The following is a 55,723-nucleotide window of genomic DNA, read 5'->3' on the forward strand; positions in this document are numbered from 1 at the left end:
TATTGGTCGACTTCTTTAGAGTACTTTGGTGTGCGAAATGGTTTTCATGACCATGCCGCGGGCAGGGTTTGGTAACATGGATTTTTGTAAAGGAGATCCTCATGAGCAAAGCCAATCTCGAATCCCTCGCCGACAAGGAAAAACTGGTCGCTGACTTGCAGCGCGTGATCGCTGATGCCGAGGAGCTGATGCAGGCAACCGCCCACCAGACCGAAGGCAAGGTGGTTGAGCTGAGAGAAAAAATCAATGAGAACCTGCGCAACGCCCGCTACAAGCTGGCCGACGTGGAGGACACCATCAAGCTCAAGACCCGTGAAGTGGCCCGTGCCACCGACGACTATGTGCACGAGCACCCCTGGCTTGCCATCGCGACCGCTGCTGGCGCGGGTATGGTCATCGGACTTCTGATCGGCCGGCGTTGAACCGCCGGTTGAAGGGCACGCCGACACATGGCTGATTCACCACTGCGTTTGTCCGGATCCTTCCGGTCGCTGACCGGGACTGTGCTGGAACTGTTGCAGCTCAGGCTGGAGTTGTTCGGCGTGGAAGCGCAGGAAGAGGCGAGGCGTCTTGGCGGGGTACTTGTCTTCGGCGCTGTGGCGGTGACCCTGCTCAGCCTGGGGCTCGGCTTCCTGGCTATCTTGATCACGGTGGCCCTGTGGGACACCCACCGTCTGTTGGCCCTTTCGGTCTTTGCAACGCTGTTTCTGACGCTGGGTGGGGTGTGTGCCTGGATGGCGCGTGCCCGTGCCCTGGCTGGAACGCGCTTTTTCTCGTCCAGCGTTGACGAGCTCAAGCGGGACCGCGAGAGCCTTCGTTCATGATTGCCTTGCCATGACCCAGCCCAAAGCATCGCTTGCCCGCCGGCGCGAGATCCTTTTGGCCCGTTCGACGCTGCTGCGCAGGCAGCTGGTTGAACAGGCGGTGGTCCTGAGCCCTGTTTTTTCCACTGCAGACAGGCTGCAAGAAGCCTACTGGTGGATCCGTGCACACCCGGAAGCGCTGGCCGCCGGCGCGTTGGCGCTGATGGTCTGGCGACCGCGAAAGGCCTGGTCCCTGGGATGGCGCGCCTGGTCCATGTGGAAGCTTTACCAGCGCTGGCATGCCACTGGCTTGTCGCTCAGGCGCTTTCTCTGACACCCATCACACGATCGTGACCAAAGGCGTGCCTCCGCGTTCGCCCATGCCATCCCCCGTTTTCAAGGTGCCGCAATCCGTGCTGGTCGTGATTCACACGGCGCAGCGGGATGTCTTGCTGATCGAGCGCGCAGACGCACCGGGTTTCTGGCAGTCGGTCACGGGTTCCAAAGATACCGAGGATGAGCCTTTTGAACGGACCGCCGCTCGGGAAGTGGCGGAAGAAACCGGTTTGGACTGCGAGGCGCCGGACCACGTGCTGACCGACTGGGGCCTGCAAAACGTCTATGACATCTACCCCCAGTGGCTGCACAGGTATGCGCCAGGCACGACCCGAAACACCGAACGGGTGTTTGGCTTGTGCTTGCCAGAACGCAGGCTGGTGACCCTCAGTGCGCGAGAGCATCGGGCGCAGATCTGGTTGCCATGGCAGGCTGCGGCTGACCGCTGTTTTTCGCCTTCCAATGCGGAGGCCATACTGTTTCTCTCACGTTTTGCATAGAGCCATGTGAGCGTTTGCCAACACAGACGCGTGCTCGCGGGCAACGCCAAATGGGCCAACGAATGGCACGGCTCATGAGATCATTCTGCCCATGAGCATTTTGCGTGTGGCTACGTACAACATCCACAAAGGCGTGCAGGGCCTGGGGCCGGGGCGCCGGCTGGAAATCCACAACCTGGCGCATGCGGTTGAGCAGTTCGACGCGGACATCGTGTGCCTGCAGGAGGTTCGGAGGCACAACCGGAAGCTGGAAAAACACTTCACCCGCTGGCCAGAACTGGATCAGGCGGGCTATCTGTCGCCAGAGGGCTACGAGGCTGTGTACCGCACCAACGCCATCACCCGCCACGGTGAACATGGCAATGCCCTGTTGTCGCGGTGGCCGGTGCTGGACAGCCGGCATTCCGATGTGTCGGACCACCGCTTCGAGCAACGCGGGCTGTTGCACGCGCAACTGTTTGTCGATGGGGTGGATGTGCATGTGGTGGTGGTGCACCTGGGCCTGATTCACGCCAGCCGCGAGCGCCAGGTACAGCGTCTGGGTCAGTTCATCGCCACCGAAGTGCCCAGCAGTTCACCGCTGATCGTGGCAGGCGACTTCAATGACTGGGGCGCACAACTTCACAAACCCATGGGCGCGCTCGATCTGCACACGTTTGACGGCATCCGGCTGCCCACTTACCCGTCGCGATTACCGCTGCTGCACCTGGACCGCATCTATGTGCGCGGCCTTACCCTGGTGTCGGCTCACGTGCCGCACGGGCGCGCCTGGGCGCGCATGTCTGACCACCTGCCCCTGATCGCTGAGTTGGCGTTGTAATCCGCGCACCCATGGTTACCGCCGTCAGCAGCAGCCCTGTATCCGGGAACTCCACCACAGGCAGGCGTTCCGCTGCGAATGCCGGTCACCAGCTGTTGCTGCTGCAGGGTGGGGCTGAACTGTTCCCGGCGTTGGTGGAGGCCATGGACGCGGCATGCAGGGTGATCCATGTGGAAACCTATATTTTCGAGTTTGCCGGGACGGCCCTGACCGTGGCCCAGGCCATGGAGCGTGCGGCCAGGCGTGGCGTCAATGTGCGACTGGTGGTCGATGGCGCGGGCACGCCCCACATACCGGATGAGTGGACGAAGCGCTTTGCTGCCGCAGGCGTGCGCTGGCGCGTGTACGCGCCCATGAGCCGCATGGGACTGTTCGTGCCCGGCACCTGGAGACGTCTGCATCGCAAACTTTGTGTGGTCGACGGTGTGATCGGTTTTTGTGGAGGCATCAACCTCATCGATGATCAGGACGACGTCGCGCTGGGCCGGCTGGATGAACCCCGCCTCGACTTTTCTCTGCGTGTGGCAGGCCCCTTGGTCGGCGATATGGTGGAAACCATGGAGCAGTTGTGGTGGCGCTTGCAGGCTGTGCGCAAGGCACGGCAGCGGGAGTTCAAGGCGGCCTGGGATGCGCTGAGCGAGGCCAGCCCCATCGGGGACTTTTCCCGGTTGCTTCAGGTGCTTGAAGGGGTGTCCGACCGCGGGGAGCACCCAGAGAGTGGCGACGACCTGGAAGGTACCGGGCCGTCGTCGGCAGTTCCCCTGGGGGTGGACGGCGCCAGGGCGACGCTGCTGCTGCGTGACAACGTGACGCATCGCCATGATATCGAGCGGGCGTACCTCAAGGCCATTGGTGAGGCCCGGCGTGAGATTGTCATTGCCAATGCCTATTTCATCCCCGGCCGGCGGCTGCGCAAGGCACTGACCATGGCAGCCAGCCGGGGCGTGACGGTGCGTTTGCTCTTGCAGGGAAAGTACGAAAACTTTCTGCAGTACCACGCAGCGCGCCCGGTGTACCAGGTGCTGCTCGAGGCTGGCATTGAAATCCACGAATACGCGCCCAGTTCGCTGCACGCCAAAGTCGCCGTGGTCGATCAGCGGTGGGCCACGGTGGGTTCCACCAACCTCGATCCGTTGTCGCTGCTGCTGGCCAGAGAAGCCAATGTCATGACCAGCGACCGACGGTTCGCCCGCCAGCTGCACGAGCGCCTGGACCAGATCATGTTGCATGCCGGGCAGCGCCTGGACGCACATGCACTGGCGCGCAGGCCGCGACACCTGCGGGCGCTGGATCGCCTGGCCTTTGCCTTCATGCGCGTGACCCTGTTTCTCACGGGGCATCGTTACTGAGAGCGGAAGCAAGTTGACCGACATCAGACCCCGTGCCCTCGTGCCAAAACCCCAAGGATTTTCGTGGTATTCACCAGGCATTCGAGAGCTTGAATGCCGGTGTTAGCATGCCCCATGCTTATGAAAACCGATTCACCCATGGCTTCTGATTCTGCTCAGGATGATGCTCAGGGCGTTCCCCTGTCCGTCAAGATTCGTGAACGTGTGAAGGCAGCCCGCGCACGGTTCCACTCCAATGACAACATCGCCGAGTTCATTCGCCCCGGCGAACTCGACCTGTTGCTGGAAGAGGTGACGGAGAAGATGCAGGGCGTGCTCGACAGCATGGTGATCGACACCGAGAACGATCACAACACCAACGACACCGCCCGCCGAGTGGCCAAGATGTACCTCAAGGAGGTGTTCAACGGCCGCTACGTGGAAGGGCCGGGTGTCACCGAATTCCCGAACGCCGAGCACCTCAACGAGCTGATGATCGTCGGGCCCATCACGGTGCGCAGCGCTTGCAGTCACCATCTCTGCCCGGTGATCGGTCGCGTCTGGATCGGCGTCATGCCCAACGAACACACCAATGTGATTGGTCTGTCCAAGTACGCACGCATGGCCGAATGGATCATGGGCCGTCCGCAGATCCAGGAAGAAGCCGTGGTGCAGCTGGCCGACCTGATCCAGGAAAAAACGCAGCCCGACGGCATGGCCATCGTCATGGAAGCCAGCCACTATTGCATGGGCTGGCGCGGCGTGAAAGACATGGACAGCAAGATGATCAACTCGGTCATGCGGGGCGTGTTCCTCAAAGACCCCAACCTGCGCCGCGAATTTTTGTCGCTCATCCCGCGCTGATTCCCCGCTGAACCTCGGAAAAAACACACCATGCTGGTCCGCTTGCTTTACGTCAGTCGCGCTGTCAACAAAGATTGCTCCAAAGCAATCGAGTCGATCCTGGAGTCCTCCCGTTCCCACAACATCGGCAACGGCATCACCGGCGTGCTCTGCTACGGCGGAGGTGTGTTCCTGCAGGCCATCGAAGGCGGCCGGATGGCGGTGAACGCGCTGTACAACCACATCGTGGTCGACGAGCGCCACACCGACGTCGTGCTGCTGCACTACGAAGAAATCTCCGAACGCCGCTTCGGTGGCTGGACGATGGGGCAGGTCAACCTGAGCAAGCTCAACACGTCCATCGTGCTCAAATACTCCGAGCGGCCTGAGTTTGATCCCTATGCAGTGTCGGGCAGGGTGTCCCTGGCATTGCTGGAAGAGCTGATGGCCACCGCCAGCATCATCGGAAGGGCCTGATTCGGCGCCATCGCTCCGAGTTGAGGTATTTCTTTTTGAAGTAGGGCTGGCGGGCAGGGCCGTCGCAGTTTTTTTTAAGTCGCTTATTGCGCTGGGGTGAAGTCGTGTACCCGGTTGATAACCCCTTCGTGCCAGAAACTTCCAGTCCCCTCCTGCTGGGCTGCGACTTCACCAGCGCCCCATCACGTCGCAAACCCATCACGCTGGCTGTGGGCCGCATGGACCGGGGTCGCCTGCTGCTGCAGGCGCTGGAGCGGTTTGAAACCCTGGACGCGTGGAGCGCGCGCCTGGAAGCACCCGGCAACTGGGTAGGCGGTTTTGATCTGCCCTTTGGCCTGTCGCGCGAACTGGTGACCACACTAGGCTGGCCCACTGAGTGGCGCGCCTGCATGGCGCACTACGCCAGCCTCAGCCGCGCAGAGATTCGAGACGCCTTTGCCGCCTTTTGCAACGCGCGCCCGGTGGGTGGCAAGTTCGCCCACCGCGCCACCGACGGCCCCGCCGGCTCCAGCCCCAGCATGAAATGGGTCAACCCGCCGGTGGCGTTCATGCTGCACGCGGGTGTGCCCCGGCTGGTCAAAACCGGCGTGAACCTGCCTGGCTTGTGCGAAGGCGACCCTGCGCGCACCGCGCTGGAGGCTTACCCCGGCTTGCTTGCGCGCAGCGTGCTAAGTACCGCGTCATACAAGAGCGACGACAAGGCCCGCCAGACGCCCGAGCGGCTGATTGCCCGCCGCACCCTCATCAACGCCCTGGAAAACGGACAGGCGCCGCTGCTACAGGACGCAGGCTTGCGCCTGAAGCTCACGCACGCCCAACGCGACGCCCTGGCCGACGACGCCAGCGGTGACAGCCTCGACGCGGTGCTCTGCATGGCGCAAGCTGCCTGGGCACTGCGCCAGCACGAGACCGGACATCCTCGCTGGGGTCTGCCCGATTTCGACCCGCTCGAAGGCTGGATCATCGGTGCCTGAGCGCTTGACGATCACCCCCGCAGCGCTTCGCGCTACCCCCTCCAGGGGGCGAAACCCGTCGTCTGGCAAAGCCGGCCCGACACAACCTCTGGATTGGGTCTCCTCGCGCCGGAAAGTCTGCCTGTTTACTTTGGGCCGTCGTGCTGCAGGGCATTGCACGCGTGACAGCGCGCGTGCGGGGCGCTTGCCTACAATCACCACGTTTGGCCCCGTGCCAAACACAAGCGTTCTCAGGGCGGGGTGAAACTCCCCACCGGCGGTGATGGCGGCGTGGCAACACGCCCGCACGAGTGCCGCGAGCGCCTTCGCATCTGCCTCAGATGCGAAGGGTCAGCAGACCCGGTGAGATCCCGGGACCGACGGTCACAGTCCGGATAAAAGAGAGCGCGAGCCATGTGCCTGCCAGGTGCGTCTGCGCCGTGGGAGGCGCATGCGCTTGTGCGCCCTGATTTGTTGGCCCCTCCTGTTTTGAGGACACCATGAATCAGACCGAGTCTCCCGCTGTTACCCTTTCCGCGCCCGCTCTGCCGAGCGATCTGCGCTTCGCGTTCGTCGAAGCTTCGTGGCATGCCGACATCGTTCACCAGGCACGCGACGCCTTCTTCACCACCATGGCCGAAGGCGGCTTCCCCGCCACATCCATCGACGTGTTCGATGTACCCGGTGCCTTCGAAATCCCGCTTCACGCCCAGCGTCTGGCCCGCTCAGGCCGCTATGCGGCCGTGGTGGGCAGCGCCCTCGTCGTCGACGGTGGCATCTACCGCCACGACTTCGTGTCGCAGACCGTGGTGCAGGCCCTGATGGACGTGCAACTCGACACCGGCGTGCCCATGATCTCGGCCGTACTCACGCCCCACCATTTCCACGAACACGCCGAACACCGCAAGTACTTCATGCGGCACTTTGCAGTGAAAGGGACGGAGGCGGCGGAAGCTTGTTTGCTGACGGTGGCAGGGTTGCGAAAGCTGGACGCGCAGCTGGCTGTGTGACAAGGTGTGACTACATGCCAAGGCGAACGATGGGTAGCACGATGGTTGAAATAGAAAACGGGCCGCAAGGACCCGTTTTTCATGATGCGCTGGCGGAGACTGTGAGATTCGAACTCACGGACGGTTACCCGTCGGCAGTTTTCAAGACTGCTGGTTTAAACCACTCACCCAAGTCTCCGGGTGCGTTGAAGCAGGCGAGATTTTAGCCTGAGCGCGGGTTGGGCGAACCTTCAGTTGATCAATCAGGCGGTGACAGGCGGGTTGCTGGCCAGTTCCTGGCGCAGCATGCCGCGGGTTTCGATAAAGCGGACCACCTCGGCCACGCCGTCCTGCGTCTTGAGGTTGGTCATGACCCAGGGGCGGCGGGCGGTGTCTGGGCGCATGCGGGCGGTGTCGGTTTTCATCACTTCCAGGTCGGCGCCCACGTGGGGGGCGAGGTCGGTCTTGTTGATGACGAAGAGGTCGCTTTTGGTGATGCCGGGGCCGCCTTTGCGGGGGATTTTTTCGCCGGCGGCCACGTCGATCACGTAGATGGTGAGGTCGCTGAGTTCGGGGCTGAAGGTGGCGGCCAGGTTGTCGCCGCCGCTTTCCACGAACACGATGTCGGCGTTGGGGTGTTCGCCCAGCATGCGGTCAATGGCTTCTAGGTTGATGGAACAATCTTCGCGGATGGCGGTGTGTGGGCAGCCACCGGTTTCCACGCCCATGATGCGATCGGCCGGCAGGGCGCCGCTGACGGTGAGCAGGCGCTGATCTTCCTTGGTGTAGATGTCGTTGGTGATGGCAACCAGGTCGTACTGGTCGCGCATGGCCTTGCACAGCATTTCCAGCAACGTCGTTTTGCCGGAGCCCACCGGGCCGCCGATGCCCACGCGCAGTGGGGGGAGGGTTTTGGTGCGGTTGGGGATGTGGTGCAGGGCGGTCATGTGGGGTCTCCTTGTCGAGGTGTTTTTGTGGGCGGGCCCTCACCCCAGCCCTCTCCCCGAGGGGAGAGGGAGTGAATCGGGGTCAGGATCTGAACAGGCGTGAATACTGGGTTTCGTGGCGGGCTGACAAGATGGCCAGTAGCGGGGTGAAGGCCTGGCGCGTGTCGTTTGTGAGCGCCATGGCGTGGTCTACCGCCGCCGGGATTTCCTGCACCAGGCGGGCCAGCATGCGCTGCCCTGCGCTCTGGCCCAAGGGGACCGACTTGATGGCGGCCTGCACCATGTTTTCTGACCAGCCAAAGGCGACGCCGATGAGGCTGTCGCGCACGGGTGTGTGGGCGCAGGCGGCGGCGCAGGCCATGGACACGGGGTAGGTGGGGGGTGCGAGTTGGGCGGACCGCAGTTGTTCAAACACACCGCTCACCGATGAATCGAGTGTACTCAGGCTGCGCGCCCATTCCAGCAGCGAGCGGCCCATTTGTTCGGTCTGCAGGCGGAATTCCTGCGTTTCGCGGGTGTTCAGTACCCAGGTGTTGAGTTGCTGGATGCGTGGCAGATCGTTTGCCTGCCAGGCTCGGATGGCCTGGGCGACCACGGCCAGGTCGCTGCGTGCCAGGCTCAGGTGCAGCTGGTCGGCCAGCCAGTTGGCGGCGGTGGTTTCGTCGCTGACCGCGCCCACTTCGACCGCCGCTTCCAGCCCCTCTGAATACGAAAACCCGCCCACGGGCAAGGTGGGCGAGGCCAGCCAGAGGATCTGGAGCAGGCCGGCGGACGGGTGTGCCTGGGTAGCCAGTGCTTGGTCAGTGGGGGCCATGGCCTTCGGCTTGGTCGTGTCCGTGGGCGTGCTTGCCTGCGTGGTGGTTGTGATCGTGGCGGTGGCCATGGTCGTGTGCATGGCCATGACCGTGACCATGTTGGTGCACCGCGCCGCCACCGTGGCTGCCGTAGGCACCGCCCTCAGGTTCGAAGGGCTCGCGCACCTCGACCACGTTCAGGTGCATGGCGCGAAGCATGTCGGCGAGCACGTGGTCGGGTTCGATCTTGAGGTGGTCGGGCTTGAGTTCGATGGGTACGTGGCGGTTGCCCAAGTGGTAGGCGGCGCGCATGAGGTCGAAGGCGCCGTTGTGAGCGTGGCCATGGTCGTGTGTGTGGTCGGTGCAGGCGGTGATGCGCAGCACCGCCTGCGGGGCGGCGACCACGCGCAGGAGTGAGCCGTCTTGCGTGAGCAGCACGTCGCCGCCGCGCACCACCGTGCCGCGCGGCAGGAACACGCCCACGTGGCGGCCGTCGGACGCGGTGGCGTCGAAACGGCTTTTCTGGCGTACGTCCCAGTCAAGCTCAAGCTGTGCAGCACGGCGCACCAGCACCTGGGCAAGGCCTTGGCCCTGGGGGATCAACTTGGAAACCTGAAGCATGAAAAACCAATACGTGAAAACAGAGAAGTGAAAAAGAATAGCAAGGATGCTTGTTGAATGGACGATTTCAGCGGTGGTTTCAGATGGAACGCGTGAAGAAGGCGCTGTATGGATCTTCGCGGTAGCTGCCGAACGGTGGGCAGGACACAAAGCCGTGTCGGATGTACAGCGTGCGGGCCGGTTCAAAGAAGGGTTGGGTGCCGGTCTCCAGACTCAGGCGGCGCATGCCGTTCTGCCGCGCGTGTGCGATCACGTGTTGCACCAATTGGCTGGCCAGCCCACGCCCGCGCCAGCCGCCGTGCACCCGCATCGACTTGATTTCGCCATGTTCACGCGTGAGTGCCTTGAGCGCGGCGGTGCCCACCAGCGACTGCTGTGTGTCGGTTACGTGCCACAGGGTCCAGAAGGTGACCTCGGGCTGGCGCAGGCCGTCGATGTCGAGCGCGTGCACGCTCTCGGGTGGCGACACGCGGCGCATGTCTTCCAGGTGGGCGGCCAGAAAGTCGGCCACCAGCGGGTCGCTCAGGTCGTCGAGCTGAATGACGAAGTCGGAAACCAGTGGCATGGATTGTCTTGAGGTGGGGAGCGGATGCCGTTCAGAACAGGAAGTAACGCTGCGCCATGGGCAGCTTGGTGGCGGGCTCACAAGTAAGCAGTTCGCCGTCGGCGCGCACGGTGTAGCGCTGGGGGTCGATGTCCATCTTGGGCAGGTAGCCGTTGTGGATCATGTCGGCCTTGGTCACGCTGCGGCAGTTCTGCACCGCCACGGTGGCCTTGCTCAGGCCGTAGCGCTCAGTCACACCGGCCGCCAGCGCTGCCTGCGACAGGAAGGTGAGGCTGCCGCGCGCGAGCGAGCGGCCAAAGGCGCCGAACATGGGCCGGTAGTGCACCGGCTGCGGCGTGGGAATCGAGGCATTCGGATCACCCATGGCGGCCAGTGAAATGCTGCCGCCTTGCAGCACCAGCGAGGGCTTCACCCCAAAGAAGGCGGGCTTCCACACCACCAGGTCGGCCCACTTGCCGGGCTCGATGGAGCCCACCACGTGCGAGATGCCGTTGGCAATGGCGGGGTTGATGCCGTATTTGGCAACATAGCGTTTGACGCGGAAGTTGTCGTTGCGCGCGGAGTCTTCAGGCAGTGCGCCGCGCTGTGCTTTCATCTTGCTCGCGGTCTGCCAGGTACGGATGATCACCTCGCCCACGCGGCCCATGGCCTGGCTGTCGCTGCTCATCATGCTGATGGCACCCATGTCGTGCAGGATGTCTTCTGCGGCAATGGTTTCGCGGCGGATGCGGCTCTCGGCGAAGGCCAGGTCTTCGGGGATGGCGGCGTCCAGGTGGTGGCACACCATAAGCATGTCCACATGCTCATCCAGCGTGTTCACCGTGTAGGGCATGGTGGGGTTGGTGCTGGAGGGCAGAAAGTTCGCTTCACCCACCACACGGATGATGTCGGGCGCATGGCCACCGCCGGCGCCTTCGGTGTGAAAGGCACAGAGCGTGCGGCCCTTGGTTGCAGCAATGGTGTCTTCCACAAAGCCGGATTCGTTGAGCGTGTCGGAATGGATGGCGACCTGCACGTCCATTTCTTCGGCCACGTCCAGGCAGTTGCTGATGGCGCTGGGCGTGGTGCCCCAGTCCTCGTGCAGCTTGAGGCCGATCACGCCGGCTTCAATCTGTTCACGCGCCGGCGCGGGTTTGCTGGTATTTCCCTTACCCAGAAAGCCCAGGTTCATGGACAGGCCGTCGGCCGCCTGCAGCATGCGTTCGATGTGCCAGGGGCCGGGGGTGCAGGTGGTGGCCAGGGTGCCGGTGGCCGGGCCGGTGCCGCCGCCCAGCATGGTGGTGACACCGGAGGCCAGGGCTTCGTCCACCTGCTGTGGGCAGATGAAGTGGATGTGGCTGTCGATACCGCCGGGTGTGACGATGCTGCCTTCGCAGCTGATGATTTCAGTGCCGGGGCCGATGATGATGTCCACGCCGGGCATGGTGTCCGGGTTGCCAGCCTTGCCAATGGCCATGATGCGACCGTCTTTCAGGCCGATGTCTGCCTTCACGATGCCCCAGTGGTCGATGATGAGCGCGTTGGTGAGCACCGTGTCCACAGCACCTCCGGTGCTGTCTCCTGGCCCCGCCTTCGGCGCGTTGGTGCGCTGGCTCTGGGCCATGCCGTCGCGGATGGTCTTGCCACCGCCAAATTTCACCTCTTCGCCGTAGCCGCCTGCGCCCAGGGTGAAGTCTTTTTCCACTTCGATGATCAGGTCGGTGTCTGCCAGGCGCACGCGGTCGCCCACGGTGGGGCCAAACATGTCTGCGTAGGCGCTGCGGGAAATGCGGGTCATGGTGGTGTTTGTCCTTCGAAGATGCTGCCGCCGCCGGGCCGGGCAAGGTGTAACAAGCACACACAACGTTTCACATTGCCGCATTGCCAGGCGAGGTCGCCGGTGCTTACATTGGCAGCCGGTCTGATGCATGAACTTCAGCATGGATCGTGCCAGCCCCAGGGGGCTTGTCCACAGAGGCCAGGTCCGGCTTTTCCCTCCATTCAACAACTGACTGAACCATGATTTCCATCGAGCTTCGCTTGCCCTTTTTCCTGCGCGCAAGCGCTCTTGTGGTTGCGCTGGCAGGTCTGGCGGCTTGCGGCGGAAGCGATTCACCGGATGAGCCCGAAGGGCCACCGAGCGTGGGCACGCCCGGTGGTCACGTGGCGGTTCCTGCAGCCGGTCAGGCGGTGGACACCAGCCGGCCCGATCAGGTGGTGGGCACCGGCACGCCAGCCAGTTGCACCGGCCAGGCCGTGGTGAACGCGGTGGCGCTGGGGGGCAAGATCCGCTTCAACTGCGGTCCCAACCCGGTGACCATCACCATGAGCAGCACCGCCAAGGTGTTCAACAATCGGCCCGACGTGACGCTCGACGGTCAGGGTCTGGTCACGCTCGACGGCGGCGGCCGCGTGCGCATCCTGTACCAGAACACCTGCGACCCTGCACAGGTGTGGACCACCTCGCGTTGCGACAACCAGGAAACGCCAAGGCTCACGGTGCAGAACATCCGCTTCGCCAACGGCAATGCGACCGGTCAGTTGACCGACGGCGGCGGCGGCGGCGCGATCTTCGTGCGGGGTGGCCAGTTCAAAATTGTCAACAGCGTGTTCACGAACAACCGCTGCGAGTCCACCGGGCCCGACATGGGTGGTGGCGCGGTGCGCGTGCTCAGCATTTTCCAGGATCGCCCGGTGTACGTGGTGCAGAGCACATTTGGTGGAGGGCCCGGTCTGGGCAACCGCTGCTCCAATGGCGGCGCGCTCAGCAGCATCGGCGTGTCTTACAGCATTTACAACAGCCTGCTCTCGCACAACGCCGCACTGGGCAATGGCGCCAACCCGCAGCGACCCGGCACCCCCGGCGGCGGCAGCGGCGGGGCCATCTACAACGACGGCAACACATTCACCCTGTCGATCTATGGCAGCCGGGTGAGCGACAACACGGCATCTGAAGGGGGCAGTGCCGTGTTCTTCGTGAGCAACAACCGCACGGGTCGCATGACGCTCAGCGATTCGGTGTTTGTACGCAACCCGGCCACGCGATTTGGCACGGATGGGTTGCCGGGCTTCTTTGTGCTGGCTGCGCCGGGGCAACCAGTGGTGACGCGGACCACCATCTCTCATTGAGGAGTTTGATCGGGGCTTCAGCGCCGCAGGGACTAATTTTTTGCTCCCTCGCCCTTCTGGGGAGGGAGTTGGGGTGAGGGGCTGTATTGGATTGCTGGGTTGTTTCCGGAAGCTTGGTTTGGCCGGGTCTCGGCCCGGCGGCCGAGGTACTGTTCTTTTGCTTCGCCCAAAAGAAAGTACCCAAAGAAAAGGCGAGCCGAAGTCCGGGCCGCTGCGCGGTTCCTTGCGCTGCTCGCGTCGTGGGGGAAATTCGCAAACTTGTCCGCTGCGCGGCCTTCAGACATGCGAATTTCTGATCCCCACGCCCCTGCGCTGCTCAGCCCGGCCACACGGCGGGGGCGGGATCGGAATCGGACTACCCCTCGGGCGAGCCTGCCTTCGCTTCCTTGGGGTAGCGCTCAGCGCTGCCGGGGGTGGGCCAATCTATTCCAGCGCGCCTTGTGTAAGCCCGCGAAACCCCTGCACGATCCGGTCACCTGCATAGTCCACCAGCTCCACAGTGCGCTGCTGCCCGGGCTCAAAACGCACCGCGGTGCCAGACGCAATGTTCAGCCTCATGCCGCGCGCCGCAGCGCGGTCGAAATCCAGTGCACCGTTGGTCTCTGCAAAGTGGTAGTGCGAGCCGACCTGGATGGGCCGGTTGGCACCGTTCTTCACCACCAGGCTGAGCGTGCGCCGGCCCGGGTTGAGTTCGTGTTCGCTGCCATCGACAAGGTATTCGCCGGGGATCATGTGATGCTCCTCAACCGGCCAGCAGGCCCAGGCCCATGTTCACACCCATGAGCGCCACCACGGCACCTGCCACGCGGGGCAACCAGACACTGGAGCGCTTCAGGCCCAGGCCCATACCAATGCCCACCGCATGCAGCACCGCTGTGCCCAGCACCATGCCGGCCAGCGCGGCACTGCCGCCCAGTTCCTGGCCATGTGCTGCACCATGAAACAGCGCAAAGGCCCCCACCAGCACCGCACCTGCAGCCTCCGGCAACTTCACCTGTGCCGCCAACAACAGACCAACGACCAGCATGGAGGCAGCGATCATCGGCTCAATGGCCGGGAAGGCCACACCCGCTTGCGCCAGCAAGGCGCCCGCCAGCAGCAACACAGCAAACGACACCGGCGCCAGCCACAGCCGCCGCGTCGTCATGGCACTCCACACGCCTACCGCCAACATGGCAGCCAGGTGATCCAGCCCGGTGATGGGGTGCAGAAATCCGGTCAGGAAGCCATGGTGCGCCGAACCGTCTGCACCCACATGAGCCAGCGCAGAAGTACCCGCCAAAGCAAGCCCAGTCAAAGCAGCCGTTTTGAAGATTGTTTGAAATTTCATCGAGAAGCTCCAGCAAAAGTATGAGAGAAGTGCCTGATCCAAGGGCGCCGCGGAACCAGTGAACTTGAAAGCCTGCAGCGAATGCATCGGGAGAAGTGCCTTGGTCAAGGATGCGGTGGAACCGGCTTTGCCGGGCCACTCGCATCGCCCCCTGGGGGGTGACGCGCGAAGCGCGGCGCGGGGGGTGTCACGGTATAGGCTGATGCACCGTCACCAGCTTGGTGCCATCCGGAAACGTCGCTTCCACCTGAATGTCGGGAATCATCTCAGCAATGCCTTCCATCACGTCGGACCGGCTCAGCACGGTGCGGCCTTCGCTCATCAGTTCGGCCACGGTCTTGCCGTCACGGGCACCTTCCATCACCGCGGCGCTGATCAGTGCCACGGCTTCGGGGTAGTTGAGTTTCAGGCCGCGTGCCTTGCGCCGCTCGGCCAGCAGGGCGGCGGTGAAAAGCATGAGCTTGTCTTTTTCGCGAGGAGATAGTTCCATGTCGTTTCACTGATCAGTCAGCTCGCGCGGCCGCAAAGGCCGGTCGAACGCGAGGCTTCAGGTCCAAAGCGGTAGGCAGTCGAAAAACCAGGGGGCCCAGGGGCCTGCGCGCGAGGGGTTCAGCAAATACCGTGCCCTGGCACTTCGCGTGGCATGAAAGCTGCACCTGACGTTGGGTGAATCCCCTGCCTGCCGTTCCTCCTCTTTCAGACCCGCTGGCCGATGCGCCTCAGCGCATCACCCGTGTGCGCCGCGACTACAACAGCTGGGTGGGCAGCGAAACCATGGAGGACTACGCGCTGCGTTTCACCCCGCAGCGCTTTCGCAAATGGAGCGAATGGCGCGTGGCCAACACGGCATTTGGCGCGGCGTCGTTCCTGATTCTGGAGGCGGTGGGGGCCACGCTGCTGGTGCAGTACGGCTTCATCAACGCGTTCTGGGCCATCCTGGCCACCGGCCTGATCATCTTCGTGGCTGGCCTGCCCATCAGCGTGTACGCCGCCCGCTACGGGGTCGACATGGACTTGCTCACACGTGGTGCGGGCTTCGGCTACATAGGCTCCACCATCACTTCGCTGATCTACGCGTCCTTCACCTTCATCTTCTTTGCGCTGGAGGCTGCGGTGATGGCCTATGCGCTGGAGCTGGCGTTGGATATTCCGCCGGCATGGGGCTATTTGATCTGCGCGGTGGTGGTGATTCCGCTGGTGACGCATGGCGTTTCGGTGATCAGCCGCTTCCAGGTCTGGACCCAGCCACTGTGGCTGGTGATGATGTTGGTGCCTTTTCTGGCGGTCTGGATGCTGGATCCCGGTGTGTTTGCCAATGTGGTGCATTACGGTGGCCAAAATGGTGCAGGCACGGCGTTTCAGTGGCCTCTTTTTGGTGCGGCGCTCACGGTGGGCATTGCGCTGATCACCCAGATGGGCGAGCAGGCCGACTACCTGCGCTTCATGCCGGCCAAGGAACCGGGCAAGCCGTTGCGGTGGTGGGTCGGTGTGCTGGCGGGCGGGCCGGGCTGGGTGGTGATTGGTGTGCTCAAGATGCTGGGCGGCGCCTTGCTGGCCTACCTGGCCATCAGCCACATGGTGCCACCCGAACGCGCGGTCGACCCGAACCAGATGTACCTGGCGGCCTACGAATACGTGTTCCCGCACTACGGCTGGGCGGTGGCGGCCACGGCGCTGTTTGTGGTGATCTCGCAGATGAAGATCAACGTGACCAACGCCTATGCCGGATCGCTGGCCTGGAGCAATTTTTTCTCGCGCCTCACGCACAGCCACCCGGGCCGCGTGGTGTGGGTGGTGTTCAACACCCTGATCGCCTTCATGCTGATGGAGATGAACGTGTTCCAGGCGCTGGGCGAGGTGCTGGGGCTGTACTCGAACATCGCCATCGCCTGGATCATGGCCGTGGTGGCCGACCTGGTGATCAACAAGCCACTGGGCCTGTCGCCCAAGGGCATCGAATTCAAGCGCGCCTACCTGTACGACATCAATCCCGTGGGCGTGGGTGCCATGGTGCTGGCCTCGGTGCTGTCGATTGCGGCGCACATGGGGCTGATGGGCCCAATGGCGCAGGCGTTTTCGGCAGTCATCGCGATGGTGACGGCGCTGATAGCAGCGCCGCTGATCGCATGGGCCACGCAAGGCCGTTACTACATCGCCAGACGGGAAAACACTTGCGGGGCATCATCTTGCGAAGGTTGTGAGTCGAGAGGGGTAGTCAGTTCAGAAATACCGCGGATCGGGCTTCGCCCGGCCGTTGGTGTTGCCCCCCTTCAGGGGGGTGACGCCGAAGGCGGCGCGGGGGGTGTTTCCGAGTCCAGCGCGGGGGGTGTGCTCAAGCCCGTGCTCAAGCCCATGCTCAAGTGCGTGATTTGCGAGCGCGAATACGAAGCCCCTGACATGGCGCACTGCCCTGCCTACCAGGGCAACATCTGTTCGCTCTGCTGCACACTGGACGCGCGTTGTGGCGACCTCTGCAAACCGCATGCGCGCCTGTCCGAGCAATGGATGGCTGCATTGCGGCGCGTGCTGCCGCGCTCCACCTGGCCCTACCTGGAGGCGGGTCTGGCGCACTACCTGTTGCTGATGCTGGTGATGGCGCCGGTGTTGGCGGCGGTGCTGGGCCTGCTGTACCGGCAGGAGGTGCAGGGGCTGGCGCAAAGCCTGGGCTTGATGGGCGACGCCTCGATGCTGGACGCGGCTTTGCGCTCGGGCTTTTTTCGCGTGTACGCGGTGCTGCTGCTGATCGCGGCCACGGTGGCCTGGTGGCTGGTGCTGGCGCACAAGAGCCGCCAAGTGGCGCAGGAAGAATCGAATCGGCAGACGCACCTGCTGATGCAGGAGATCGAGTCCCACCGCCGCACCGATGAACAATTGCAGCGTGCCCGCGAAGCCGCCGACCAGGCCAATCAGGCCAAGACGCGCTACATCAGCACCATCAGCCACGAACTGCGCACGCCACTCAACAGCATCCTGGGCTACGCGCAGTTGCTGCAGGAAGACAGTGAGTTGGCGCCGCATCGGGCGCAGGCCATCCGCGTGATTCATCGCGGCGGCGAGCACCTGCTCTCGCTCATCGAAGGCACGCTGGACATTGCACGCATCGAATCCGGCAAGCTCGCGCTGGACGTTCGTCCCATGGCTTTTGCCGACGCCATGAGCGAAGTGGCCAGCATGTTCGAGCTACAGGCTGCGGCGAAGGGCCTGCGTTTCGTGTTCGACACCGGCAGCCGCCTGCCCGATGCGGTGCGCGCCGACGAAAAGCGCCTGCGCCAGATCCTGTTCAACCTGCTGGGCAACGCGGTGAAGTTCACACGCGAGGGGGAGGTGCGCCTGCGTGTGTCGCATGCGTGCGAGATGGCTCACTTCGAGGTGCAGGACACGGGCCCGGGCATGACGGCGCAGGAGCTGGAGAGAGTGTTTGAGCCATTTGCACGCGGGGCTCATTCGGCTGGGGCGGGGGGTGTTCCTGCGCTGCCCGGGCAAAACGCGTCGGGCACTGGTTTGGGACTGACCATTGCCAAGATGCTGACCGACCTCATGGGTGGCGAGATGACCGTGCGCAGCACGCCCGGTGAGGGCACGGTGTTCAGCGTGCGCCTGTTCCTGCCGGAGCTGCATGGCGCGGTGGTGCGGCCTGCTGTGCCGGCGCCCACCTTCACGGGCTTTCAGGGGCCACGCAAGCGTGTGCTGGTGGTGGACAACGAAGAGGCCGACCGCGAACTGCTGGCGCGCTGGCTGCAGCCGCTCGGGTTTGACGTGCTGCTGGCCACCAGCGGGCACGACGCGCTGGCCCTGATGGCCACGCTGGACCCGCTGCCGGACGCCATCTTCATGGACCTGGCCATGCCCGGCATTGATGGGTGGGAAACGCTGCGCCGCTTGCGCGCGCGTGGTTGGGGCGACGTGCCACTGGCCATCGTGTCGGCCAATGCATTTGACAAGGGTTTGCAGTCCGACATCGAGGGTGACCGTGGGCATCTTCCTCAAGATTTTTTCGTGAAGCCGGTGCGGCGCGATGACCTGCTGGTGTGGCTGGGTCAGCGCCTGGGGCTGAAATGGGAAACTGCAGCCGCTTTGCCAAAGCATCCGAAGCAGGCTGTTGTGGGCCTTGGCGTTGTTCCTGTGCTGTCGCAGGGCGAGATGGCGCCCCTGCTGGAACTGGTGCGGCTGGGCTACTACAAGGGCATCGTGCAGTGGCTCGATGACTGGGTACGCCTGCGGCCTGAGCAGGCGGAATTTGCGCGCGGGTTGCGCACGCTGGCGCGGGAGTTCCGCTTCGAGGCGATCGAGCAGCGGCTGCTGGGGCAGGGGCCTGCGGCGCAGTCTTCGGGTGTGTCATGACAGCAAACCACATGACTCATCAAACCACACCCGAACGAACCGGTGCCCCTCTGGGCAGTGCCCTGGTCGTGCTCATCGTCGACGACGTGCCCGACAACGTCGCCCCATTGCACGACGCGCTGGACGAAGCCGGCTACACCGTGCTGGTGGCGCTCGACGGCGAATCCGCCATCCGCCGTGCCACCCAGGCCCTGCCCGACGTGATCCTGCTCGACGCCGTGATGCCCGGCATCGACGGCTTCGAGGTCGCGCGCCGGCTCAAGGCCGACCCGATCACCGCGCAGATCCCCATCATCTTCATGACCGGCCTCACCGAGACCGAACATCTGGTGGCCGCGCTGGACGCGGGCGGCGCCGACTACGTGACCAAACCCATCAAGCCGCGCGAGGTGATGGCGCGCATGGGTGTGCACCTGCGCACCGCGCGCCACGTGCGCCAGGGCGCGGTGGAACGCAGCCAGGCCCGCAACGCACTCGACGCCTTCGGCTACGCCACCATCACCGTGCGCGAACACGACGGCCGCCTGATGTGGCAGACCCCGCTGGCGCGCGACCTGCTGCAGCGCTACTGCGGCACCGAAGCACCCGCCACGCCGCCCGCCGTGCTGCAGTGGCTGCGCCGCCACCTGCACGACGCGCAGGCCCAGCGAGAGCCGCCGCGCCTCACGCTGGAAAACGGTCCGCGCCGACTCACCTTCCGGCTGCACCAGCGCGTGGGCGACCAGGACCAGGGCGAGGTCAACGGCGAAGGCGGCGACTGGCTGATCGTGATGCAGGAAACCTCGGACGCAAGCGTGCTTGAATCCATGGCGCAAGCTTTTGCCCTGACCGCGCGTGAAGCCGAGGTGCTGTACTGGGTGGTCAAGGGCAAGACCAACCGCGACATTGGCGACATTCTGGGCGCCAGCCCCGCCACCGTGAAGAAGCACCTGGAACGCATCCACGCCAAGCTCGGCGTGGAAACCCGCACTGCTGCAGCCACCATGGCCATCAACAGGGTGCCCCTCTTGCAGCCCCAGCACGGAGGCTGACGCGCGCCTTGCAGCAGCGTACGCCACCCGGCGTACATACACCTCGAAGGGTCTTCCCTAGCATCCAGTTGTCCGCTGTGCCACGCCTGAAGAGGGCAGCCGGCGGCGCCAATACCAACCCCCTCACGGGACCCCCTGGAACACTGGAGAAGCGCCATGTCGACAACCCAAAACGCACGCCGTTTTACCCTCAAGACCCTTTCGGCCGCCGCCGTGGCCGTCACACTCGGTGGCCTCACGGCCCTGCCGGCCTACGCACAGGAGACCATCAAGGTCGGTGTGCTGCACAGCCTCTCGGGCACCATGGCCATTTCGGAAACCGTGCTCAAGGACACGGTGTTGATGGCCATTGAAGAGATCAACGCCAAGGGCGGCGTTCTGGGCAAGAAGCTCGAACCCGTGGTGGTCGACCCCGCTTCCAACTGGCCGCTGTTTGCCGAGCGTGCACGCCAGCTGATCACACAGGACAAGGTGGCCGTGGTGTTCGGTTGCTGGACCTCGGTGTCCCGCAAGTCGGTGCTGCCCGTGTTCGAGGAACTCAACAGCCTGCTGTTCTACCCCGTGCAGTACGAGGGCGAAGAGCTGAGCAAGAACGTGTTCTACACCGGTGCCGCACCCAACCAGCAGGCCATTCCCGCTGTGGAATACCTGATGAGCAAGGACGGCGGTTCGGCCAAGCGCTTCGTGCTGCTGGGCACCGACTACGTGTACCCCCGCACCACCAACAAGATCCTTCGCGCGTTCCTGAAATCCAAGGGGGTTCCGGACAGCGACATCATGGAGGAGTACACCCCCTTCGGTCACTCTGATTACCAGACCATCATCGCCAACGTGAAGAAATTCGCCAGCGAAGGCAAGAAGACGGCGGTGGTTTCCACCATCAACGGCGACTCCAACGTGCCCTTCTACAAGGAACTGGGCAACGCCGGCCTGAAGGCGACCGACGTGCCGGTGGTGGCGTTCTCCGTGGGTGAAGAGGAGCTGCGCGGCGTGGACACCAAGCCGCTGGTGGGTCACCTGGCTGCATGGAACTACTTCATGTCGCTCAAGAACCCGACCAACACCGAGTTCACCAAGAAGTGGGCCGATTACGCCAAGGCCAAGAACATCGCCGGCCACAGGGACCGCCCGTTGACCAACGACCCGATGGAGGCCACCTACATCGGCATCAACATGTGGAAGCAGGCCGTGGAAAAAGCCAAGAGCACCGACACCGACAAGGTGATCGCCGCCATGGCCGGCCAGACCTTCACCGCGCCCAGCGGCATCGTGAGCAAGATGGACGAGAAGAACCACCACCTGCACAAGAGCGTGTTCATTGGCGAAGTGCGCGCCGATGGCCAGTTCGATGTGGTGTGGAAGACGCCTGGTCCCGTCAAGGCACAGCCATGGAGCCCCTTCATTCCTGAGAACAAGGGCAAGAAGGACGAGCCTGTGAAGAAGTAAGCGGTAGGCACCCCCCGCCGCGCTGCGCGCGACCCCCCTCTCTTGCGCCTTCGGCTTGGAGGGGGGCGACATCTCGGGCCGGCAAAGCCGGACCCTCGTTGTCTCTGGACGGGATGCCTTTCGCTCGAGCCTCTTGTATTTCTGAATTCACGCGGCTTGCTGATTGGTGAAGGACTGACATGAAAATGTTTTGGCTGCGAAGCCTTGGGCTCTGGTTGGCGCTTGCTTTGGGCGCGAACATGGCGCAAGCGCTCACGCCTGCCGATGCGCTGGCCCTGGTGGAGGGCGGTGCCAGCGAGCGCATCGAAACCATGAACCGGCTTGCCGTCGAGCCGGACGAACGGGCTGCCGCCTTGATTCGTGCCATGGCCGCGCGCAACGTACGTGTGGCGGGAGAAAAGGTGTTCATTGTTGACGGTGATGCAGCGATTGACTCGGTGACCGGTGAATCCGTGGTTTTGCCTGCCGACGCGCAGGACATCATGCTCAACAACCGCATGCGCGGCGCGCTGGAGACGGCGCTGGCAGCGCTTGATTTGCTGAACGCCGGGCCTCAGCGTCAGCGTGAGGCAGCGCGTACTTTGCAGCGCGGCGCCTTCAATGAACCCGACATCGAACAGCTGCCACTGATCGACAAGGCCCTGGCAGGCGACCTCGACCCGCAGGCACGCCAGACGCTGGAACTGGCACAGGCAGCAGTGTTGCTGGACAGTGAAGACGAAACGCAGCGCCGGGCCGCTGCCGAAAAATTGGGCGAAGCGCGCCAGCCCCTCGTGCGTCCCTTGCTGCTGGCGCAGATCGAACGCGAACAAAGCGCGAGCGTGAAGGCTGCGCTGGACAAATCCTTGAAGACGCTGGAGCGCTCGCTGCAATTCAACAGCCTGCTCGCACAGGGCTTCACCGGCATCAGCCTGGGCAGCATCCTGCTGCTGGCCGCGCTGGGCCTGGCCATCACCTATGGCCTCATGGGCGTCATCAACATGGCGCACGGTGAGCTGATCATGATCGGCGCTTACGCCACCTGGCTGGTGCAGGTGGCTTTCAAGCAGATGTTCCCCGACATGTTCGACTGGTACCTGCTGGTGGCCATGCCGATTGCATTCATGACTTCTGCGCTGGTGGGCGCGGCCATGGAACGCTCCGTGATCCGCTTTCTGTACGGCCGCCCGCTGGAAACGCTGCTGGCCACCTGGGGCATTTCGCTGGTGCTGATGCAGGGCGTGCGCAGCCTGTTCGGTGCACAGAACGTGGGAGTGGAAAACCCGAGCTGGATGAGCGGCAGCGTCACCCTCATGGGCAACCTCACTTTGCCCTGGAACCGCATCATCATCATCGGCTTTGCTGTGGTGGTGCTGGTGGGCGTGACGCTGATGATAGGCAAGACGCGGCTGGGCCTGTTCGTGCGCGGCGTCACACAGAACCGGCCGATTGCATCGTGCATGGGCGTGAACACCGCGCGCATCGATACCTATGCATTTGCCTTGGGTTCCGGCATTGCAGGCCTGGCCGGCTGCGCACTGAGCCAGATCGGCAACGTGGGCCCCGACCTTGGGCAGAGCTACATCGTGGACTCGTTCATGGTGGTGGTGCTGGGCGGCGTAGGGCAGATTGCTGGCACGGTGTACGCCGCGCTGGGCCTGGGCATGCTCAATAAATTCATTGAAGGCTGGGCCGGTGCGGTGCTGGCCAAGATCGCGGTGCTGGTCTTCATCATCATCTTCATCCAGAAGCGTCCGCAGGGGATTTTCGCCATGAAGGGAAGGGAAGCATGAGCGGCACGAACGCCAACAGGCCCATGGAAGCTTTGCCATCGGGATCGGTATCGCTCCCCAGCCCCGGTCCGCTGCTCACCCGCACCGGCTGGAGCAGTTTCATCGTCGCGCTGCTGGTGGTGTGTGCCCTGGCTCCCGCGCTCAACCTGATCGTACCGGCCGACAGTGCCTTCCACCTGAGCGACTACATGGTGGGCCTGCTGGGCAAGATCATGTGCTACGCCATCTGCGCGCTGGCCATGGACCTCATCTGGGGCTACACCGGCATCCTCAGCCTGGGCCACGGTCTGTTCTTCGCGCTGGGGGGCTACGTGATGGGCATGTACCTCATGCGCCAGATCGGGCTGGACGGCAACTACAAAAGCGAGCTGCCCGACTTCATGGTGTTCCTGGACTGGAAGGAACTGCCCTGGCACTGGGCACTGAGCGACAGCTTCATCGCCACGCTGTTCCTCATCGTTGCGGTGCCGGGCCTGGTGGCATTTGTATTCGGCTACTTCGCCTTTCGCTCGCGCATCAAGGGCGTGTATTTCTCCATCATCACGCAGGCCCTCACCTTTGCCGCGCTGCTGCTGTTCTTCCGCAATGAGACCGGCTTTGGCGGCAACAACGGCTTCACCGACTTCAAACGCATCCTGGGCATTCCCCTGGCCACGCCCGGCATGCGTATGACGCTCTTCGTGCTCACCGGCCTCACGCTGCTGGGCTTTTTCCTGTGGGCTCGCTGGCTGGTCAACAGCAAGTTCGGGCGCGTGTTGCAGGCCGTGCGCGATGCCGAAAGCCGCGTCATGTTCTGCGGCTACAACCCGCTGCCCTACAAGCTCACCATCTGGACCATTTCGGCCGTGATGTGCGGCGTGGCCGGTGCCTTGTACGTACCACAGGTGGGCATCATCAACCCCGGTGAAATGAGCACCGCCAACAGTATCGAGATCGCCATCTGGGCAGCAGTGGGTGGCCGTGCCACTTTGATTGGTCCCATCATTGGCGCCTTCATCGTCAACGGCGCAAAAAGTTTCCTCACGGTGAGCTTCCCTGAATACTGGTTGTACTTCCTGGGCGGCTTGTTCATTGTGGTGACCCTGTTCATGCCGCAGGGCGTGGTGGGGCTGGTGAAGACGCTGCGTGGCAAGCTGGGTGTACGTTCACCCAAAGTCCAAGCAGCTGAGCGACCCGCATCGGTGGTGCTCCCACCCAAGGACGCACAACCTCAGGCAGCCACTCCCACTGGAGCACAGGCATGACCCCGGACCTGATGGAAGCCGGTGCGGAGCGCCTGCAAAAGGCACTGGATGTGGTGAACACGGGGCTCACCGAATCCGGCGGTCGCTCTGCAGGCTACGGGCGCGTGCACACGCCCGGCGAAGTGGACACCACGCACGGCCGCATCCTGTACCTGGAAGACGTGCACGTGAGCTTCGACGGATTCAAGGCCATCAATGGCCTTTCGCTGGACATCGCACCTGGCGAGCTGCGCTGCATCATCGGCCCCAATGGGGCAGGCAAGACCACGATGATGGACATCATCACCGGCAAGACACGGCCCGACAAAGGCCAGGTGTTCTTCGGCAGCACCATCGACCTGCTGCGCTACCGCGAAGCCGAGATCGCCGCACTGGGCATCGGCCGCAAGTTCCAGAAGCCCACGGTATTCGAACAGCTCAGCGTGTTTGAGAACCTGGAGCTGGCACTGGCCACCGACAAACGCGTGCGCCACAGCATGGTGTTCACGCTCACCGGGGAGGAGAAAGACCGGCTGGGCGAAGTGCTGCAAACCATTCACCTGACAGACAGCGCTGCACGCCTGGCCGGCAACCTCAGTCACGGGCAGAAGCAGTGGCTGGAGATTGGCATGCTGCTGATGCAGGATCCCAAGTTGTTGTTGCTGGATGAGCCTGTGGCTGGCATGACGGATGAAGAGACCGAGCGGACTGCGCAGCTGTTTTTGTCGCTGAAGGGCAAGCATTCGCTGATGGTGGTGGAGCACGACATGAGCTTCATTCGAACCATCTCTGAGAAGGTCACTGTGCTTTGTGACGGTTCGGTGCTGGCTGAAGGGACTTTGGATGAGGTGCAGGCGGATGAGCGGGTGATTGAGGTTTATCTTGGGCGCTGATCTTCTTGTCTCCGGTCGCTTGGTTTGGCCGGGTCTCGCCCCGGCGGGCGACCTTCTTTTCTTTGCTTCGCCAAAGAAAAGAAGGCAAAAGAAAGGCGAGCCGGATGCGCTGTCCCTTCGCTTCGCTACGGGCACACTGCGTTGCTCGGTCCGGACGGGGTCTGCGCAAACTTGTCCGCTTCGCGGCCTTCGGACATGCGCAGCCCTGACCCGCCCGGCCCTGCGCTACTCGCCAGCGCATGACGGCGGAAGGCGGGAGCGGGGACATCTTCTCCGGCAACTTGGCTGGCGTGGCCCCTCACCCCGACCCTCTCCCCCAGAGGGGCGAGGGAGTGAAGGCACGGTCTCCGAGAGGGGTAGTCCGATCCCGATCCCGCCTTTGCCGTGTGGCCGGGCTGAGCAGCGCAGCGGCGTGGGGATCAGAAATTCGCATGTCCGAAGGCCGCGCAGCGGACAAGTTTGCGAATTTCCCCCACGACGCGAGCAGCGCAAGGAAGCCCGAAGGGCCCCGGACTTCGGCTCGCCTTTCTTTGGGTTACCTTTCTTTGGCGAAGCAAAGAAAGGTAACTCGGCCGCCGGGCCGAGACCCGGCACGACACGACAGCCAGTCTGGCTGAAAAGGAACAGCAGATGAGCCTCCTAGAAGCCAAAGACATCAACCAGTACTACGGCGGCAGCCACATCCTGCGCAACGTCAGCCTGCAAGCCGAACTCGGCCAGGTCACCGTGGTGCTTGGCCGCAACGGCGTGGGCAAGACCACGCTGCTCAAATCGCTCATGGGCCTGGTGCCGATCAAGAGCGGCAGCATCACGCTCGATGGCGTGGCCATCGACAAGGCCACGCCCTACGAGCGCGCCCGCATGGGCGTGGGCTTCGTGCCGCAGGGGCGTGAGATCTTCGGGCGGCTCACGGTGCAGGAAAACCTGCTCATGGGGCTGGCTTACAAGAAGGGCAGCACGCCCATCCCAACTGAGCTGTTCGAGCTGTTCCCGGTGCTCAAGCAGATGCTGGGCCGCCGCGGTGGCGACCTTTCGGGTGGGCAGCAGCAGCAATTGGCGATTGCGCGCGCACTGGCGGCGGGACCGAAGTTGTTGATCCTGGACGAGCCCACCGAAGGCATTCAGCCCAACATCATCAAGGACATTGGCAAGGTCATCCGCATGCTGGCCGACCGCGGCAACATGGCGATCGTGCTGGTGGAGCAGTACTACGACTTCGCCGAGGAGCTGGCCGACCGCTATGTGGTGATGGAGCGTGGCGAGGTGATCGCCAGCGGGCCTGGCAGCGAGATGCAGGCCAAGGGGGTGCGCCAACTGGTCGCGATCTGAGTGCTATCTGTGCGCGATGGGTCAGCGCACGTATTCTTCTTCGACTACTGCTTCGCCTTCTCCCCTGGCCGGTTTGTAGCGGGTGGGCAGCGAGACAGCGCCAGGGGCTGTGCCTGCGGTGGTGTTTTCGCCCAGGCGGGCGTGGGGTGCGCTGGTGTCGTACTGGGCGCGCAGGCTTTCTATGCGCGCGCGCAGTTCATCTGCGTTGGGAATGCGGTCGGCGTAGCGCTGGAGCACCTGCCAGGCCGACTCGACGAGCTTGGCATTGAGCGTGCGCTCGCTCTCCGCCAGCAGTTGCACCACGGTGCCCTGGGGATCGCCTTTCAGGGTCAGCGTCATGGCCTGTTCGGTGATCTTCAGGATCTGGGTGTGCCCCTTGCGAATCCGGTCACTGAAGCTGGCGTTGCCCGTGGCGGCACAGGCCAGCAGCTCGGTCATGGCGCGGCTGGTGCAAAAGCGCATGCCCATGGCATCCACCGGGGATGTCATGTCTTCGATCGGTGTTGAGCGTGCAGCCAGACGCGTCAACAGACCCAGCAGGTTGCAGGCGGCCTCGAAGTCGAAGCCGGGATCGTAGATGCCCCGCACCATGTCGCGCACGTCGTTCAACACCTGCGAGGTCTGGTTCGCCTGCAGTGCCGCCAGCGTCTGGGCGATGCCCAGCAGGCGTTTGGGGCGTTCGGGTTCCCAGGCACGTTCGTGCAGGCGGGTGAGCTGATCGACGCAGCGCGCCAGGCCGCGCTGGTCGTTGTTGTCCAGCCGCGCAAAGGCAATCAGGACAACGGCTTGCGGATCGAACATCTTGGAGTCCAGCCCGATGCGGGTCGCGCGGTCGAGCAGTTCAAGGCCTTCGCTGCGCTCACCAGTGAAGTAGGCCAGCATGCCGTGCTTGAGCAGTCGGCTGATCGACGCGGGCGTGAGCGTGGTGGCCATCTTGAAGGTGGACAGCGCGTTCTGGAAGTTGCCGAGTTCGAACTGGGCGCGGCCCATCACGTCATAGGCGTCAACATACCCGGCGTCGTCCTGAATCAGGCTCTCCAGCGTGCCGACGGCGCGCGTGGTCTGGCCGGCCTCGAGCTGGGCACGGGCCACACCCAGGCGCGCCCAGGGCAGCGTCTTGGCCTCGATCACGGCCTCGTACAGTGCCTGCGCGTCGGCCACGCGACCATTGCGCAGCAGCAGCTCGGCGCCGATACGGGCTGCGTAGAGCCAGAACGGCTTGCGTGACTCGAAGCGCTCCATGCACAGGTTGCTGGCGAGCTCGAAGTCCTGTGCGTCGATGGCGGTGAAGATGTCGTGCAGCGCACGCTTTCGCAGACGCGCCTGCAGGATGCGGTCGTACAGTTTGGCGCCGGTGTGGGGTTTGAGCAGGTAGGCGTCCAGCGCCGACTCGGCAGCCTCGGCCACTTTGCTGTACGAGGCCTCGGCCGTGATCATCACGAACACGGTGTAGAACGGCAGCAACTGGTTGCGCCGCAGGTCGTCCAGCAGGTCCTGCCCCGAGCTGGATTCGCGCTCGAAGAACTGTTCGCAGATGACCACGTCAAAGGCGGCCACTTCCAGCTTGCGCCGTGCGTCACTCAACCGCGAACACTGCGCCACCGTGCCCAGGCCCAGCTCGCGCAACTGCGACACCAGAATGGCACGCGACTGTGGATTGCCCTCGATCACCAGCGCGGTGGCGTCGTGGAGCTGGTTGGGGGAAGCGAACATGCGACGGCGGGCTGTGCGTGGGCAGGACAGGGAGGGACAGGGCGTGTTGGCAAAGGCGAACGGTCTTTCGCACGCTGGATGGCGCCATTCTGCTGTCTTGAGACATTGCCGATGCAGCCAAAAGCACACAGAAAACCCCTTTTCTTCTCTTTCAGGGTGCGAAGCGTGATCTGCGACACGTGGCTGGGCTGCGCGCGGTTGCTTTGTTTTTCCGGAGGCTTGGTTTGGCCGGGTCTCGCCCCGGCGGGCGAGTGACTTTCTTTGCCAAAGAAAGTCACTAAAGAAAGGCGAGCCGAAGTCCGGGCCGCTGTGCGGTTCCTTGCGCTGCTCGCGTCGTGGGGGAAATTCGCAAACTTGTCCGCTGCGCGGCCTTCGGACATGCGAATTTCTGATCCCCACGCCGCTGCGCTGCTCAGCCCGGCCACACGGCACAAGCGGGATCGGGGTCGGGCTACCCCTCCAGCGCGAGGTGCCTCAATCCAGTGATACCGTCGGGCCGGCTTTGCCGGACGACTGGTATCGCCCCCTGGGGGTGACGCCGCAGGCGGCGCGGGGGGAGTCTATGCCTTGCGGCGCAGGGGGGTGTTCCTAGACCCTCCAGATGCGAGGCTGAACGGGGTTGAGCCCCCAGGCTGCCGGACGCATTGCCGCCCATGCGCGCTGGAACAAGGCCATCAGCGGCTCCACAACCGGCGCCACGGCGCGCACCGCCAGCACTTGGTCGTTGGGGCAGGTGGCGCCGGCCTGTACGTCTGTCGGGCCGTCCTGCAGAGCGCCTCGCACAACCTCCAGCAGGTGTTCGCGCCGCTCCCGGTTGAGCGCGCTGCCGGTGGCGAACCAGAAAGTGCCCAGGCAGCGCTGACCAGCCAGGCCCAGGGGCGACTGCATCAGGCGGGTGTCGGTGGCGTCGATGGTGGCCTGTTCCAGCCAGATCCCGGGCATCTCCAGCCGTTGCCGTAACCGGCCGCTGGTGTAGGGCTGATTCGCCAGGGGCAGGCCGAGGGCGGTCACGTCCCAGCCCATCATTTCGGCGCCCTCGGCCAGCGTGGCGCTCACCGCATTGAGGGCGTCGCATCCCGGGTAGGCAATGGCCTCCAGTGGGAGCCATTCCAGCCGTGCGCCAGCGTCGAGCGTGATGGCGATTTGCTGGGTGGCGCGGGCCTCGTCGGATGCATAGAAGCGTGTGGCGCCGGGTGTGCCCAGCATGGCGTGGGCGCCGGTGCCCACATGCAGCTTCACGTCCAGCAGGTCGCCGCCCACCAGGCCGCCGGGGGGGTGCACCACCACGTTGTGGCAGATGGCATCGCCTTCCGGGTACAGGCTCTTGAGGATGCGCAGCGGGCCGTTGTGCCGGTGCTGCAGCACGGTGCGTTGTTGTTCGAGCCGGTAGTCGAGTTGGAGTTGGGCGTGCCAGGGCATGCGGGGAGTTTACGGGGCCGCCTGCGCGACCCGTGGCCGCTCAGGCTGGCAGGGCTTCGACAGGCAGTGGCGCGGGATTGGGCTTCATCCAGCTTCGCAGCTTGCCGGGGTTGAGCAGGCCTTGTGGGTCGAAGCGGTGCTTCATTTTCACCACGGCTGGGTCCAGGTTGTTCTGCTTGCCGTCTTCCACGATATAGACGTGCGGGTTGTTGATTTGCACGCCCTGGTCGCGGTAAATCTGCATGATCTCGTTCAGCCGCGCCTCGGTGGTGTAGCGGATGAGCTGCAGGCCACTGCAGTTGAGTGCGCCTTCCTTGGTACGCAGGAATTCCAGGTGCATCATCACCTCGCCCGCCAGTTGGGTTTCCAGTGCACGCACCTGCGCCAGGTTGCGCGTGGGGTCAAAACCGCTCTGGATGTAGGTGAGGCTTTTGTCGACCTTCATGGCCACCAGGGTGGTGTGGTTCCACGTGTACTCGAGCAGCGTCTTGTTGCTGGCGGCCACCTCTTCAGCCGACTTGCGGTAGCTCACGTTGCCGCCGTGTTCCGCCACCATGGCGCGCATGCCGGCTTCCGAATGCGGCGCCACGATCACCAGCACGGCGTGGCAGCCTTTGGGTAAAAAATCGGCCAGCGCGGTGAAGTGGTCCGGGATGGGCGCACCCAGGAAGCAGACTTCTTTTTTCTCCAGACCGGGCGCGCTGCTGAAGCGGCTGGCGAAGTCCAGCGCAGCGTCGAACTCGGTGAAGGTGGCGATGCATTCGGACCAAGGCACGGCGGTGGTCAACGCCACCTCCAGCTCCAGCACGATGCCGTTGGTGCCGTAGGTGTGGTGGAGCAGCATGGCTTCTGCGCCGCTGAGTTCGATGATCTGCGGTTCGGGCTCCACCGTCATGGCGCGCACCGCGAGGATGTTGCCCGGCGCGGCCAGCGGGCCGTGGTTGATGGAACCGGCGCCGCCAAAGCCACCGCCGAACAGACCGCCCAGCGTGGCGCTCCGGTAGGTGGAAGGCAGCCAGCGCAGTTCCTTGCCATGTGGCCTGGCCTGCGCGTCGAATTCAGACAACCGGATGCCCGCCTGCGCACGGCCCACGCTGCCGCGCACCCAGCCAAAGGCGTTGTAGCCGCTCATGTCCAGGATCACGCCGCCCTGCAGCGGCACGCACTGGCCGTAGTTGCCGGTGCCAGTGCCGCGCACGGTGATGGGAATCGACAGCCGTGCGCAGGTGGCCACCACCTGCCGGATCTCGTCTTCGGTGCGCGGGCGCACGGCAATGTCACCGCGCTTGCCTTGCAGCGCTTCCTTGAGCACCGGGCTGAACCAGGCAAAGTCTTGCGACAGCCGGGCCAGCCGCTGGGGTTCGGTGATCCAGTCGAGCGCAGGCAGTTCGCGGACGAGTTGCTGGACGGATTCGATGTGCTGGCTCATGGTGCGCTCCTTGTGGCCGCAGACCCGCCCGGTGCGTTCACCGAAGGCCGGATGCGGCGGGGTTTTGAATGGATAGGGGTTTCAGTCGTGCGAGGTTTCGCTGGCGTGCCAGCCACCCAGGGCCTTTTTCGACAGCCAGGCCATGGCCACAAACAGCGCCACGCCAGTTAGCGAGATCAGCAGCAAGGCCGCGAACATGCGCGGGATGTTGAGCTGGAAGCCGGCCTGCAGGATCTGGTAGGCCAGGCCCGCACCGGTGCCGCCGGTGCCGGCCACGAATTCGGCCACCACCGCGCCAATCAGGGCCAGCCCGCTGGAAATGCGCAGGCCGCCAAAAAAGTAGGGCAGAGCGCTGGGAATGCGCAGGCGGATCAGCGTCTGCAGCCGCGTGGCGCGGTTGAGCTGGAAGTAGCTTTGCAAATCAGGGTCCACGCTGCGCAAGCCCAGCGTGGTGTTGCTGATGATGGGGAACAACGCCACCAGCGAAGCGCAGATCACCATCGACAGCGTGGGGTCGCGCACCCAGATGATGATCAGCGGCGCCACCGCCACGATGGGGGTGACCTGCAGCAGCACCGCGTAGGGAAACAGCGCGGTCTCGATCGCCTTGCTCTGCACGAAGAGGAAAGAAATGAGCACGCCCACCACGGTGGCGGCCACGAAGGCCAGCAGTGTGATCTTCACGGTCACGGCCAGCGAGGCGCCTAGCGAGGCCCAGTCGGTGATCAGGGTCTGCATCATCAGCAGTGGCGAGGGCACCAGGTAGGGCGGTAGCTCCATGCCGGTGACCAGGCCCTGCCACAGCACCAGGAGCACCACGCCCACCAGCACCGGGTAGGCGATACGTTGCACCCGTGGCTGGAAGAGCAGGGGCCTGGCTGCGGGCTGGGTAGTGCGTGGTTTAAGCGGTGCGTCGCGCGATGCAGCGGGTGGTGGCGGCATCAGGGAAGTGGCGGTGCCCGCATGCGTGTGGGTCGATGAGCCCGTCTTCAGGTCGGTCGGCGCGGCAGCGGTCAGGGTGTTCATGGCTGCACCTCTTCGGTGGACTGGCTGGCGCGCAGCAGGCTGTCCTGCAGCTGCTTGGCGTGCCGCGAAAACTGTGGCGAGACGAGGAAGTCCGGTGTGCGCGGGTAGGGCTCGTCGATGTGGAACTCTTCCACCACGCGGCCGGGGCGCGCCGCCATCATCACCACGCGGGTAGACAGGAACACCGCCTCGTGAATGGAGTGGGTGACGAAAATGACGGTGAGTTTTTTCTTGCGCCACAGGTCCAGCAGTTCGGCGTCGAGCTTGTGGCGGGTGATCTCGTCGAGCGCGCCGAAGGGTTCGTCCATGAGCAACAGGTCGGGCTGCGTGACCAGGCCACGCGCGATCGACACGCGCATCTGCATGCCGCCTGAGAGCGAACGGGGCAGGTCGCCCGCAAACTTTGACAAACCGACCAGCGCCAGTGCCTCTTCCACCTGGGCGGTGGCCTGCGCTTTGGGCATGCCGGCCAGGTCCAGCGGCAGGCGCACATTGGCCTGCACACTGGCCCAGGGCATGAGCGTGGGTGACTGGAACACGAAAGCCATCTTCTTTCCACTGGCTTCCAGTTGCGCCACCGGCTTGCGCCACAGGTGCAGCCTGCCATCGGTGGGTTCCAGCAGGCCGGCCACCATCTTCAGCAAAGTGCTCTTGCCACAGCCCGACGGACCGAGCAGGGTCACAAATTCGCCTTCCTCGATGGTGAGATCCACCGGCAGCAGGGCCTGCGTGCCGTTGGGATAGGTCTTCTCGACGGATAGCACTTCCACGGCGGGGGCGGAGGCGTGAGGTGGGCTCATGGCTGGCCTTTCGATAGAGGCGGCAGACCCTCGCAGGGTCTGCCGCTGTTTCAGGGCGGGGTGATGCTGAATCGGCTGTCGCCGCTCAGGGCATGACCTTCGCGTCCTTGATGAAGGCGGTGTTGTAGGCTTCATCCATCTTCACTTTGGCCGGGTCGATCAGCTTGGTTTCCACCAGGAAGTCGTAGCTGGCCTTGGCACGCTCGGGTGTGATGATCCCGATGCCGGCCTTGCCCGCGTCGCCGCCGGTGACCATCTCAAGCTCCTTGAGCTTGCTCACGCTGTAGGCGAGTTGCTCGTCGGTCATGTTGGGGTTGTCCTTCTTGATGAGCACGTTGCCAGGGGCTGGGTCGGCCAGGTAGCTCTTCCAGCCTTCCATGGTGGCCTTGACGAAGTTGCCCACAGCGACGCTGCGGTCCTTCACCGTTTTCTCCATGCAGGAGATGGTGGTGGCGTAGGCGGGGTAACCCTGGTCACTGAACATGAGCGTGTTGGCCTTCACGCCGGCCTTGGCAATGGCGAAGGGTTCGGACGTGAGGTAGCCCTGCTGTGCCACGTTCTTGTCGGCCACGAAGGGCTGGATGTTGAAGGTGTAGGGGCGGGTCTGGGAATCGGTGAAACCGTACTTGGCCTTGAGCCAGGGCCAGTAGCCGCGCTGGGCGGAAGACGCAATCAGGATGGTCTTGCCCTTGAGGTCTTCAAACTTGGTGACGTCTTCGTGCGCGATCAGCACCTGAGGGTCTTTCTGGAACACCGCTGCCAGCGTGACGACGGGCACACCGCCTTCGCGCATCTGGATCATTTGCAGATCACTTGATCCCATCACGCATTCGGCCTGGCCGGCGGCCATCATCTGCACGATATTGACCTGCGGGCCACCCATCTTGATGGTGACATCCAGGCCGTATTTTTTGTAGATGCCGGTGGCCACCGCTTGGTAGAAGCCGCCGTGCTCGGCCTGCGCATACCAGTTGGTCATGTAGGTGAATTTTTCCTGTGCGTGTGCGGTGCTGGCGGCACCCAGGCTCAGCAACAGGGCGGAAGCGATCGTGGTGAGACGAGCGGTGGACTTCTTCATGGCAGGCTCCGGTGGGGGTGGAAAGAAAGGAACAACGGGAAAAGGGGGAACAGAAATCGGGAGAGTTCAGAGCGAGGTCTGCACGTGGCCGGTGTGTTGTGCGCGGCCCCAGGTGGGTTCGGCCCGCGGCGCCCATTCCAGGGTGTGCAGCTCGGAGATGGCGGCGGCCCAGCTCTCGGCCAGGGAATCCAGAATGGCCAGGCCCTGCGCCGGCGTGGCGGGCAGCGGGTCGCCGATGATCCCGCTGGGGCCGAAGTCGCGCGCGCTCCAGGCACAGGCGGGTCGGCCGTCGGGCGAGAGCAAGGGCGAAGGGAAGGCGGGCGGGTAGTTCACCACGGCGCGGTCCATGCGAACGGTCTCGGGTGCCAGTGCCAGCATCAGCGCAGTCTCGGCATGGCCGGCGTGCATGGCCAGCTTCTTTTCCTTTTCTGACAGGTACTGCCCCGCAACGTGCGGCACGCGCCAGGTGAAGCTGGGCACCACAATGAAATCGCCATGGCGCAGCCGCAATTCGCGCGCTGACATCTCCATCACCTGCGGCTGACCGCCGTGGCCGTTGACGATGAGCAGCTTGCGAAAACCTGCGCGGTAGACCGACTCGCCCACTTCGTTCATGGTGGCCAGCAGGGTTTCGCCGCTGAGCGTGATGGTGCCGGGAAAGTGCAGGTGCTCTTCGGACTTGCCATAGGTGATGGGCGCCATGGCATACGCCGGCACAGAAGCCGGCAGGCGCGCCAGTGCATGGCCGATCACGCCGGCAGCGATCACCGTGTCCACCGCGCAGGGCAGGTGCGGCCCGTGCTGCTCAGTGGCGCCGGTGGGCAGCACGATCACGGTGTTGGCCTTGTCGGGCAGGTCGGCGATTTCGGTCCAGCTCAGGTAGGGCAGGAAGCGGTGGGGTGGGTTGTAGCCGTGGAGCATGGGGTTTCTCGGAAGGGGTGTCGCAAGAGAGTGGGGTTCAGCGCAGGGGCAGCCAGGCGGTGGCTTCCACTTCGATCAGGATGTCGGCGGTGGGCAGCATGGCGCTGACTTCCACCACGGTGGAGGCCGGTGGCTCGCCGGGGAAAAACAGCTTGCGCACGCCGCTGTAGCGCGGGAAGTGGTCCAGCTGCTTGAAGTACTGCACCAGCTTGAACACGTCGCTCATCTGGCCACCGGCGGCTTCCATGGTTTGCCGGATGCTGTTGAGCACGTACCAGCTCTGCGCCAGGATGGGGCCGTCCTTGGTGTCGCTGCTGAACTCGCCGGTACGCCCGATCAGGTCGGCGGCCTCTGCCGGGATGTCGTCAAAGCCGCGCACGATGCGTCCAGCTGATGGGTCGACCGCGATCACGCCGGACAGGAAGACGAAGTCACCCGCGCGGCGCCAGGCGGCGTAGCGGGCCAGGGGCTGGGCGATGCCGGGGGATGTGTTCATGATGCCTCCTGGTTGGCGTGACCGGTCGCCCAGGTCGCAGGTACCTGGCCGCTGATGACATGGCCGCCGCGCAAGACCACGCGCGCCTGGCTGCGAGAAGGAAAACCCCAGGCGTTGGCTGCGGTGAACACCAGCAGATCGGCACTGTCGCCAGGTCGCAGTGGCAACTTCGCCGGGCCGCGCCGAAGCCAGTCGCTGCGGCACAGCGCTTCGCTCCAGCGGTCGAACGGCGCATCGAGTTGCGCCGCTGTGACGCCGCTCGCCAGCGCTTCCAGCGGGTCGAAGCTGCCCACCGGGCAGAACGGGTCCTGCACGTTGTCGCTCGCCACCAGCACCGGAATGCCGCGCTCTCGCGCTTCCTTCACCAGGGTGATGCCGCGCTGGCGCGGTGTGCGGCCGGTGGTGGCGTCCTGCAGCAGCAGGTTGGTGATGGGCAGGGTCACCAGCGTGATGGGCGTGGCAGCCACCGCATCGAGCGTGGCCAGCGCGGTGGCTTCTTCCTGCGCGGCCAGTGCACAGGTATGTCCGCAGACCACATGACCTTCGAAGTGCATCTCATGCACGATGTACGCTGTGGTGGCCAGACCGGCTGCGGCGGGGTTGATTTCTTCGTCCACGTGCAGGTCCACGTTCAGGCCGTGCTGCTGCGCCGCTTCGAACAGGTGGCGCAAGGCCTGCGGGTCCCAATTGGTGGAATGCACGAAGCCGCCCAGCAGCGCGCCTGGGCCGCTGCGCGCCACGGTGGCTGCCAGCGCCTGAGCGGTGGAACGGTCGGCATAGAGGTGGAGCGGGATCAGGCTCACGCGCTCCAGCGTGATGCGGCCGGACCATTCTTCCCCCAACTCGCGCAGCACCGACCAGGCCAGCGGCTGCGCGTCGGGCTCCCACCAGTCGCAGTGGGTGCGCAGATGGGTCACGCCCGCTTCATAGGCCCATTTCAGGGCACGACCGGCACGCTCGCGCACGTCGGCTTCTGTCCAGCTTCGGCGGTCGACCATCATGGCCTCTATCGCGCCCAGCAAGCCCGGTTGCACAACGCCCATCCGGGGCAGGGTGAAGGCCTTGTCCAGGTGAGTGTGAGCGTCCACGAGGCCAGGCAGAACCAGCGCTCCGTTGAGGTCCCAGCATTCATCTGACATTTCGCCCGGCGCCTGGTGCGGCTGAACGCTTTGCACGCGGCCATGGGCCAGGCACAGGTCGGCCAGAGCCGGTTGCGATCCGGCGCTGGGCCAGGATGGCGGCAGCAACCAACGTGGCAGGCGTGCGCGTTGCAGCAGCGTGGGGGCGTGCATCGTGGTCATGCGAAGCGTGCCATGGCTCGACCGACTCTGTGGCGGAACGCGTCCAGCCCGGGCGTGGTGGCCACGTTCATGTGGTAGTAGGCGTGGTAGTCCACACGCGCCCGCCCACCGGTGAGCAGGCGCATGTAGCGCGTGACCGACTTGCGCGGCGGGTCGCCCATGAGCAGGGCGGTCCAGCGCGGGCGGCCATAGGTCACCACTGCCGAGATGCGCCTGATGTGGGTGAGCGAGGGTTTGACGTGGTTCGTATCGCTGATGTCGAAAGCCACGCCGGGCATCAGCACACGGTCGAAGAAGCCCTTGAGCATGGCCGGCATGCCGAAGCACCAGGTAGGGAAGCAGAACACCACCGCTTCGGCCCACAGCAGTCGATCCACATAGCCCTGCACCGGTTCGCGGTTGCTGGGCACCTCGTGATAGCCCAGGCGTTCCTCGCGCGAGAGCACGGGGTTGAAGCCTTCGGCATACAGATCGCAGTCGTCCACTTCATGGCCCGCGCTGCGCAGCCCGGCCAGCACCTCGGTGTGCAGGGCGGCGTTGTAGCTGGTTTCCACCGGGTGGCAATAGATGACGAGTACGCGCATGGCAGGGGGTTGGGAAATGTTTGAACGATTGGTCAAACTTTCGCAAGTGCCGTGCCAACCCGCTGAGAGGGTCACAAAGGCGTTTCAGGGGCTTCGGCGCCTCGCAGACGCGCGCAGATGCACCGCGCACGGGCCGATGGTGCGCAGGGAAAGAGTGGGTGCGTCAGTCTGGTGCGAGACCGCAGCCGAGCAGCACAAATGTGGTGAGCTCGCGGGCGATGGGTTCGCGGTCCAGTGGTTCATCAGGGCCCAGGCCCAGCATCACTTGCACCTGTACGGCATAGTCGGCGAAGTGCTGGGTCATGCCCCAGATCTGCATGAGCAGTAGGCGTGCGTCCAGCGGGCGCAGCCTGCCCTCGGTGATCCATCGTTCGATCACATCGACCTTTTGCTGGGTGGATTTCACCGCCACCGGCCAGTAGCGGCCCAGGTTGCGGCCGCCGCCCAGCACCTCGCTGGTGAAGATGCGCGAGAGGCCGGGGTTGTCCAGCGCGTAATCCAGCTTCTTGCGCACGTAGTGACTCAGCACCTGTTTGGGGTCGTCACTCTCGATATCGAAAGCGAACGCGCTGGACCAGCCGTTGAGCACCGAGTACAGCAGGTCTTCGTAGAGCTCTTCCTTGCTGCTGATGTAGTAGTGCAGGTGCGGCTTGGTCAGGCCGGCTCGCTCGGCGATCGCCTTGGTGGAGGCACCCTTGAACCCGTGACGACTGAACTCGGTGATGGCGGCCTCCCGGATGGTGGCCAGCATGCGCTCGCGCCCTGGTTTGTTTCGACCAGCGAGGCTATCGGTGAGGGCGTCGTCTTCGGGTACGGTCATGGCTGGAGGATAGCGCGACACGTACAGGTGGTGCAGACCGAAGCAGCGCAAATCAGATTCATTGCGGCAGTTGCAGCGATGGCGCCGTGACCCCTGCCGGCAGCTCGCTCGCGCTCAGGCGAAACACGTGGTCCTCCGGATCGCTCACCACCGCCTGCCATTCGCGGTAGTAGGTGGCGTAGGGGCCCTTGATCACGCGCCCGCCCAGTGCCTGCACGCGTGTCGTGGCTTCGCTCACGGCTGCGGCGCTGTCCAGCATGAACGTGGCGTAGGTGGTGACAGCGCCTTTCGCATTGCTGGCTGGAGCACGGTCGCTCAGGCTCAGCAGGCCGTAGGCAGGCGGCGCATGGAAGCCGAACTGGAACGTCGGCGAGGCCAGCGCGCAGTAGATGGGCGAACGGCTGTGCGTGGCTTCTTCCAGGCCCAGCAGGGCCTGATAAAAGCGCAGCTGCTGCGCAATATCGTGGCAGAAGAGGTTCACAAAGAGCTTCATGCGACCTCGCTCTGCTCGGTGGCTTGCTTCATGCCGTAGGTCCTCTGGTACATCTCGTTGAGGTGTTCACCGGCGGTGCAGGGCGGGTACTTCGGTTGTTCGCCCGGAGGCACCGTGCCCGGTACCGCTTCGATGCGCGCGAAGAATTCTGGCTCGTAGAAGAACGGGATTGAATAGCGCGGCGCACCGCCCGAATGCATATTGCGCACGCGGTGCGGGTTGGAGTGGTACAGGCCGTTGGTCCAGCGCGGAATCATGTCGCCCAGGTTGACGACGAAACAGCCTTCGATCGGCGTGGCGCGCACCCAGGTTCCATCGGGCATCTGCACTTCAAGTCCGCCGTGAGCGTCTTGTGCCAGTATGGTCACCGCGCCCCAATCGGTGTGCGCACCGGCACCAAAGGTGCGCTCGTCCGCGCCCTCCGGGTGGGCCGGATAGCGCGCCATACGCAAGGTCACCATGGGGTCCTTGCACGAAGCATCGAAGTGGTCCTCTGGCAATTCCAGTGACAGCGCCAGCAATTGCATGAGCCTTAGCGACAGCGCGTTCATGGTGTCGATGTAGGCCTCGCAGAGGCCCTGCGCATGCGGAAGCTCTGCGGGCCACTGGCTGGGGCCGTAAGTCTGGTAGCCAGCCAGCACATAGGGGTGGTCAGCCGGCCAGTTCATGCCGCAGTAGAAGCTCTCCTTGAGGTCGGGCTTTGCGCTGGCGTCCAGCGTTTGTGCACCCAGCGCCTCGTAGCCGCGCATGATGGGTGAGTGCTTGATGGAGAGCGCTTCGCGCCGCTCCATGGGCAGCGCCATCAGTTCGCGGGCGATGTCGAACTGGCGCGCCACCACATCGGCCGGCACACCGTGGTTGCGGATGTAGAAGAAGCCCGCGCTCATGGCCGCTGCGCGCAGCTGCTGTGCCACCTCGGCACAGCGCGGGCCGCCCGGCGCCAGCGCGCCGCTCAGGTCGATGATGGGGATGCCCATGGCGCCGCCCGGGCCTCAGGCCTTGAGCCGCCGGTCGGCAGCGGTGGGCAGGAACTGGTCGGTCCAGAACTCGGCCACGGTGGGAGCGCTCTTGAGGTTGAACGCCGCCACGGTCTCGTCGATGGTGGCTTGCAACCGCGCACCGGTGGCCGCGCCCCAGCCGTTGGCCTGGGTGTCAGGCGTCTTCATGGTGCCGTCCACGATCAGCTTCAGGCGCTCAAATTCCAGTGCTTCATTCGCCAGCGGCTCGCGCGCCTTGACGGCTGCCGCACCGGCCTTGGGGTCGGCGATGCATTCGATCCAGCCGCGGGTGCTGGCTTTCACAAACGCCTTGAGCACGTCGGGGCCTTCGCTCATCACTTTGGGGTTGGCCACCAGGCCGTTGCCATAGGACTTCATGCCGTGATCCGAGAAGCGGAACACGGTGAGCTGTTCCGGTCCCATGCCACGTGCCTGGAGGTTGAGCAGGCCGGTGAAGAAAAAGTAGGCCACGGCGTCAAAATCGCCCTTGACGAAGCGCGTATCGCCAATATCGGGCGCGGCGTTTTCCCACTTCACGCCGCTGGGGTCGAAGCCCTGCGCCTTGGCGAACACCGGGAAGAGTTTGCGCGAAGCGTTGAACGGTTGACCGAGGATCGACTTGCCGGCGAGGTCGGCGGGCGTTTTGATCGGTCCGTCCTTTCGCACCATCACCGAGTTGGGGTTCAGGTCGTACTGCATGGCCACTGCTTTGAGGGCCACTTGCGGATTGGCAAGGTTGAATTCGATCATCGAAGACAGGTCGGCCGATGCGGCGTCGTAGGCCCCACCGCCCACAAGACTGATGGCGGCCGCAGAACCATTGCCGGTGTCGATGGTCACGTCCACGCCCGCGTCCTTGTAGTAGCCGCGCTGCTGCGCCAGCAGGAAGCCGGCACCTGAAGCCTCCACCTTCCAGCCGAGGTTGAACTTGAACTTCTGCAGCGACCCCTGGGCACGCACATAAGGGGTCAGGGCGAGCAGGGAGGCAGCGCCCGAGGCGCAGATGAGGGAACGGCGTTTCATGATGCAAGTCTCCTTTCAAGGGACGAAGCCTGCCGTGGCAGGGGGTGGGGGGGATCGGTGCGTGGCATCCGTGGTTCAGCTCGCCACGGTGTGAACGATTTGCTGCACCGCTTCGCGCGCGTGTGCCGCCATCTGCGTGCGGTCGAAGCCAGGAATCTCGCCGTCAACCACCACGGGCTTTCCGGCTACCCACACGGTGTCGGTTTCCAGTGCACGACCGCAAAGCACCGGCGCGCTGCCGGGGTCGTGCAGACCGATGGCGGCTGCGCTGTCCAGGCGGTAGCTGGCCAGATCGGCGGCCTGGCCGATCTCCAGGGTGCCGATGCCGGGCAGCCCCAGCACCTCTGCGCCGCCGGCGGTGGCCATGCGCACCACGTCGTCGGTGCCAAGGGCTTCAGGGCCGTGGCGCAGCCGGTGCATCAGGTAGGCCATGTGCACCTCGCTGAGCATGTCGGCGGCTTCGTTCGATGCAGCCCCGTCCACCCCCAGCGACACCTTGCCACCCAGACGCAGCAATTCCACCACCGGCGCCGTGCCGGAGCCCAGCCGCGCGTTGCATTGCGGGCAGTGCGCCATGCCGGTGCCGCTCTGCGCCAGCAGACGTTGCTCGGCCTCTTCCATCCAAACCAGGTGGGCGAACCACACGTCGGGCCCCACCCATTCGTGCCTTTCCACAAAGGCGAGCGGTGTGCAGCCAAACACCTCGGCGGTATGTCGGCCGTAGTCGGCTGTCTCAGACAGATGGCTGTGCATGCGCAGCTTCAGTGACCGCGCAAAGCGTGCGATCTCGCGCAATTCGTCCGGCCGTACCGACCAGTTGGGCGTGGTGGGTGCCACCACCACCCGGCGCATGGCATCGGGTGCGGTGTCGTTGAAGCGCGCTGCATCGTCTGCGACGCAGCGGAAGAACAGGTCCAGCGGTTCGGGCGAAATCTGCGGAGAAGGTGTGGCATCGATCTGCCGAACCTGCGTGGCCACGCCCCGGCACACCACCATGCGCACACCCAGCTTTTCAGCTTCGTCGAACACCACGGCCGTGGGATCGAAGGGCATGTCCGGGTAGTGGTGATACTGATGGTCGGCCACCGTGGTACAGCCCGAGAGCAGCAGTTCGCTCAGGCCCACACGCACAGCCAGCCGGAACATGGCTTCGTGGTCGAACGCGCGACGGTGGCGCACCGGCACGTTGGCCAGCCAGTCGGCCAGCCGCACGTTCAAGCCCGCAGGAACGCCTTTGAGCAGGCTCTGGAACAGGTGGTGATGGGTGTTCACCCAGCCGGGTGCCAGAACGCGGTGCGACGCGTCATACACCACCTCGCCTGGTTCGGGTGCCAGCGCGCCGATGGCGTGGATTTTTCCCTTGCGCACACGAATGTCGCCTTGGCCCTTCGGCAAACGCGCGCGCTCGCCGGACAGGCCGGTGAGCACGGCGGTGGCATTGCGTATGAGGCAATCGTTCATTGCAGTGCTGGGGCGTTCAGGCCTTGATCGAACGAAGGTCGGCAGTGGGCAGCATGGCGCGGTTGAACACGCCTTCCACGCCAGGGCGCGACTTCAGGCCGTACACATCCACCACTTCGTCCACTTGCTGCTCCAGCGTGCGCTTGAGCACGTCGCCCAGCCCGTGACCGCGTGTGTCTGGTGCGGCGATGTATTCGGCAGTGATGCGCCAGCGTTCCAGTTCCACCGCTTCGTTGAGGATGGACTCGCGCACCTTGGTGGCGGCAATGGCTGCCGCTGGATCGGCCATTGCTTCCTGAATGGCACGGTTCGTGGCTCGCAGAAAACCCGCCACGGCGGCCGGATTCTGCGTGACCATGGCGTTGCTGGCCAGGATGGCATTGCCGTACAGGTTCACGCCCGCGTCGGTGTACCGGAGCACCGACAAGTCTTCGAGCTTCATGCGGGCAAACAGCGAAACCGCTGAATCGTGGAAGTACGTCGCACCGTCCACGTCGCCGCGCACCACCACGTTGTCGCGCGAAGCAAAGTCGGTGGTGGACCATGCGAAATGGTTCTCCTTCAGGCGCAGCTTGCGTGCCACCATGGGCCATGCGCGACGCGTGGACTCCACCGCAGCAGCTGCGATTTTTTTTCCTTCCAGACTGCGGAAGTCGCTGGTGATGCCTCGGTCCTTGCGACCGATGATCGCGAATGGCGCGCGGTTGTAGTACTGGTACACCGCCTGCACCAAAGGCGTGCCTGGCTGGTTGGCCTGAAACTCGATCAAGGAACTGATGTCGCCCAGCCCCATCTGGTACACGCCGCTGGCGATGCGCGTGATGGAGGCGACCGAGCCGGCGCCAACGTCAATGCTGACGTCCAGACCTTCATCCCTGTAATAGCCGCGCTGCTGCGCCAGAAACAAGGGCGAGGTTTGCCCGGTGATACGGAAGTCCAGCGTGAATTTGATGGGCGTGAGCCTGGGGGCAGCCTGCGCCCAGACGGTGGGGGAGCCGATGGTAGAGGCGGTAATGAGGGCAGACGAGAGAAACTGACGACGCTGCATGGCGGTTTCCGGATGACGTGGGCTTGTTTCAACCCCGGCGAACCTTTCGGGCACCGGGGACGTACAAGAGCAATTTCCGGGCGGGTGACTGATGCACCTTGCTGAACGCTTCTACTCTGCTTGCTTTCCCGCATGCACGAGCCATGCCAGCTTGAGGCAGGCGTTCCCCTTACGCCACCTCGCGTTGATGGGGCTGAACTTGCCCTGGCCCGGTCGGGCACTTGGCCCGGGACCCTATCTGTTGCGCCACTGCTTTGTGATGGCCTGGCTTTTGCTAGCATTCAAGCTCAGAGTAGAAGCGTTCACCCCACACCGTGCGGGGCAGGAAATTGCTCTTGAGATCCCTCAAGCCATTTCATTCAGGAGCGTTTCATGCTGGTCACCCAACAGCCCATCTTCCGCAAACACTGGCACGCCGTCATGCCGCTGTCGCAATTGCAGGAAGGGCCCAAACCCTTCACGCTGCTGGGCGAAAACATCGTGCTTTTTCTCGACGAGAACGGTGAGCCCGCCGCTTTGAAGGACCGCTGCTGCCACCGTACGGCCAAACTCAGCAAGGGCTGGTGCAAGAACGGCAACATCCAGTGCGGGTACCACGGCTGGGTCTACAACCGCAGTGGTCGCGTGATCGAAATTCCCCAGTACGGTGCGGACCGCGAAATCCCCAAGGACTACGGCACGCCGGCATACCACTGTGTGGCGCGTTATGGCTACGCCTGGGTGGCACTGGAAGAGCCGGTGGCCGACATTCCGCAGATGCCGGAGTTTGCGCTGGAAGGCTGGCGCACCATCTTCCAGTTCTATGAAACCTGGAACACCAGCCCCATGCGTGCCCTGGAAAACTCGTTCGACAATTCGCATTTCAGCTTCGTGCACCGCGCCACTTTTGGTGTGGCAGCTTCACCCACGCCGAGCAGGTACGAGCTGATCGAAAACGAGGCAGGCTTCTACGCCGAGACCGTGATCGACGCGGTGAACCCGGAAAAATTCCAGCGCATCAGCGGCGTAAAAGACCCCATCACCCAGCGCCACATGCGCAACGCCTATTTCCAGCCTTTCGCCCGTCGCTTGGACATCGAATATCCCAGCGGCGTGCGTCACGTGATCATCAACGCCTTCACCCCCATCGACGACGGCCGCATGCAGTTGTGCCAATGGCTGTTTCGCAATGACACCGAGGAAGACTGCCCGGCCCAGATGCTGATCGACTTCGACGAAGAGATCACGCGCGAAGACAAGGACATTCTGGAATCCACCGACCCGGACGCAGTGGTGGACCTGCGGCGGCGCGGAGTGGAGTACTCGATGGACTCCGACCGGCCAGGCATCCTTATCCGGCGCAAGCTGATGGCGATGTTGTCGGAAGCGGGGGAGGCTGAGGTGCATCGCTGATTTCGCGCCGGTAGATCCGGTGGACGGCGACCGGGGTTTCCGGCTACGCGACTGTCCCCCGCCCAGGGCTTCGCCCTGGGCTCCTCCTTTATGTCGCTGCGCCGGAAACCCCGATCACCGCCCACCTCCTTGACAGACCCACGTACGCGTACCGCGATGCCACTTCAGCTGGCGGGTGCAGGGTGCTCTGCGCAGCGGCATAAAGGAGGAGGACCGGCGCAGCCGGTCCGGGGGACAGCCGCGGAGTAGAGTACCCTGCGACCGCGAGCGCCGCGAAGGTGCAGGCACGCCATCAGCGCGAAGCCCAGAACCCCTCATGTGGTTCCAGCATCTCGGCTCCGAGCTCAGGCACCGGACCAATCACCTCAATATTCTTCTGCCCGCGTGCCAGCACTTCCCGGCAAGGCAGTGACAGCGTAGGGTTCTCTTCATGGCTGCCGGTGAGCGCCAGCAAAGCCTCTTCACTGGCGCCGTAAACCACCCGCCCGATGTTCGCCCAATACAGCGTGCCCGTGCACATCGCACAAGGCTCGAACGTCGTCACCAGCGTGCACCGCGCCAGGTATTCTCCCGGCCAGTTGCCCGCCGCCGTGCGCGCCAGTGTGGCCTCGGCATGGTTCACCGTGTCGATGTTCCCCTGCTCCGCCAACACCGTCTCACCATCCGGCGCGACCAGCAAAGCACCGAAAGGATGACGACCCATCGACGCAGCCCGACGTGCCACGTCGTTGGTACGCCGCAGATGGCGAATGATCTGGTCGTGGTTCATAAAAATACGAGATCCCAACAAACGGTGGTGCGAGGTGCCTTGTCAAAGGACACCGCGGAACGGGCTTTGCCGGGCCTCAGGTGTCGTCCCCCCGCGCAGCAGGGGGGAAGCGCCGTCAGGCGCGCAGGGGGGCTTAGTTCTGTGATCCTCTATGCGCCCACCCCGTCGTGTGCTTCTCGATGTAGCTGAACAGCTCGTACATGGCCATGGCCATCACGCCTACCACCAGCAGACCACTGAACGCCAGACCCATCTGCATGGAAGAACCGGCTGAGATGAGCAGGTAGCCGATGCCTTCGTTCGATGCCGTCATTTCCGACACGGTGGTGCCCACAAACGCCAGCGTGATAGCGACCTTGAGCGAACCGAAGAAGTAAGGCATGGAACGCGGCAGGCCCACCTTGGTCAGCACGTCCCAGCGCTTGGCACCCAGCACGCGCAGCACGTCTTCCAGTTCGGGTTCCAGCGTGGCCAGCCCGGTGGCAATGTTCACCATGATCGGGAAGAAGCTGATGAGGAACGCGGTCAGGATGGCCGGGCCCACACCGATGCCGAACCACACCACCAGGATGGGCACGAAAGCCGCCTTGGGCAAGGCGTTAAAGGCGGTCATGAGCGGGTACACGGCGGCATAGGCCAGGCGCGAGCTGCCGATCAGGAAGCCGAGCAGCACGCCCACCACGATGGCGATGCCGAAGCCGGCCATGGTCACCCAGTAAGTGCGCCAGGCGTGGCCAAGAATGGTGGTCTTGTGTTCGAGTGTCTGTTCCCAGATGCGCGAAGGGCTGGGGAAGATGAACTCGGAGACCCCGAAGCCGCTGGTGATGACTTCCCAGATCACCAGAATGGCGATGAGCAGCAGAAACGGTGACCACCGCTCCATTTGTTTCTTGTTCATGGTGTGGGTCCGTTCACTGGTTGACAGGGGTGCGCAGTGCGCCAATGTGACCACGCAGTTCGAGCACGATGTCGGCGAACTCCTTGGTGTAGGTCACCTCCAGATCGCGCGTGCGCGGAATGGGAATCTCGCGCTGCACCACAAAGCGGCCCGGGCTCTTGCTCATGCAATACACCGTGTCGGCCAGAAACGCCGATTCGCGCAGGTCGTGCGTGACCAGGATGACGTTGAAGCGCTGCGCTTCCCACAGATCGCGCAGCGTGCACCACAGCTCTTCGCGGGTGAACGCATCGAGCGCACCAAAGGGTTCGTCGAGCAGCAACATCTTGGGCTCGTGGATCAGTGCGCGGCAGATGCTGGCGCGCTGCTGCATGCCGCCCGAGAGCTCCCAGGGAAATTTCTTTTCCATACCGCCCAGACCCACGCTGGCCAGCAGCCGCCCCGCGCGTTCCACGAATTCCTTGCGACGGTCCTTGAACTGGCTGCGGAAGGGTTCCACGATCTCCAGCGGCAACAACACGTTGTCCAGCGTGGTGCGCCACGGCAGCAGCGACGGTGCCTGGAACGCCATGCCGGAGATTTTGAGGGGACCGGTCACGGGTGCGCCGTCGATGCGGATCTTGCCCATGCTGGGCATCTTCAGCCCGGTGGTGAGCTTCATGAAGGTGGACTTGCCGCAACCCGATGGACCCACGATGGCGATGAATTCGCCCTTTTTCACCTTGAGATTGATGTCCTCCACCGCAAAGGTGTTCTGGGCGAGCAGGTCTTCGTTGTAGGCCAGCCAGACCTGATCGAACTCAACGAAGGGCGCTTCTTCAGCGGGCGAGGGGATCAAAACATCTTGCATGGAAAAATTCCTGAAAAAAAGGCCAGCCACCGGCGGGAGGCTGGCCTTGGCCAAGGCGCAGAGGCTGGCTTACTTCCTGGCGGGCGGCAACACGTTCAGGTCGGCGGCAGCCGGCAGCATGCTGCCATTCCAGATGGTGGCGGGGTTGATGCGGGTCTTGGTGTTGTAGGCGTCAGAGACTTGTGACGCCATCAGCGCCAGACGGCCCGGGTTGACCTGGCCGAAACCTTCGGCGCGTGCGTCCGGGCTGGCCACGACGGAGTCGATGGCGAGTTGCAGGCGGCGCGTTTCCAGTCCCACATTGATGATGCCGTCGCGTGCCTTGACCGTATCGATTGCAGCCGTGGGGTTGGCCATGACTTCCTTTGCGCCCTTGGCAAAGGCGGTCAGGAAGGCCTTGACGGCCGCAGGGTTCTCGGCGATCAGCTTGGGGCTGGCAATGATGGCGTTGCCGTACAGCTTCACGCCATGATCGGCGTAGGGCATGATGACCACGTCTTCGGCCTTCACGCCACGCGCTTCCAGGTTCAGCAGCGATGTGAATGAGAAGCCGGTGATGGCATCGATGTCGCCACGCACCAGCATGGTCTCGCGCAGTGGTGGGTCCATGGAGGTCCAGGCCACATTGCTGATGTTGTTGGCCTTCTCGAAGATCGGGAAACCCTTGCGGCCAGCGTCAAACACGGGCGCACCCAGTTTTTTGCCGCTGAGGTCCGCTGGCTTGGTGATGCCCGACTTCTTCAGCGCGAGCACGGCGGCCGGCGTGTTGTTGTAGACCATCATCACGGCCACGGGCTTGTTCGGCGCATCGGGGTTGTTGGCGTGGAACTCCATGAGAGCAGCCATGTCGGCAAAGCCCATGTCGTACGTGCCGGAAGCCACGCGGGTGACGGTGCCGCCCGAGCCGTTGCCGGAATCCACTGTCACGTCAAGGCCGGCGGCTTTGAAGTGGCCCTTGGCCACAGGCTGCAGGAAAAAGGCGGCAGGTCCTTCAAAGCGCCAGTCGAGCTGGAACTTGATGGCGGTCTGGGCATGTGCATTGCCAAAGGCCAGTGTGGCGGCCAGAGCGGCGGTGGTCTGGATGAAGTGGCGCTTGTTCATGGAGTCTCCGTGGAAGGTGTGGTTGCAGAAAGGCATGGAAAGACTGCGCACACGGGGCTGAGGGGGTAGCTCGTTGACAGCAAAAAGGGTGCCAGCAACCCGTCGCAGGCCGCAGAATGCCCTGCGCGCGATTGAACACAGTATTTGTATACAGATTTTCAAATCGGGTGTCCGATCCCGTCAACCAGAAAAACCCTAAAAGAGGGCGCACCAAGCCGACGTGTATCAGATTGGTGCGATTGTGGTCCGAGTTGGTGCGAGGTGGGCGCGCCAACGCGACCGGCAACAGAAAAAGCAGGCGCTCAGCGCGGCGACTGCTGCCCGGCGGCGGCCAGTGCGGTCATGTTCAGCACCCGGCGCACAGTGGCCGCCGGCGTGAGGATGTAGGCCGTGGCGGCCGAGCCCATCAGGATGGGGCCTACCGTCACGCCACCGCTGGTGGTGGTTTTGAGTACGTTGTAGAGGATGTTGGCCGAATCCAGGTTTGGACAGATCAGCAGGTTGGCCGAGCCGGTGAGCGAAGAATCGGGCAGGTAGACGTCCCGGATGGCTGGCTCCAGTGCGGCATCGCCGTGCAGTTCACCGTCGCACTCGATTTCGGGATGCTTCGCCACAAAAATGTCTCGGGCCGCACGCATCTTTCTGGCCGAGGCGCGTTTGCTCGAGCCGTAGCTGGAGTGCGACAGGAAGGCGACCTTCGGTGGCAGGCCAAAGCGCTGCACCTCCTGCGTCGCCATCCAGGCGATTTCGGCGAGCTGCTCGGCGCTGGGGTCTTCATTGACGTAGGTGTCGGCGATGAACAGCGAGCCGCGGTCCGTCATGAGGGCGTTCACAGCCGCGTAGTTGGTCACGCCTTCGCGTTTGCCGAGAATGCTGTCGATGCGCTCCAGGTGCGTCATGTACGAACCGGCCAGCCCGCAAATGAGCGCGTCGGCGTCACCCAGTGACACCATGAGCGAACCAATGATGGTGTTGGAGCGGCGCACAGCGGCTTTGGCCACTTCGGGTGTGCCACCATCGCGGCCCATGAGCTGGTGGTAGTGCTCCCAATACTGGCGGAAGCGCGGGTCGTCTTCGGGGTTGACATTTTCCACGTCCACACCCAGTCGCATGCGCAGGCCAGCCTTTTCAATGCGTGCGGCAATCACGGCAGGGCGCCCGATCAGGATCGGTTTGGCCAGCCGGTCGTCGATCGCCATCTGCGCCGCACGCAGCGCACGCTCGTCTTCGCCGTCTGCATAGGCCACGCGCTTGCGGTCTTCGGGCACTGCCTTGGCGGCCGTGAAGATCGGCCGCATCAGGATACCGGTCTGGTACACGAAACGTGACAGACTTTCCTTGTAGGCATCCATGTCGGCAATGGGCCGCGTGGCCACGCCGGAATCGGCCGCGGCCTGGGCCACGGCGGGCGCGATGCGCAAGATCAGGCGCGAGTCGAAGGGCTTTGGAATCAGGTAGTCGGCACCGAACACCAGCTCTTCGCCCTGGTAGGCACTGGCCACTTCGTCGCTGGTTTCGCTCTTGGCCAGGTCGGCGATCTGGCGCACGCAGGCCAGCTTCATTTCTTCGGTGATCTTGGTGGCGCCACAGTCCAGTGCGCCCCGGAAGATGTAGGGGAAGCACAGGACGTTGTTGACCTGGTTCGGGTAGTCGCTGCGCCCGGTGGCGATGATGCAGTCAGGCCGGATGGCCTTGGCCAGCTCGGGGCGGATCTCTGGTTCCGGGTTGGCCAGCGCAAGGATGATGGGTTGCGACGCCATGGACTTGACCATGTCGGCGGTGAGCACGCCCGGCGCGGAGCAGCCCAGGAACACGTCGGCACCGTCGACCGCGTCGGCCAGCGTGCGCTTGTCGGTCTTCTGCGCGTAGCGCACTTTGGATTCGTCGTAGCCGCCCGCGCGGCCCTCAAAGATCACGCCTTTGGAATCGCAGACGAAGATGTTCTCGCGTGCCACGCCCAGGCCCACCATCACGTCCAGGCAGGCAATGGCGGCAGCGCCCGCGCCAGAGACCGCGAGTCTGACTTCGCCGATGTGTTTGTTGACCAGTTCAAGGCCGTTGAGCAGTGCCGCGGCAGAGATGATGGCCGTGCCATGCTGGTCGTCGTGGAAGACCGGAATGCCCATGCGCTCGCGCAGCTTCTTCTCGATGTAGAAGCACTCGGGTGCCTTGATGTCTTCCAGGTTGATACCGCCCAGCGTGGGTTCGAGCGCGGCGATGATGTCGACCAGCTTGTCCGGGTCTTTTTCGTCGAGTTCGATGTCGAACACGTCAATGCCGGCGAACTTCTTGAACAGGCAGCCTTTGCCTTCCATCACCGGTTTGCTGGCCAGCGGCCCGATGTCGCCGAGACCGAGCACCGCCGTGCCGTTGGTGATCACGCCCACCAGATTGCCGCGCGAGGTGTATTCGGCCGCGAGGGAGGGGTCGGCCTGGATGGCCAGACACGGGTAGGCAACGCCAGGGGAATAGGCCAGCGACAGATCGCGCTGGTTGGACAGGGGTTTGGTGGGGGTGACCGAAATCTTGCCCTTGCCAGGGGAGCGGTGGTAGTCGAAGGCGGCGTCGCGCAGGGCTTGTTCAGCGGGGGTCATGTTGTCTCCTGTGACCGTTGTTGTGGATCTCATTGTGCCCGTGGCCGGAGCAGCGTGGGGATTCGGCGCCGGGCCGCCCCAAGCCGAATCAGCCACCTTGGGGGGGCAGCGACCCGCGCAGCGGCGGAGCGTGGGGGTCTCAGTTCTTCAGCAGATCGAACAAGGTGCGGGCCAACACCTTCGTGGCACGGCGCAAATCGTCGAGTTCCAGATGTTCATCGGCGCGTTTGGCATTCGATTCGCGCACTGTGCGCGGGCCGGAGCCGTAGATCACACCTGGAATGCCGCGCTCCACATAAAGGCGCACGTCGGTGTAGAGCGGAGTGCCCACGGCGGGAATGGCCTCGCCAAACACCGCTTCGCCATGTTTCTGCAGCGCCTGCACCAGAGGTTTGTTGCCGGGCAGGGGTTGCATGGCGCGGCACAGCAGCATGCGCCGCACATCGACCTGAATGGTCTTGCCTCCCCGGGGCGGCTGGAAGCTGGCAGCAGCGGCTTCGATGGTGCGGCGCAACGATGCTTCCACCTCGGTGGGATCTTCTTCGGGGATCATGCGCCGATCCACCTTGAACATCACCTTGCCCGGAATCACGTTGGTGTTGGTGCCACCGCTGATCTGGCCGACGTTGAGGTAGGGGTGGGTGATGCCCTCAACGTTTGAATGCACTTTCAGATAGTCGGCATTGAGTGAGTAGAGCGCATTGAGAATGTGCACCGTGGCCTGCAGTGCGTCGGTGCCACTGTCGGGGATGGCCGCGTGGGCCATGTCACCCTGCACAGTCACCTCCAGTTGCAGGCAGCCGTTGTGCGCCACCACAACCTGGTAGCTGAAGCCGGCTGCGATCAACAGGTCGGGTTTCGTCAGGCCTCTTTCCAGCAGCCAGGCGGGGCCCACCTCGCCGCCGAATTCTTCATCGTAGGTCACGTGAAGTTCCACTCCGCCTGCCAGCTTCGCGCCCAGCGCTTCGAGCGCGCGGATGGCGAAGGTGAAACTGGCGATGTCGCCTTTGCTCACAGCCGTGGCGCGGCCAAAGATCTTGCCGCCCACCAGCTCCCCGCCATACGGGTCGTGCGTCCAGCCTTCGCCGGGTGGCACCACATCGCCGTGCGCGTTGAGTGCGATGGTCTTGCCGCCGTCACCATAGCGTCGACGCAGGATCAGGTTGGTGATGGTCTGCAGGCCAGCGGCTTTCACCTCGGCTTCGGGCACGGCGTGTCTTTCAGCATCGAGGCCCATGGCAGCGAGCAGTTCGGCGGTGCGTTCGGCGTGGGGTGCGTTGTTGCCGGGCGGCGTGTCGGTGGGCACGCGCACCAGTTCCTGCAGGAAGCGCACCTCCTCGTCAAAATGGGTGTCGATCCAGGTGTCCAGCTGTTCGAATGGGGTCATGGGGGCTCAGTGGGTGTGTTCGGAGGCGAGTTGTTCCAGCAGATGCGAGAAGGCGCGCACGCACAGGTCGATGTCGTCGCTGGTGGTGGATTCGAGCGGGTTGTGGCTGATGCCACTGTTCAGTCCGCGTACGAACAGCATGGCTTGCGGCATCACCTCGTGCAGCTTCATGGCGTCGTGGCCGGCGCCGCTGGGCATGCGGTGCAGCGGTACGCCCAGAGAGGCCACGGCGCTTTCCCATCGAGCCTGCCACGCTGGTGCGCTGGGTGCGGCAGCGGCACGCATGGTTTCTTCCAGCGTGTCACGCACGCCACGCCGCTCGCAGATGGCTTGCAGTTGCTTGAGTACGTCGTGCTCCAGCGCATTGCGTTGTTCGTCGCTGGGTGCGCGCAGATCGAGCGAGAACGTACATCGCCCAGGCACCACATTGATCGAGCCATTGGGCACCTGGAGCATACCGATGGTGGCCACAGAATCGCCGTCTGCGGCGGCACGTTGTTCGGCATACAGCGCCAGCTCGGCCACGGCTGCAGCGGCGTCTCTGCGACGATCCATGGGCGTGGTGCCGGCGTGGCAGGCCATGCCCACCACCTCGCCCAGGTAGCGTACGCTGGCGTTGATGGAGGTGACCACACCCAGCGGGATGTCGAGCTCGTTGAGTACCGGGCCCTGTTCGATGTGAACCTCGACAAAGCCGAGGTACTTCGCCGGGTCGCGCTTCAGCGCGTTGATGGCCTCCAGCGTGGCCGGCAGGCCAGCCCGCAGCATGGCAGTGCGCATGGTCACGCCGTTGGTGTCCTGCTGGTCCAGCCAGATCGGGTTGAAATCACCGGTGAGGGCGCCCGATCCCAGAAAGGTCGCCTTGTAGCGCTGGCCTTCTTCCTCGGCGAAGCCCACCACTTCAACGGCAAAAGGCAGGCGCTTGCCCGCCGCATGGAGCTGCTGCACGCAAGCCATGGGTACAAAAATGCCGAGTCGCCCGTCGTATTTGCCGCCGTTGCGCACCGTGTCGAAGTGACTTCCCGTGAGCAAGGTGGGTGCATCAGGGGTGGTGCCGTGGAAGCGCCCCACCACGTTGCCCACCGTATCGACCCCGACCTCGTCGAATCCGCAATCGGCCATCTGTCGTTGCAAGTCGGCCGCGCAGGCCCGGTGCGCATCGGTCAGGTAGGTCACCGTCAACTGGCCGTGCTCTTTGTAGCCGGGGTCGCTGTGCTGTGCCAGCGCTTCGTGCCAGTCCCATACTTCGTTGCCCAGCGTGGGCTCAAAGCCGAACTTGTCGTTGAGTCGGATCTCGGCAATGCGATGGATGTTGCGCAGGCTCTCGCCGCGTTCGAAGTCCACCGGATTGTCCAGGCGCCGCTCGAAGGTGGCGATGATCTCGCGCTTGCTCAGGCCGTTGCCTCGCGGGCCGCGGACCGCCAGGATGAACGGAAAGCCGAAGCGGGCGAGGTAGTCGGCGTTGAGCTGGCGGATGTGGGCCAGTTCCTCGGGCGTGCAGTTCGTGAGCCCCGCCTTGTTCTGCTCAACGGTCGACTCGGCCGTGAGCGTGCGAGCTTCCATGGCCTTGCCGGCCAGTTCGGGGTGGGCGCGGATCAGCGCCAGTTGCTGGTCTACGCTGGCTGCGGCGAGCACGCTCACCATGGCGTGTTTGAGCGCGGCCAGCGAAGCAAAGGGCCGTTGCGCCAGGGCCTGCTGTGCAATCCAGGGTGAATGCTCGTACAGGCCTTCGAGCATCTGGGCGGCGTCAGCCAGGGATGCGCTGTTCAGTTGGTCCAGGGTGAGTGGCATGGCGGGGTGCTCAGAGGGATGTCAGGGGATGCGTGGCCTTCCAGTGCCGGGCAAGGTCGATGCGACGCGCCACCCAGACCTTGTCGTGGGACTGGATGTACTCCAGAAAACGCTGCAGCGCGGTGATGCGACCGGGGCGACCGAGCAGGCGGCAGTGCATGCCGATGCTCATCATCTTGGGTCGGTCCATGCCGTTCGGGTCACCCTCGGCATACAGGGCATCGAAGCTGTCTTTCAGGTACTGGAAGAACGGGTCGGCGTGCGAATAGCCCTGGGGCAGCGCAAAGCGCATGTCGTTGCAGTCCAGCGTGTAAGGCACGATCAGTTGGTGCGTGTCGCTGCCGTCGGTCTTGCGCACCTTCATCCAGAACGGCAGGTCGTCGCCGTAGTAGTCGCTGTCGTATTCAAAGCCACCAAAATCGGCGACCAGACGGCGCGTGTTCGGGCTGTCGCGCCCGGTGTACCAGCCCAGCGGACGCTCGCCCGTGAGCCGGTGAATGATGTCCATCGCCTGGGCCATGTGCGCGCGCTCGGTGGCTTCATCCACGTTCTGGTAGTGGATCCACTTCAATCCATGGCAGGCGGTTTCGTGGCCGAGTTCGCGCAACGCGGCGGCGACGTCCGGGCAGCGTTGAAGTGCGGTGGCCACGCCGAACACCGTGAGGTGCAGGCCCCGTTGTTCAAACTCGCGGAGGATGCGCCACACCCCGGCGCGCGATCCGTATTCGTAGATGCCTTCCATGCTGATGTGCCGCGCAGGGTAAGCCGCCGGGTTGAACATCTCGGACAGAAACTGCTCCGACGCGTCGTCGCCGTGCAGCACGCTGTTCTCACCGCCTTCCTCAAAGTTCAGGACGAACTGCACAGCGATGCGCGCGCCATTCGGCCATCGCGCGTGCGGCACATCGCGGCCATAGCCGGCCAGGTCACGGGGGTAGGGCAGGGTGGTGTCGTAGAGTGTCATGGGCCTAAGCGAGAGATGTCTTGTCCAGAAACACCGTGGAGCCCGTTCCATCGGGCCACAGGCCCACCCTCATCATGGGCTTCACGGTCAAGACATGACGAGGAGCCGGGAAAGGTCCTCCGGAGCGCCGTACTTTCGTCCAGCGACACCCAGGATCCGGCTTCGCCGGTCCGAAGGTGTGCCCCCTGAGGGGGGATGCGGCTACACGCGGTGAGCAAGCGACAGGGGGGAGCCAGGTTCCGGAGCGCCGTGCCTTGGTCCAGCGACACCCAAGATCCGGCTTTGCCGGTCCGAAGGTGTGCCCCCTGAGGGGGGATGCGGCTACACGAAGTGAGCAAGCAACGGGGGGGAGTCATGAAAGGGCCATCGAGATGTCGTTGGCAGGGACTTTGCGATCAAAGGTCAGCGTTTCTTCCACGTGGATCAGGTGTTCGTTCATGAGTCGAACGGCCATCGCCTCGTCACGCGCCGCCAGCGCCTTGACGATTTCCGCGTGCTCTTCGCTCGAATGTTCGGCCGCGGTGTTGCTCTGGTACATGAGCGTGATCAGCGCACAGCGGGAAATCAGTTCGCGAAGCAGTTCTGCGAGCACCTGGTTGCCCATGAGTTCGGCCATGCGCACATGGAAGTCCCGCAGCAACTCCGTGCGGCCGGCCACGTCCTGGTTGCTGACGGCTTCTTTCTCTTCGGCGACGTGTTCGCGCAGTGCCTTGATCTTGGCCGGTGTAACCGACTGAACGAAGGCACGCGTCATTTCGGTTTCCAGCATGCGCCGCACCGCAAACACCTGCTTCGCCTCCGCCACCGATGGCGTGGCCACAAAGGCACCCCGTGCCGGCTCCAGGCGAATCAATCGGTTTTGCGACAGCTGAAACAGCGCCTGGCGCACCAGCGTGCGCGACACGCCGAAATGGTCGG

At 64.0% G+C, this 55,723-nt stretch carries 52 protein-coding genes, 1 tRNA gene and 1 riboswitch (1 of these 54 running past the window's edge); of the genes, 19 read left to right on the top strand and 34 right to left on the bottom strand.

The window, feature by feature from the left end:
- The first annotated feature begins 101 nt into the window (after nucleotides 1–101).
- The 10 genes from Q7V46_RS02060 (at nucleotide 102) to Q7V46_RS02105 (ending at nucleotide 7,070) form a co-directional block, all read left to right on the top strand.
- Complete coding sequence (locus tag Q7V46_RS02060; protein ID WP_304911835.1) at nucleotides 102–422, top strand: YqjD family protein; 321 nt, start codon at nucleotides 102–104, stop codon at nucleotides 420–422.
- Nucleotides 423–449: 27 nt separating this feature from the next.
- On the top strand, nucleotides 450–824 hold the full coding sequence (locus Q7V46_RS02065) for a phage holin family protein (RefSeq protein WP_304911836.1): 375 nt from the start codon (nucleotides 450–452) through the stop codon (nucleotides 822–824).
- 10 nt (nucleotides 825–834) lie between these two features.
- Nucleotides 835–1,137, top strand: a complete 303-nt coding sequence (locus Q7V46_RS02070) for a YqjK family protein (protein WP_304911837.1) — start codon at nucleotides 835–837, stop codon at nucleotides 1,135–1,137.
- A gap of 46 nt (nucleotides 1,138–1,183) precedes the next feature.
- Nucleotides 1,184–1,639 (top strand): dihydroneopterin triphosphate diphosphatase, encoded by a 456-nt coding sequence (nudB, locus tag Q7V46_RS02075; protein WP_304911838.1) that lies wholly within the window; start codon nucleotides 1,184–1,186, stop codon nucleotides 1,637–1,639.
- A gap of 91 nt (nucleotides 1,640–1,730) precedes the next feature.
- A complete protein-coding gene (locus Q7V46_RS02080; protein WP_304911839.1) occupies nucleotides 1,731–2,459 on the top strand; it encodes an endonuclease/exonuclease/phosphatase family protein in 729 nt (242 codons plus the stop codon).
- 11 nt (nucleotides 2,460–2,470) lie between these two features.
- Complete coding sequence (gene clsB, locus Q7V46_RS02085) at nucleotides 2,471–3,808, top strand: cardiolipin synthase ClsB (RefSeq protein WP_304911840.1); 1,338 nt, start codon at nucleotides 2,471–2,473, stop codon at nucleotides 3,806–3,808.
- 114 nt (nucleotides 3,809–3,922) lie between these two features.
- On the top strand, nucleotides 3,923–4,651 hold the full coding sequence (gene folE, locus Q7V46_RS02090) for a GTP cyclohydrolase I (protein WP_304911841.1): 729 nt from the start codon (nucleotides 3,923–3,925) through the stop codon (nucleotides 4,649–4,651).
- A gap of 30 nt (nucleotides 4,652–4,681) precedes the next feature.
- A complete protein-coding gene (locus Q7V46_RS02095) occupies nucleotides 4,682–5,107 on the top strand; it encodes a BLUF domain-containing protein (RefSeq protein WP_304911842.1) in 426 nt (141 codons plus the stop codon).
- Nucleotides 5,108–5,235: 128 nt separating this feature from the next.
- Entirely contained in the window at nucleotides 5,236–6,081 is an 846-nt protein-coding gene (locus Q7V46_RS02100) for a DUF429 domain-containing protein (RefSeq protein ID WP_304911843.1), read from the top strand.
- Nucleotides 6,082–6,303: 222 nt separating this feature from the next.
- Nucleotides 6,304–6,471, top strand: a riboswitch (FMN riboswitch).
- Between the two features lie 89 nt (nucleotides 6,472–6,560).
- Nucleotides 6,561–7,070: a 6,7-dimethyl-8-ribityllumazine synthase gene (locus Q7V46_RS02105; RefSeq protein ID WP_304911844.1), complete on the top strand. Its 510-nt coding sequence runs from the start codon at nucleotides 6,561–6,563 to the stop codon at nucleotides 7,068–7,070.
- Nucleotides 7,071–7,160: 90 nt separating this feature from the next.
- On the opposite strand, the gene Q7V46_RS02110 is transcribed toward Q7V46_RS02105, so the two are convergent.
- The 6 genes from Q7V46_RS02110 to ureC all read right to left on the bottom strand — a co-directional run bounded on the left by Q7V46_RS02110 (nucleotide 7,161) and on the right by ureC (nucleotide 11,753).
- A tRNA-Ser gene (locus tag Q7V46_RS02110) sits at nucleotides 7,161–7,248 on the bottom strand.
- Between the two features lie 64 nt (nucleotides 7,249–7,312).
- Nucleotides 7,313–7,996, bottom strand: coding sequence for an urease accessory protein UreG (gene ureG, locus Q7V46_RS02115; protein WP_304911845.1), 684 nt, complete (start codon nucleotides 7,994–7,996; stop codon nucleotides 7,313–7,315).
- Between the two features lie 82 nt (nucleotides 7,997–8,078).
- Entirely contained in the window at nucleotides 8,079–8,810 is a 732-nt protein-coding gene (locus tag Q7V46_RS02120) for an urease accessory protein UreF (protein WP_304911846.1), read from the bottom strand.
- Nucleotides 8,797–9,411 carry an urease accessory protein UreE gene (ureE, locus tag Q7V46_RS02125; RefSeq protein WP_304911847.1) on the bottom strand — a complete coding sequence of 205 codons (615 nt, stop codon included), beginning with the start codon at nucleotides 9,409–9,411 and terminating at the stop codon, nucleotides 8,797–8,799. The genes Q7V46_RS02120 and ureE overlap by 14 nt, the downstream gene beginning before the upstream one ends.
- A 79-nt stretch (nucleotides 9,412–9,490) precedes the next feature.
- A complete protein-coding gene (locus Q7V46_RS02130) occupies nucleotides 9,491–9,976 on the bottom strand; it encodes a GNAT family N-acetyltransferase (protein WP_304911848.1) in 486 nt (161 codons plus the stop codon).
- Nucleotides 9,977–10,007: 31 nt separating this feature from the next.
- Nucleotides 10,008–11,753: an urease subunit alpha gene (gene ureC / locus Q7V46_RS02135; RefSeq protein ID WP_304911849.1), complete on the bottom strand. Its 1,746-nt coding sequence runs from the start codon at nucleotides 11,751–11,753 to the stop codon at nucleotides 10,008–10,010.
- Nucleotides 11,754–11,974: 221 nt separating this feature from the next.
- On the opposite strand from ureC, the gene Q7V46_RS02140 reads away from it, so the two are divergent.
- Complete coding sequence (locus Q7V46_RS02140) at nucleotides 11,975–13,084, top strand: hypothetical protein (RefSeq protein WP_304911850.1); 1,110 nt, start codon at nucleotides 11,975–11,977, stop codon at nucleotides 13,082–13,084.
- A 423-nt stretch (nucleotides 13,085–13,507) separates the two neighbouring features.
- Here Q7V46_RS02140 and Q7V46_RS02145 read toward each other — a convergent pair whose 3' ends face one another.
- The 3 genes from Q7V46_RS02145 to ureA form a co-directional block, all read right to left on the bottom strand.
- On the bottom strand, nucleotides 13,508–13,816 hold the full coding sequence (locus Q7V46_RS02145; RefSeq protein WP_304911851.1) for an urease subunit beta: 309 nt from the start codon (nucleotides 13,814–13,816) through the stop codon (nucleotides 13,508–13,510).
- 10 nt (nucleotides 13,817–13,826) lie between these two features.
- Nucleotides 13,827–14,414 carry a HupE/UreJ family protein gene (locus Q7V46_RS02150; protein ID WP_304911852.1) on the bottom strand — a complete coding sequence of 196 codons (588 nt, stop codon included), beginning with the start codon at nucleotides 14,412–14,414 and terminating at the stop codon, nucleotides 13,827–13,829.
- Nucleotides 14,415–14,601: 187 nt separating this feature from the next.
- The gene (gene ureA / locus Q7V46_RS02155; protein WP_304911853.1) at nucleotides 14,602–14,904 is read right to left on the bottom strand and encodes an urease subunit gamma; all 303 of its coding nucleotides are present in this window, start codon (nucleotides 14,902–14,904) and stop codon (nucleotides 14,602–14,604) included.
- Between the two features lie 284 nt (nucleotides 14,905–15,188).
- On the opposite strand from ureA, the gene Q7V46_RS02160 reads away from it, so the two are divergent.
- From Q7V46_RS02160 to urtE, 7 genes are all read left to right on the top strand, one after another.
- Nucleotides 15,189–18,755: an ATP-binding protein gene (locus tag Q7V46_RS02160; protein ID WP_304912023.1), complete on the top strand. Its 3,567-nt coding sequence runs from the start codon at nucleotides 15,189–15,191 to the stop codon at nucleotides 18,753–18,755.
- 11 nt (nucleotides 18,756–18,766) lie between these two features.
- Complete coding sequence (locus Q7V46_RS02165; protein WP_304911854.1) at nucleotides 18,767–19,786, top strand: response regulator transcription factor; 1,020 nt, start codon at nucleotides 18,767–18,769, stop codon at nucleotides 19,784–19,786.
- A 156-nt stretch (nucleotides 19,787–19,942) separates the two neighbouring features.
- On the top strand, nucleotides 19,943–21,232 hold the full coding sequence (gene urtA / locus Q7V46_RS02170) for an urea ABC transporter substrate-binding protein (protein ID WP_304911855.1): 1,290 nt from the start codon (nucleotides 19,943–19,945) through the stop codon (nucleotides 21,230–21,232).
- A 185-nt stretch (nucleotides 21,233–21,417) separates the two neighbouring features.
- Nucleotides 21,418–23,004, top strand: coding sequence for an urea ABC transporter permease subunit UrtB (gene urtB / locus Q7V46_RS02175; RefSeq protein ID WP_304912024.1), 1,587 nt, complete (start codon nucleotides 21,418–21,420; stop codon nucleotides 23,002–23,004).
- On the top strand, nucleotides 23,001–24,248 hold the full coding sequence (gene urtC, locus Q7V46_RS02180) for an urea ABC transporter permease subunit UrtC (RefSeq protein WP_370690260.1): 1,248 nt from the start codon (nucleotides 23,001–23,003) through the stop codon (nucleotides 24,246–24,248). Before urtB ends, urtC begins: the two co-directional genes overlap by 4 nt.
- Complete coding sequence (gene urtD, locus Q7V46_RS02185) at nucleotides 24,245–25,120, top strand: urea ABC transporter ATP-binding protein UrtD (RefSeq protein WP_304911856.1); 876 nt, start codon at nucleotides 24,245–24,247, stop codon at nucleotides 25,118–25,120. Before urtC ends, urtD begins: the two co-directional genes overlap by 4 nt.
- A gap of 630 nt (nucleotides 25,121–25,750) precedes the next feature.
- Nucleotides 25,751–26,449, top strand: a complete 699-nt coding sequence (urtE, locus tag Q7V46_RS02190; protein WP_304911857.1) for an urea ABC transporter ATP-binding subunit UrtE — start codon at nucleotides 25,751–25,753, stop codon at nucleotides 26,447–26,449.
- Nucleotides 26,450–26,470: 21 nt separating this feature from the next.
- Here urtE and Q7V46_RS02195 read toward each other — a convergent pair whose 3' ends face one another.
- The 16 genes from Q7V46_RS02195 to Q7V46_RS02270 form a co-directional block, all read right to left on the bottom strand.
- Nucleotides 26,471–28,162: a tetratricopeptide repeat protein gene (locus Q7V46_RS02195; protein ID WP_304911858.1), complete on the bottom strand. Its 1,692-nt coding sequence runs from the start codon at nucleotides 28,160–28,162 to the stop codon at nucleotides 26,471–26,473.
- A gap of 588 nt (nucleotides 28,163–28,750) precedes the next feature.
- Nucleotides 28,751–29,581, bottom strand: coding sequence for an urease accessory protein UreD (locus tag Q7V46_RS02200; protein WP_304911859.1), 831 nt, complete (start codon nucleotides 29,579–29,581; stop codon nucleotides 28,751–28,753).
- 40 nt (nucleotides 29,582–29,621) lie between these two features.
- Nucleotides 29,622–31,010: an FAD-binding oxidoreductase gene (locus Q7V46_RS02205; RefSeq protein WP_304911860.1), complete on the bottom strand. Its 1,389-nt coding sequence runs from the start codon at nucleotides 31,008–31,010 to the stop codon at nucleotides 29,622–29,624.
- 81 nt (nucleotides 31,011–31,091) lie between these two features.
- On the bottom strand, nucleotides 31,092–32,036 hold the full coding sequence (locus Q7V46_RS02210; protein WP_304911861.1) for an ABC transporter permease: 945 nt from the start codon (nucleotides 32,034–32,036) through the stop codon (nucleotides 31,092–31,094).
- Nucleotides 32,033–32,836 (bottom strand): ABC transporter ATP-binding protein, encoded by an 804-nt coding sequence (locus Q7V46_RS02215; RefSeq protein ID WP_304911862.1) that lies wholly within the window; start codon nucleotides 32,834–32,836, stop codon nucleotides 32,033–32,035. Before Q7V46_RS02215 ends, Q7V46_RS02210 begins: the two co-directional genes overlap by 4 nt.
- 85 nt (nucleotides 32,837–32,921) lie before the next feature.
- Nucleotides 32,922–33,914 carry an ABC transporter substrate-binding protein gene (locus tag Q7V46_RS02220; RefSeq protein ID WP_304911863.1) on the bottom strand — a complete coding sequence of 331 codons (993 nt, stop codon included), beginning with the start codon at nucleotides 33,912–33,914 and terminating at the stop codon, nucleotides 32,922–32,924.
- A 66-nt stretch (nucleotides 33,915–33,980) separates the two neighbouring features.
- Nucleotides 33,981–34,835: a creatininase family protein gene (locus Q7V46_RS02225; RefSeq protein WP_304911864.1), complete on the bottom strand. Its 855-nt coding sequence runs from the start codon at nucleotides 34,833–34,835 to the stop codon at nucleotides 33,981–33,983.
- A 37-nt stretch (nucleotides 34,836–34,872) separates the two neighbouring features.
- Nucleotides 34,873–35,331, bottom strand: a complete 459-nt coding sequence (locus Q7V46_RS02230) for a RidA family protein (protein WP_304911865.1) — start codon at nucleotides 35,329–35,331, stop codon at nucleotides 34,873–34,875.
- A complete protein-coding gene (locus tag Q7V46_RS02235) occupies nucleotides 35,328–36,623 on the bottom strand; it encodes an amidohydrolase family protein (protein WP_304912026.1) in 1,296 nt (431 codons plus the stop codon). The genes Q7V46_RS02230 and Q7V46_RS02235 overlap by 4 nt, the downstream gene beginning before the upstream one ends.
- Nucleotides 36,624–36,628: 5 nt before the next feature.
- Nucleotides 36,629–37,216: an NAD(P)H-dependent oxidoreductase gene (locus Q7V46_RS02240; protein ID WP_304911866.1), complete on the bottom strand. Its 588-nt coding sequence runs from the start codon at nucleotides 37,214–37,216 to the stop codon at nucleotides 36,629–36,631.
- A 163-nt stretch (nucleotides 37,217–37,379) separates the two neighbouring features.
- Nucleotides 37,380–38,036 carry a TetR/AcrR family transcriptional regulator gene (locus Q7V46_RS02245; protein ID WP_304911867.1) on the bottom strand — a complete coding sequence of 219 codons (657 nt, stop codon included), beginning with the start codon at nucleotides 38,034–38,036 and terminating at the stop codon, nucleotides 37,380–37,382.
- 58 nt (nucleotides 38,037–38,094) lie between these two features.
- Nucleotides 38,095–38,529, bottom strand: a complete 435-nt coding sequence (locus Q7V46_RS02250; RefSeq protein WP_304911868.1) for a VOC family protein — start codon at nucleotides 38,527–38,529, stop codon at nucleotides 38,095–38,097.
- Complete coding sequence (locus Q7V46_RS02255; protein WP_304911869.1) at nucleotides 38,526–39,506, bottom strand: isopenicillin N synthase family oxygenase; 981 nt, start codon at nucleotides 39,504–39,506, stop codon at nucleotides 38,526–38,528. The genes Q7V46_RS02250 and Q7V46_RS02255 overlap by 4 nt, the downstream gene beginning before the upstream one ends.
- Nucleotides 39,507–39,521: 15 nt before the next feature.
- Entirely contained in the window at nucleotides 39,522–40,550 is a 1,029-nt protein-coding gene (locus Q7V46_RS02260) for an ABC transporter substrate-binding protein (RefSeq protein WP_304911870.1), read from the bottom strand.
- A 75-nt stretch (nucleotides 40,551–40,625) separates the two neighbouring features.
- Nucleotides 40,626–42,011 carry an amidohydrolase family protein gene (locus Q7V46_RS02265; RefSeq protein ID WP_304911871.1) on the bottom strand — a complete coding sequence of 462 codons (1,386 nt, stop codon included), beginning with the start codon at nucleotides 42,009–42,011 and terminating at the stop codon, nucleotides 40,626–40,628.
- Nucleotides 42,012–42,027: 16 nt separating this feature from the next.
- Nucleotides 42,028–43,059 (bottom strand): ABC transporter substrate-binding protein, encoded by a 1,032-nt coding sequence (locus tag Q7V46_RS02270; protein ID WP_304911872.1) that lies wholly within the window; start codon nucleotides 43,057–43,059, stop codon nucleotides 42,028–42,030.
- Between the two features lie 372 nt (nucleotides 43,060–43,431).
- Here Q7V46_RS02270 and Q7V46_RS02275 point away from each other — a divergent pair, with 372 nt between their 5' ends.
- Nucleotides 43,432–44,451, top strand: coding sequence for an aromatic ring-hydroxylating dioxygenase subunit alpha (locus Q7V46_RS02275; RefSeq protein ID WP_304911873.1), 1,020 nt, complete (start codon nucleotides 43,432–43,434; stop codon nucleotides 44,449–44,451).
- Nucleotides 44,452–44,743: 292 nt separating this feature from the next.
- Here the strand turns inward: Q7V46_RS02275 and Q7V46_RS02280 are convergent, their stop codons facing one another.
- From Q7V46_RS02280 to Q7V46_RS02320, 9 genes are all read right to left on the bottom strand, one after another.
- Nucleotides 44,744–45,220: a nucleoside deaminase gene (locus Q7V46_RS02280; protein ID WP_304911874.1), complete on the bottom strand. Its 477-nt coding sequence runs from the start codon at nucleotides 45,218–45,220 to the stop codon at nucleotides 44,744–44,746.
- A gap of 133 nt (nucleotides 45,221–45,353) precedes the next feature.
- Nucleotides 45,354–46,118, bottom strand: coding sequence for an ABC transporter permease (locus tag Q7V46_RS02285; protein WP_304911875.1), 765 nt, complete (start codon nucleotides 46,116–46,118; stop codon nucleotides 45,354–45,356).
- Nucleotides 46,119–46,131: 13 nt separating this feature from the next.
- Nucleotides 46,132–46,968, bottom strand: a complete 837-nt coding sequence (locus Q7V46_RS02290) for an ABC transporter ATP-binding protein (RefSeq protein WP_304911876.1) — start codon at nucleotides 46,966–46,968, stop codon at nucleotides 46,132–46,134.
- A gap of 69 nt (nucleotides 46,969–47,037) precedes the next feature.
- On the bottom strand, nucleotides 47,038–48,069 hold the full coding sequence (locus Q7V46_RS02295) for an ABC transporter substrate-binding protein (protein WP_304911877.1): 1,032 nt from the start codon (nucleotides 48,067–48,069) through the stop codon (nucleotides 47,038–47,040).
- A gap of 302 nt (nucleotides 48,070–48,371) precedes the next feature.
- The gene (locus tag Q7V46_RS02300; RefSeq protein WP_304911878.1) at nucleotides 48,372–50,663 is read right to left on the bottom strand and encodes an NADP-dependent malic enzyme; all 2,292 of its coding nucleotides are present in this window, start codon (nucleotides 50,661–50,663) and stop codon (nucleotides 48,372–48,374) included.
- A gap of 139 nt (nucleotides 50,664–50,802) precedes the next feature.
- The gene (locus Q7V46_RS02305; RefSeq protein ID WP_304911879.1) at nucleotides 50,803–52,050 is read right to left on the bottom strand and encodes an ArgE/DapE family deacylase; all 1,248 of its coding nucleotides are present in this window, start codon (nucleotides 52,048–52,050) and stop codon (nucleotides 50,803–50,805) included.
- 6 nt (nucleotides 52,051–52,056) lie between these two features.
- Nucleotides 52,057–53,841 carry a 2-oxo-4-hydroxy-4-carboxy-5-ureidoimidazoline decarboxylase gene (uraD, locus tag Q7V46_RS02310; protein WP_304911880.1) on the bottom strand — a complete coding sequence of 595 codons (1,785 nt, stop codon included), beginning with the start codon at nucleotides 53,839–53,841 and terminating at the stop codon, nucleotides 52,057–52,059.
- A 10-nt stretch (nucleotides 53,842–53,851) separates the two neighbouring features.
- On the bottom strand, nucleotides 53,852–54,805 hold the full coding sequence (gene puuE, locus Q7V46_RS02315; protein ID WP_304911881.1) for an allantoinase PuuE: 954 nt from the start codon (nucleotides 54,803–54,805) through the stop codon (nucleotides 53,852–53,854).
- A gap of 352 nt (nucleotides 54,806–55,157) precedes the next feature.
- Nucleotides 55,158–55,723 carry the 3' portion of a GntR family transcriptional regulator gene (locus tag Q7V46_RS02320; RefSeq protein ID WP_304911882.1) on the bottom strand. Its footprint extends 100 nt past the window's final position, so the window shows 566 of its 666 coding nt (coding positions 101–666); its start codon lies off the right edge, out of view; the stop codon is at nucleotides 55,158–55,160.

The organism is Hydrogenophaga sp., from assembly GCF_030651625.1.
In the GTDB taxonomy this organism is placed as follows: Bacteria; Pseudomonadota; Gammaproteobacteria; order Burkholderiales; family Burkholderiaceae_C; genus Hydrogenophaga.

Excerpts from the sequence above, each read along its gene's own strand:
- Q7V46_RS02265 (WP_304911871.1), bottom strand. The coding sequence starts at position 42,011 with ATGAACGATTGCCTCATACGCAATGCCACCGCCGTGCTCACCGGCCTG.
- Q7V46_RS02145 (WP_304911851.1), bottom strand. The coding sequence starts at position 13,816 with ATGATCCCCGGCGAATACCTTGTCGATGGCAGCGAACACGAACTCAAC.
- Q7V46_RS02150 (WP_304911852.1), bottom strand. The coding sequence starts at position 14,414 with ATGAAATTTCAAACAATCTTCAAAACGGCTGCTTTGACTGGGCTTGCT.
- ureE (WP_304911847.1), bottom strand. The coding sequence starts at position 9,411 with ATGCTTCAGGTTTCCAAGTTGATCCCCCAGGGCCAAGGCCTTGCCCAG.
- nudB (WP_304911838.1), top strand. The coding sequence starts at position 1,184 with ATGCCATCCCCCGTTTTCAAGGTGCCGCAATCCGTGCTGGTCGTGATT.
- Q7V46_RS02105 (WP_304911844.1), top strand. The coding sequence starts at position 6,561 with ATGAATCAGACCGAGTCTCCCGCTGTTACCCTTTCCGCGCCCGCTCTG.
- Q7V46_RS02195 (WP_304911858.1), bottom strand. The coding sequence starts at position 28,162 with ATGTTCGCTTCCCCCAACCAGCTCCACGACGCCACCGCGCTGGTGATC.
- urtD (WP_304911856.1), top strand. The coding sequence starts at position 24,245 with ATGACCCCGGACCTGATGGAAGCCGGTGCGGAGCGCCTGCAAAAGGCA.
- Q7V46_RS02070 (WP_304911837.1), top strand. The coding sequence starts at position 835 with ATGACCCAGCCCAAAGCATCGCTTGCCCGCCGGCGCGAGATCCTTTTG.
- Q7V46_RS02225 (WP_304911864.1), bottom strand. The coding sequence starts at position 34,835 with ATGCTCCACGGCTACAACCCACCCCACCGCTTCCTGCCCTACCTGAGC.
- uraD (WP_304911880.1), bottom strand. The coding sequence starts at position 53,841 with ATGCCACTCACCCTGGACCAACTGAACAGCGCATCCCTGGCTGACGCC.
- puuE (WP_304911881.1), bottom strand. The coding sequence starts at position 54,805 with ATGACACTCTACGACACCACCCTGCCCTACCCCCGTGACCTGGCCGGC.
- Q7V46_RS02240 (WP_304911866.1), bottom strand. The coding sequence starts at position 37,216 with ATGCGCGTACTCGTCATCTATTGCCACCCGGTGGAAACCAGCTACAAC.
- Q7V46_RS02260 (WP_304911870.1), bottom strand. The coding sequence starts at position 40,550 with ATGAAACGCCGTTCCCTCATCTGCGCCTCGGGCGCTGCCTCCCTGCTC.
- Q7V46_RS02215 (WP_304911862.1), bottom strand. The coding sequence starts at position 32,836 with ATGAGCCCACCTCACGCCTCCGCCCCCGCCGTGGAAGTGCTATCCGTC.
- clsB (WP_304911840.1), top strand. The coding sequence starts at position 2,471 with ATGGTTACCGCCGTCAGCAGCAGCCCTGTATCCGGGAACTCCACCACA.
- Q7V46_RS02120 (WP_304911846.1), bottom strand. The coding sequence starts at position 8,810 with ATGGCCCCCACTGACCAAGCACTGGCTACCCAGGCACACCCGTCCGCC.
- Q7V46_RS02250 (WP_304911868.1), bottom strand. The coding sequence starts at position 38,529 with ATGAAGCTCTTTGTGAACCTCTTCTGCCACGATATTGCGCAGCAGCTG.
- ureC (WP_304911849.1), bottom strand. The coding sequence starts at position 11,753 with ATGACCCGCATTTCCCGCAGCGCCTACGCAGACATGTTTGGCCCCACC.
- Q7V46_RS02230 (WP_304911865.1), bottom strand. The coding sequence starts at position 35,331 with ATGAACACATCCCCCGGCATCGCCCAGCCCCTGGCCCGCTACGCCGCC.
- folE (WP_304911841.1), top strand. The coding sequence starts at position 3,923 with ATGCTTATGAAAACCGATTCACCCATGGCTTCTGATTCTGCTCAGGAT.
- Q7V46_RS02060 (WP_304911835.1), top strand. The coding sequence starts at position 102 with ATGAGCAAAGCCAATCTCGAATCCCTCGCCGACAAGGAAAAACTGGTC.
- Q7V46_RS02130 (WP_304911848.1), bottom strand. The coding sequence starts at position 9,976 with ATGCCACTGGTTTCCGACTTCGTCATTCAGCTCGACGACCTGAGCGAC.
- Q7V46_RS02275 (WP_304911873.1), top strand. The coding sequence starts at position 43,432 with ATGCTGGTCACCCAACAGCCCATCTTCCGCAAACACTGGCACGCCGTC.
- Q7V46_RS02165 (WP_304911854.1), top strand. The coding sequence starts at position 18,767 with ATGACTCATCAAACCACACCCGAACGAACCGGTGCCCCTCTGGGCAGT.
- ureA (WP_304911853.1), bottom strand. The coding sequence starts at position 14,904 with ATGGAACTATCTCCTCGCGAAAAAGACAAGCTCATGCTTTTCACCGCC.
- urtE (WP_304911857.1), top strand. The coding sequence starts at position 25,751 with ATGAGCCTCCTAGAAGCCAAAGACATCAACCAGTACTACGGCGGCAGC.
- Q7V46_RS02210 (WP_304911861.1), bottom strand. The coding sequence starts at position 32,036 with ATGAACACCCTGACCGCTGCCGCGCCGACCGACCTGAAGACGGGCTCA.
- Q7V46_RS02205 (WP_304911860.1), bottom strand. The coding sequence starts at position 31,010 with ATGAGCCAGCACATCGAATCCGTCCAGCAACTCGTCCGCGAACTGCCT.
- Q7V46_RS02295 (WP_304911877.1), bottom strand. The coding sequence starts at position 48,069 with ATGAACAAGCGCCACTTCATCCAGACCACCGCCGCTCTGGCCGCCACA.
- Q7V46_RS02160 (WP_304912023.1), top strand. The coding sequence starts at position 15,189 with ATGGAGGACTACGCGCTGCGTTTCACCCCGCAGCGCTTTCGCAAATGG.
- urtC (WP_370690260.1), top strand. The coding sequence starts at position 23,001 with ATGAGCGGCACGAACGCCAACAGGCCCATGGAAGCTTTGCCATCGGGA.
- Q7V46_RS02200 (WP_304911859.1), bottom strand. The coding sequence starts at position 29,581 with ATGCCCTGGCACGCCCAACTCCAACTCGACTACCGGCTCGAACAACAA.
- Q7V46_RS02065 (WP_304911836.1), top strand. The coding sequence starts at position 450 with ATGGCTGATTCACCACTGCGTTTGTCCGGATCCTTCCGGTCGCTGACC.
- Q7V46_RS02270 (WP_304911872.1), bottom strand. The coding sequence starts at position 43,059 with ATGCAGCGTCGTCAGTTTCTCTCGTCTGCCCTCATTACCGCCTCTACC.
- Q7V46_RS02140 (WP_304911850.1), top strand. The coding sequence starts at position 11,975 with ATGATTTCCATCGAGCTTCGCTTGCCCTTTTTCCTGCGCGCAAGCGCT.
- Q7V46_RS02245 (WP_304911867.1), bottom strand. The coding sequence starts at position 38,036 with ATGACCGTACCCGAAGACGACGCCCTCACCGATAGCCTCGCTGGTCGA.
- Q7V46_RS02255 (WP_304911869.1), bottom strand. The coding sequence starts at position 39,506 with ATGGGCATCCCCATCATCGACCTGAGCGGCGCGCTGGCGCCGGGCGGC.
- Q7V46_RS02235 (WP_304912026.1), bottom strand. The coding sequence starts at position 36,623 with ATGCACGCCCCCACGCTGCTGCAACGCGCACGCCTGCCACGTTGGTTG.
- Q7V46_RS02285 (WP_304911875.1), bottom strand. The coding sequence starts at position 46,118 with ATGAACAAGAAACAAATGGAGCGGTGGTCACCGTTTCTGCTGCTCATC.
- Q7V46_RS02220 (WP_304911863.1), bottom strand. The coding sequence starts at position 33,914 with ATGAAGAAGTCCACCGCTCGTCTCACCACGATCGCTTCCGCCCTGTTG.
- Q7V46_RS02300 (WP_304911878.1), bottom strand. The coding sequence starts at position 50,663 with ATGACCCCCGCTGAACAAGCCCTGCGCGACGCCGCCTTCGACTACCAC.
- Q7V46_RS02305 (WP_304911879.1), bottom strand. The coding sequence starts at position 52,050 with ATGACCCCATTCGAACAGCTGGACACCTGGATCGACACCCATTTTGAC.
- ureG (WP_304911845.1), bottom strand. The coding sequence starts at position 7,996 with ATGACCGCCCTGCACCACATCCCCAACCGCACCAAAACCCTCCCCCCA.
- Q7V46_RS02095 (WP_304911842.1), top strand. The coding sequence starts at position 4,682 with ATGCTGGTCCGCTTGCTTTACGTCAGTCGCGCTGTCAACAAAGATTGC.
- Q7V46_RS02080 (WP_304911839.1), top strand. The coding sequence starts at position 1,731 with ATGAGCATTTTGCGTGTGGCTACGTACAACATCCACAAAGGCGTGCAG.
- Q7V46_RS02280 (WP_304911874.1), bottom strand. The coding sequence starts at position 45,220 with ATGAACCACGACCAGATCATTCGCCATCTGCGGCGTACCAACGACGTG.
- urtA (WP_304911855.1), top strand. The coding sequence starts at position 19,943 with ATGTCGACAACCCAAAACGCACGCCGTTTTACCCTCAAGACCCTTTCG.
- Q7V46_RS02290 (WP_304911876.1), bottom strand. The coding sequence starts at position 46,968 with ATGCAAGATGTTTTGATCCCCTCGCCCGCTGAAGAAGCGCCCTTCGTT.
- urtB (WP_304912024.1), top strand. The coding sequence starts at position 21,418 with ATGTTTTGGCTGCGAAGCCTTGGGCTCTGGTTGGCGCTTGCTTTGGGC.